The following is a 41,046-nucleotide window of genomic DNA, read 5'->3' on the forward strand; positions in this document are numbered from 1 at the left end:
ATACTTCACCCTTCATACTTCACCCTTCATACTTCATACTTCACCCTTCATACTTTCTCCCCAACTCAGGACTCAGGACTCACCGACTCAGGACTCTCACCCTCCCTCAAGAGATGGTAGTGTTAAATACACAAAATATGAGCAATCAATCTGCCGCGAAGAAGTTGTCAACTCAAACCTTTCGTTCTTCTTTGTTATCGCTTTTCGTTGCCCCAAGGCAAATACTGCGGGGCGAACAGGCATTAGCTGAGTCAGGAGAAGCGATCGCTCGCTTGGGAAAACGTCCCTTAATTGTCGGAGGCGATCGCACCCTAGCTAGCTTTACTCCTCAGTTGCAAGCAATTTTACTGCCTCAGCAACTTAAATCTGCCCCCGCCTCCTACAGTCCCGATTGCAGCGAAGTATCTTTGGCATCTCTGCGAGCCGCAGCGAACAAACATCAAGCCGATGTGATTATCGGTATCGGTGGCGGTAAGGCATTAGATACAGCAAAACTGTTGGCTCATCAGTGCCAGTTACCGATTGTCACCATCCCGACTTCCGCTGCTACCTGTGCGGCTTGGACAGCTTTGTCGAATATCTACTCTGAGCAGGGTGCCTTTGAGTACGATGTCGCCCTTGACAAATGTCCTGACTTATTGTTACTCGACTACAGCCTGATTCAAACGGCACCACAACGTACCTTAGTGGCGGGAATTGGCGATGCGTTAGCCAAGTGGTACGAAGCGTCAGTCAGTAGCGGCAGCTCTCCGGCGACGCTGATTATCGCGGCAGTTCAACAAGCCAGAGTCCTGCGAGATATCCTCTTCCAAAAGTCTGCGGCTGCCCTGCAAGAACCCGGTGGAGAGGAGTGGCGAGAAGTCGTAGATGCCACGGTCTTATTAGCAGGTGTTATCGGTGGCTTGGGGGGTGCCCAATGTCGCACAGTTGCTGCCCACGCTGTCCACAACGGCTTGACTCATATCCCTGCTGCCCATAATGCCCTGCATGGTGAAAAGGTTGCCTACGGCATTCTTGTGCAGTTGCGCTTAGAAGAAATGATTCAGGGTAATCAGCTTGCCGCTTCCGCACGACAACAGTTGCTGAAGTTTTATAGCGAGATTGGATTGCCCCAAACCCTCGACGATTTGGGGTTGGGTCACATCACTTTAGCAGAGTTGCGACAGGCGGCAGAAATCGCTTGCGGTAAAGCCTCGGATATTCATCGTCTCCCCTTTACAGTGGTGCCTGAACAACTGATGGCGGCGATGGTTTCAACAACAAGCTTAGTTGATGGAAATCGCAGCCCTATTAATCTCGCGTCAGAGAATTGACGATCTAGGGGCAGAGTTGATAGATTTGTGCATCGCAGCAGAAAGGACAATGGCAAAGCAGCAGCAGGAGTTCGCTCGTGACGTTGCGCTTGTTCTAGATGGCTGGTGTGGTTCATTTAGTTATGGAGAATGCGGTAAAAGCGATGTCTTTAAATTGGCTAACTCCAGCAGGGCGTGTGAGTGCGTTGCCGCCCTATGTTTTTGCCCGTCTTGATGAACTGAAAGCTCGTGCAAGAGAACAAGGGCTGGATTTGATTGACTTGGGCATGGGAAATCCCGATGGCCCAGCACCACAACCCGTCATCGAAGCAGCAATAGCGGCATTGCAAAATCCGGCTAATCATGGCTACCCGCCCTTTGAAGGCACTGCGAATTTCCGCCGCGCCATTACCTCTTGGTACCGTCGCCGCTACGATGTTGACCTCAACCCCGATAGCGAAGCCTTACCCCTATTGGGTTCCAAGGAAGGACTGGGACATCTCGCCCTAGCCTATATCAATCCCGGCGATTTGGTATTAGTCCCCAGCCCTGCCTATCCGGCTCACTTCCGGGGCCCGGTGATTGCGGGGGGGAAGATTCACAACCTCATTCTCAAACCGGAAAACGACTGGCTGATCGATCTAGGCGCAATTCCTGATGACGTTGCCCAGAAAGCCAAAATTCTCTATTTCAACTATCCCAACAACCCCACGGCTGCGACTGCGCCGCGTGAATTTTTTGAGGACATTGTCGCCTTTGCCCGCAAGCACGAAATCCTTTTAGTGCATGACTTGTGTTATGCCGAACTCGCCTTTGATGGCTACCAGCCCACCAGCTTGTTAGAAATTCCCGGTGCTAAGGAAATCAGCGTTGAGTTCCATACCCTGTCAAAAACCTATAACATGGCAGGCTGGCGTGTGGGCTTCGTTGTCGGGAATAGCCAGGTAATTCAGGGATTGCGGACTCTGAAAACGAATCTGGACTACGGCATTTTCGCTGTCTTGCAAACTGCCGCTGAAACTGCCTTACAGCTACCGGATCTTTATGTCAGCGAAGTGCAAGCCCGCTACCGTCGCCGTCGTGATTTTCTCATAGAAGGCTTGGGGCAACTCGGCTGGACTGTGCCTAAAACAAAAGCGACGATGTACTTGTGGGTACCTTGCCCTCCCGGTGAGGGTTCGACGGACTTTGCTCTGGATGTTTTACAAAAAACCGGGGTGGTTGTGACGCCGGGGAATGCTTTTGGTGAGGCGGGTGAGGGCTACGTGCGGGTGAGTTTGATTGCGGAATGCGATCGCCTAGGTGAAGCCTTGAGACGCTTCAAAGAAGCAGGTATCCGCTACTCTGCTGAAGCCGTTGTTTCAGGGAAAGAGTGAGGGCGAACCTCAAAGGGTTGGCATATTAACAATCTGAGGAATTTTTTATGGCGATCGCTCTTCAAGAGTTTTCCTGGACAAGCTTAGTAACTGTTCTGGCGTTAATGCTCTACTTTGCCTTCACCGCTAATGTGGGTAGAGCGAGGATGAAATACAAAGTGCTTCCTCCTCAAACTTCAGGAGATCCAGATTTTGACAGAGTATTTCGAGTCCAACAAAATACATTAGAACAGCTCGTACTGTTTATACCAAGCTTGTGGCTATTTTCCTTGTTTGTCAGCCCAATTTGGGGAGCTGTAATTGGAGCCATCTGGATAGTTGGACGCCTAGTATACGCTTGGGGCTACTATCAAGCTACTGAAAAACGATTGCCTGGTTTTGGGATTAATGCCTTGGCGATTGTCTCGTTGCTTTTAGGTTCGCTAGTAGGAATAATCTTGACGATTGTGGATTGAATTCCTCTACCTGTCCCCTATTTATAAAGGGCGATCGCTAATTTGCCCAAGCCGTTTATGAATCTCCTGGATGTAGAAATTTCAACCTCTCGCCTTTTACTAAAACCAATTTCGATGGAGTATAAGGAAGCGATTTTTTCAGAATTTACTGAAGAAATTACCTCCTATACCTATCCCCAGCCAGCCAAAACAATCGCCGAGACAGAAACCTTTATTCAGGAATCATTACAAGGACTGCAAGCAGGGACAAACTTACAACTGGTTATCTTGTTAAAACAAACTCAAGAATTCTTGGGTTGTGCTGGACTTCACAACCTAGATAAGCAGCCAGAGTTAGGAATTTGGCTGAAGAAGTTGGCACATGGCAATCGATATGGACGAGAGGCGATCGCGGGAATTAAACAGTGGGCAGTTAAAAATATAAATTGCGACTACCTAACTTATCCCGTTGACAAGCAAAATATTGCCAGTCGAAAAATTCCCGAATCCCTTGGTGGAACAATCGTTAGAGTAAATGACAAGCAAAATTTAGCGGGCAATACATTACATCTGCTTGAGTATCAAATTCCCAATCGATAGAAGCAAAAATCTGCTATCTGACAGAGGGCATTCTTAGCTAATTCAGATTATTAAATAGGATGCGCTCAAACCTAGTGCTACCGAATGCCGCAATCCTCAAACTCTCCCTACCGATTCACCTGGTTCGATTGGTTTTGCCTGTGGTATCCCCCAGGCTGGCTAATTTTATTTAACCGTCATTGGCAGCACTACCATGCCGATCCTGATGGCTGGAACTGGCTGGAATATGGCTTATTTTTGATTCCCGGTGGCTTTTATCTTGCCTTACTGATTCGCTGGTTGCGTCTAGGTTGTCGTTTACCTCGCCCGGAAGTGAGTAAGTTTGACCCCAACTACCAGCAAGCCTTCAGCCAGGAAATCCTTACCCCGATCGTAAAATACTACTTTCGCGGGGAGTTGCATCAGGCGGAGAATTTGCCCGAAACTGGGCCTTTGATTGTGGCGATGAACCATGCAGGGATGTCCTTCCCTTGGGATGTATTGGGCTTGGGGACTCTCCTTAGCCAGACGAAGGGATGGACAGTCCAACCGATTGCAGGTGTGTCTTTATTTGACCATGCTTGGATGATCTGGTGGCTACCGCCGGGATGGGCAAATGCTTTGGGGGGGGTTAGGGCAGAAGCGGATGCTTTTGAAGCTGCCGTTGCCGATAAAACCACTCTGCTTTATACCCCAGAAGGTTTACACGGCCCTCGCAAGGGTTGGGCAAAGCGCTACCAGCTGGAAACCTTTCATCCTAGCTTTATTCGATTGAGCGATCGCTATCAAATTCCGATTCTCCCCGTAGTCTGCATTGGTAGTGAGTTTTTGCATCCTTGGGGGTATCATCTCAAACGCATCGCCAAGTTACTCTCCCTTCCCTTTCTACCCCTTTCCCCGTTGATGCTGATCTTTGCTCTCTTCCCCTCGATGGGCGTTTGGGCAATGAGAACTCGCCTGCGCTACTATATCCAACCGCTTGATCAACCGTCTTTAGAAACATCACAAGCTAGCTCAAAAGCCGTCTCAACTTACCGCAATGCTCAAGGCTTACGGGAAAAACTGCAAAGTCAAATTAATCAACTTCTCCATGACAAAAATTGAGCAAGTCTGCTAACTCCAGGAATTTAGAATTACAGCCGTTTTTATTTCTTTGGACTACAAAATCGTCAGGGCTTGGCACTGTGCCTTGCCCTTACCCAATTAGCAGGTCTATTTACTGGAAAATAGCTGTAATGGGGCTTGTTTTATCAATTGTTGGAACGGAGAATCTTTGCTGATATCCGTCCAAACCGACTAAAGCGAGTTAAATTTAGCGCGGATTGATTCAACTCGCTGGCGATTGACGCCTAAATCTGACTTTCCTAGACGCGATGCCGATCGCACATGAATAACTTTAGCGCTGTCATCGATTAAAAATTCCACGTCATCTACAAACCCCATCAACGCAGTGGTGAACTCTGTATAGAGATAGTCCTCAGTTTCTGAGATGATGTTTACCCGTTCCATCGACTGTAGGGTTGTCTTGAGCTGACTCATTGCCTCAGCCGGAGTGGAATTGTAGGACAAAGCCTCAATGCTGTGCTCTTTGTCAGTGATCGGGCTTTGGCTAGAGACGCAGTTGGGGGTATTTGGACAAGGGGCGAGTTGGCGATCGCGAACGCCCAGGTTATCAGGTTTTTTTCCGGAAAATTTAAACATTTTTCGTTGCAGAAATGATTTGTCACTGGTTCATGATAGGGCGTCAACGCCTTTGCTGGTGAACTCACTAAAAGGATTAGCGATCGCTATCTATAGCTGTACAACCTAAATCACCAACGTCTGATCCGACGCCGCAGGGGATGGGAGAGATAAATCAATAGCACGCCATCCATCACGAGTTCAAACAATCCCACCTCTCGACCGTAGTATTGCTCATCCCAATAGCTGAACCAACTGCGAAACCGGATTGTCCACTCGAAGGGGAAAAACAACAACGGGCCATCATCTACATGGGTGAGGATATCGACGCTGGTGTGTAGCAGGCAAGCCACGCAGAACCAGAATAACCAACGCTCTGGGGAATTGATATTACAACGCGATCGCCACAAAAATCCTATCGCCAACAGCAACAAAACTGGCGAGTGCAGAAAATTGTGTGCCGCAATCCAAAAGGGATTGTGGAAATACAACTGAGTAAACATTAAATCAGTTGTATCAGCAACACTCCAGCCCAAAATGTAGTGGTAGTAAATCAAGCTACCAATAGACAACAACCATAGCGGCAAATCTGGAGCAACAGAGCCGAAGAGAAACGCACTTTTTACGATGGGAATGCGTGGGAAGGCTTTATCTAGAGCCGCAGTCATTAAAAAGTGCGAAGGGGTATTCATCGTTGTTGCGAAAGTTTTGATTTTACAACTTAGTTCCGGAGTCGAGGGAAACGCCTTTGGATCGTTCATTATTGAAATTGCTCACCCTCAGTCAAGGAAATAACATGGTAAGACCGATTACGCCGGACATGCTCGATCCGAAAACGCCAGAGGACGTTGAAATCCGCGCCGAAGCAAGAGAACCGATCACAGACCCGACTCTTGGTATCGCGGTTAACGTTAACCTCCAAGGTACTCCCCGCCATCGACTTGTTACTATCGGTGATTCGTTAACCCATGGATTTAAGAGTGGTGCGATCGCAGATACCAGCTTTTCCTATCCGAGAATTATTGCTAAAGAACTGGGCTGGGATGGGCTGCGTTATCCCACCTACAACGGGCCAGGAGGTGGATTGCCTCTCAACTTAGAATGGCTGGCGCGTCAGTTAGAGAAGCGATACGGTGAAAAAATCGATTGGTGGGAATTTCCGCCCGGTTTGGCGTTGATCCGTCAAGTGATGGATGAGGTGGAGGATTACTGGGAACGCGGTTCTGGTGCAATTCCCCCCGATCCTAGAGGAAAAATTAATCACAATCTTGCCGTCTACGGCTGGGATTTGCGGAACACAATCTCGCGCAACGCAGATATGTGCAAGGAGATACTGCATCAGAACCCGCCGAAGGATAATGTTGCCGGACAAGTTGTTGAGTACCACAACGAACGTTCGGCAGTGCGGGTTTTAAATACCGCACGGGATGCACAAGGTAAAGCCCTCTCCCCCGTGCAAGCCGCCGCTGCATTAGGTGCAGAAGCAGGCGAAGGGGATGGCATTGAAACGCTGATTGTCCTGATCGGTTCTAACAATGCTCTGGGTAGTATTCTCACCTTTAATGTGCAGTGGAGCGGCCCAGGCTACGACGACATATCCGTCAACGACCGCTACACTGTCTGGCGTCCCATTCACTTTCAAGCCGAACTAGACGAGCTGGTGAAGGAAATCAAGAAAATCCGCGCTCGTCATGTGATTTTGGGAACGGTTCCTCACGTCACCATTGCACCGTTTGCTCGTGGTATTGAGTCTAAAGCAGAGCCAGGTTCTCGATACTTCCCTTACTACACCTTGCCCTGGATTAAAGACAAAGATTTCAATCCCGATAAGCATCCCCACCTGACTGGGCCTGAGGTAAGGGCAATTGATAGTGCCATTGACCAGTACAACGAGTCTATTACTAATGCCGTGAAAGAGGCGCGACTAGAAGGCAGAGACTGGTATGTTTTTGAAGCGGCGGGGTTACTGGATCGCTTAGCATCGCGCCGCTATATCCATGACATCAACGCTAGACCCAGTTGGTGGGATAAAGTCGGGGGTAAATATGAACTGCCGCCAGCACTGCAAGCACTTGACCCCATACCGGATTCTCGCTTCTTTGTCTCTAACTCTCAAGGTCGCACCCAAGGCGGTCTATTCTCCTTAGATGGCATTCATCCGACAACCATTGGCTACGGCATTATGGCTCAAGAGTTAATTAAGATCATGCAGCTAGCGGGGGTGAAGTTTTCTCAGGCGGATGGCACCGAGCGTCAAGGTGAGGTGAAGGTTGATTTTGAGCGATTGATTGAGTTAGATACGCTAATTTCTAACCCGCCGCCAGTCCTCTCCAATGTTGAAGACTTGATTGGTTGGATTGACAAAAACTTTAACATCTTTAGCCGTTTGTTGAAGGCGAGTTACTAACTAAGTCGGGACAACAACCCTGGAAAGGTTCGCTGCTGATGGTGGAAGTAGGAACCTTTCTTTGCTTAGACGAGCAACCCTTGTACTTATCGCCGACTTTTACCAAATCTTGAATTAAGCGCGATCGCCTCCTTCAGAGGGTGGTGGACGTGATGTGATTCAATACGATGGGTGGGAGCATCGAAGCGATCGCCCCTCAACTGTCAATTCTGCAAAAATCAATGAATTTGGAGTCTATTAACACCAGCATTGCTGGTCTCGTAATCATAGTTAACGGTATTCTGACTAGCACTTGTCAACTGCTCGCCCTGTTTGTGATTTTCCTAGGGGTGATGCGAGCGCTGATTATCTTTCTTAGAAGCTCTTTGCTGCAACCCCAAACAGCAGAAGTCTTTCAAAGTAGCCGTGTGGCGATGGGATATTCTTTTTCATTGGGTTTGAGCTTTCTCGTCGGTGCCAGTATTCTAAAAACGATGATTTCCAGCCGATGGGATGACATTGCTCGCCTTGCCGCCATCATTGCCGTACGAACTCTCCTCAATTACCTACTCGAACGGGCGATTGCTCAGACGAACAAATCACAGAGTTTAGAAAAACAACGTCTTGAGAATTCTCAGACAAAATAGCCGACCAAGCTACCCCTCGATTTAACGTTTATTTCCAGCCATCTGCCCAACTCGGAGCGGATAAGCAGAATTTAACTGCTCCTGCACGACTTGCTGCAATACGACAGAGTATTGCTTGGCGATTAAGTCAGGGGTAAAGTGCGATCGCAAGTAGCGCCGCCCAGCCCGCCCCATTTGCTTAACTAACTGGGGATTTGCTGCTAAGGTGCGAATAAAGGCTGCTAGTCCTGCCCCATCACCGTTATTGAAGGTAGCCCCGCAGCGAGCTTCCTTGACTAGGGTTTGCAGGTAGGAGTGGGATTCGCAAATCGCGGCGATGGGGCGTCCGGCTGCTAGGGCACCATAAAGCTTGCTAGGGGCGACTAATTCTGCCATCCCCGGACTGACACTCACTAAGGATAAATCGCAGGCAGTGAGGGAGTAAGGCAAGTCCTGTCGGTTCTGGTAGGGCAAAAAGCGACAATTTCGTAAGCCCAATTGCGTCACGTACAACTGACAAGCTTGCCGTTTGGCACCGCTACCAATAAAGATAAACTGCATCGGTTCTTCGGCTAAGAGGCGAGCCGCTTCCAGAATCGTGTCCATGTCATGACAGCGACCCATATTGCCAGAATAAAGAATAGTGAAGGTGTCTACCAACTTCAAAGACTGAGCAAACCAGTTTTGTTGTTTAGCAATGGGTACGATGCGCTGCGGGTCAGCCCAATTGTGAATAACGACTACTTTATCGACAATATCTGGGCATTTTGCGATCAGTCGCTCTCGCATTGAGGGGCTGAGAACGATCACTTTCTGAGCATTTTTCCACGCACAAAGATTGAGGTAACTCCACAGGCGCACCAGCCAGTGATTTTCTGACACGACCTTTAGCTCGACAGCAACGTCGGGATATAAGTCATAAATCAAACAAATATAGGGCGAGCGGAAGAGTTTGTAGATCAGGTAGGCCAGAATCGGTAAGAAGGGAGGCGCGGTGGTAACGAGCAAAACGTCGCATCGGCTAGCACGTTTGAGCAAATGCAAGGCAGAGCGGATACAAAATAGCAAGCCGCTAATCGCTTTCCCCCGAATGCGTTGCGGCCAAATCGAAGTAGTACGCGATCGCCTCACGGAAACTGTCGCTAATTGCTCAATGGCTGGAGCCGTCTGCTTTTGAAACGCATAGGCGGGTTGCCCAGTAAACACCTGCACAGACAACCCCTGCTCGCCTAGCTGCAAAGCTAACTCTTCAATCAATTGCCCTGTTGCCGCATAGTCAGGCGGATAAAACTGGGTCACTATCGACAGTGCGAGTAGTTTGTTGTCTTGTACCTGTGTCTTTCCGTTGCTCATGTCGCCTCGTATTAGGAGTGGGGATGGATTTAGTCCGTGTTTTCTCGAGGGGTTTGTCCAGTCCAGCTAGGAAGACTAATCAACCGTTATTGCTTGTTCAAATGAGAAGATTCGTAAACGGCTACTTCGTCTTGAGTTTTAATCCGAAACACTCCAAAAGAAATACGCCAAAAGACAGATTTTCGAGAAGCTAGGGGTAGACTGTGTTGATAATTTGCATAAAAAACAGTGGTTTTGCTTCAAAAAACCGAATAATCAGAACTTTTGCCTTTTTTAGGTCAGCGAAAATTTGTGATCAGTTAGTCCAGATTTGTCCGGGTTTAATGACAACAGCCATGTAGGGTAAAGATCAATCTAAGTAAATCTAACAGGTTTCTCAGCAAAATTACTGAGAGTAACCTAAATAAGCGTCGCCTGAAACCAACTTGTCAAAATTCAAAGCACTAAAAACTCAAGGTTGTTCGCAAAGTGCCAATGACAATGTCCGCGTTATCACTGTTGTGGTTCGGTGCCGTCAGCCAGATTACCCCTGGCGTAAGCGTCAAATTATCTGCTAACTGGTACTGATAGAACGCTTCTAGGTGCAAAGAGGTACTAGGATCGCTGATGCCTAGATTGACTAAGCGATCGCCACTATTCGTTACCTTGGGTTCCATCCCCACAACAATACCTGCCAGATTGCCAGGTTTGCCCAAGTCAGGAAACGCCAACGTCACCGCCCAATTCCAAATATTGGCATCACCTTGGTCGATGACACGGGCTGCGGTATAGCCAGCCCAACCCCCCAAGACGAAGCGAGGACTGATTTGGTAGGAAGCTTCGATACCGTAGGAATTGCTACTAGTGGGTAGTCCTAGCTGAGTGAAGAGGTTAGCGTTGTTACTGCCTGTTTGTAAATCTTTGTTGTAAGCATGAACGTAGGTTAAGCCAATTAGCGATCGCTCACTGGGCTGAAAAACAACCTGTGCTAATGCTCCATAGTCGCCGCCAAACAACCCGGCTTGAGGATTACTCCCATTCCCCGCTAAATAACCCAAACTTAGTTCTAGCCGCTCGCTGAACGCATGTCTGATACCTGCACCTGTCCCCTCAAGCAGGTAATAAATCGGCGGACGAGTACCAAAGCGAGAAAGGGCACCCTTTGCTCCATCGCCATCTAGGTAGGGATTGACAGTACTGGCAAAGTAGTAAGGGGCGTCCGCTTGAGCGGCGAAGACAACAGTAGTATTGTCACTGACGGGCAAGCTATACACCAGAGCATCTAGTTCAAGATCGCTCTCGCCTTCCCCTGTAAACGCCAATTCCCCTTCACGGGTTTGGGTGCGGTTCGATAGATTATTTAACCCCTCTGCTTGTAACCGCGTCAGGAGCAAATCCCGACCTGTAAAGCTGGTGTTTAAGTTTAAGCGAGTGCGATGACCAAATACCGCCACATCGTCCAGGTCGTTCCCGTTGGCATCTTCCCCGGCGACAATCCCAGCCAATCCTAAGACGGCTTCTCCCTGAAGTTTTGTTGTCGAGGAAAACTGAGTCAGTTCCAGTTCTCCCGTCCGGGCGGTGAGGGCATCAACATCAGCCCGCCGTAAGGATAGTTCTAGAATAAACTCCTGTCTTAACTTCTCTAGGAGAGCGACATCTTCTAGAGTGACGGCATCGCTTGTTTGAATCAAAGACTGAATCTGATTGAGGGCGCGGGCTAAACCAGCGGCAAACTCATAGCGAGTAATAGCGCGGTTGCCTCGAAATGTACCATCAGGATAACCCTCGACTACCCCGTATCGTTCAACCAGCGATCGCAACGCCTCATAAGCCCAGTCATCCGGCTGCACGTCCCGCAGTTGGGAAACGTTGGTAACTTGCCCCATCGCGTCATCGCTGTATTGTTCGACTTGCTCTAAAACTCCTGTCGGGTCAGTTGCTACCTCGACTGGGATATCTTCCGTGATATCAAGTTCGATTAATTGCCGATCATTAAAAAACCTCTCCCCCTTTACAGAGAGGGGTGTTGTAGGTGGGGCGGGGTTCTGCACGTACTGAGGGGAATCAACCGGATTTGATCGGACTGTAAGACCGCTCAAGTTAGTCGAGGAGATAGTATCAGCCGAGTTTTGCACGACCTCAGCGACTGACTCCTCTGATGCCACTGCGCCACAACACAGCGCCAGAAGCGCCCCGACAATGGCGGAACTAATTGGCGGAGTATTTCTCCAGATTTGACCTATTTTCACGTTGATTTCTCACACCACAGCACGCCCCTCCATTGTCAGTCTTTGCAGGACTAAGTGCCATGAGTATTGAGAAATTTTGTATGAAGGGTGAAGGATAAAGTATGAAGTATGAAGGCTTCGGCCGTGAGCTCAGCCGAACGGGTGAAGTATGAAGTATGAAATAGGCGATTGGAGTAATGGCTAATCGTTGTCAATTTTTCTCTCCCCTGCACCCCTGCACCCCTGCTCCTCATCAGTGGGAGAGGGAGTGGGGCTTTTCTAAGCCGTGGGCTTCCATGAGCTGACGATCGCTCATTACCTCGCGGGGAGTACCATCAGCGATGATGTGTCCTTCATCTAGGAGTAAAACGCGATCGCATACTTCCACAATCAGTTCTAAGTCGTGGGAAGAAATCAGCACCGTTTCCTTGGACGCTTGCAAAACGTTGATTACGCGACGCCGCGATCGCAAATCTAAATTAGCGCTCGGCTCATCGTACAGCACCAGTTGCGGACGCATTGCCAAAACTCCCGCGATCGCCACCATACTCTTTTCCCCACCAGAAAGGTTGTGCGGCACGCGGTCAATCAGTTTCTGGACGCCTGTAATGGACAACGCCTCCTGCACGCGAGCGGCAATTTCTGCTTCTGATAGTCCCATGTTCTCTGGCCCAAACGCCACATCATCCCGCACAGAAGGCGAAAATAACTGGTCGTCGGGGTTTTGAAATACCAGACCAATCTCCGGGCGAAATTCCCCCACCGCCACAGGTTTGTCAAAAAGCAAAATTTCTCCCGTTGTCGGTTGCAAGATGCCACAGATAGAAAGAAATAGGGTCGTTTTCCCCGCACCATTTGGCCCGATCAACCCTACCCGTTCTCCGGGCTGGATGGTGAAGTTGATGCTTTTCAATACGTCTGGTCGGGCTGGGTAGGAAAAACTCAGATCCTTAATAGCGATCGCGCATGATAGGGACTTGTGCTGAGGTGAGAGTTGCGTCTGCTGTTTCATTGGATAAGACTGCTGGTTCGGATTTTTGCTACGTTGTTTCTAGTTTTAAAGAAATGTTCTATGACTCAACCTATTAAGCCCCGAATCTATGAAATTTTAGAATCATCTGATCCCAACGATCCCTGGAGCAGAATTGATGACTGGGGAGTAAGTTTATTAGTAATTTTAGATGTTAGTGCCTTTATTTTTGAAACTTCAAAAGATATATCATTTAAATTCAATATTTTTATCTTTGATATTGAAATTGTTTCTGTATTCTTTTTTACTGCCCTCTATTTTTTGCAACTTTGGTCTTGTACTGCCGATCCGCACTATCCGCATCCGCTTTGGGGAAGATTGCGTTATGCGGCGACTCCCTTAGCCATCATTGACTTACTCGCTATTTTGCCATTTTACCTATTACTGTTATTTCCTCATGTGCAGTTAATTCAATCGACAGGACTATTTCGTTTACTGCGCTTATTAAAGCTAATTCGTTATTCTAATTCGCTACAAACTATTTTACGAGTGATTGGCTCAAAAAAAGATGAGCTAATCATGACTTTATTTTCTGTATTTATTCTTTTAATCTTTGCCTCTAGTGTGATGTTTTTTGCCGAAGGGGAAGCGCAACCGGAGGCATTTCCTAGTATTCCCGCCGCGATGTGGTGGGGAGTAGTAACGTTAACGACGGTGGGGTATGGAGATGTCTATCCGACGACGCCGATTGGTAAATTATTTGGTGCGGTATTGGCATTTATTGGTATTGGTTTATTTGCTTTACCCGCAGGGATTATTGCCTCTGGTTTCTCAGCAGAAATTCAAAAACGCAAAGATCCTGAACGTAAAGCGTTATCAGAAAGTACGGCGGCAATCTGGACGCCAAAACAGCAGCAAGTTGTTAGTCATCAGGTAGAACAATCGGCAGAATTGATGAAACTTTGCCTAGAAATTGCCCAGGAGAAGTTTGGCGATCGCATTGGCGATCAGGCAGTTATTCGGGATTTCGCCACCACCCTCTACCAAGAAGCGGTTCGCAAACTTGACTTATGATCCTCCCACCCAAAATTCTGCCACTACAAAGCCAGCCGCAATCGCGAAGGTAAGAATTAACGCGATCGCATCGCGGCGGCGCATCTTAAATTCCTGACGGCGGCGACGGGGAGGCGCTTGTCCATATCCCCGCAAACACATCGCCTTATACACTTGCTCCGATTGTTCGTAACTTCGCACCAAAAGGCTACCTGCTAGGGATGCCAAAACGCTCAAATTCCGAAAGCTCAACTTACTCGCCCGAAAGCCCCGCAAACGCATTGCCCGTTGCATCGTTTTGAGGTCGTTGCCAAACTGCTCGATATAGCGATAGCTCAACAGCGCCATATCTGCCAACAGACTAGGAAGTCCCAGCGATCGCATCGCTTTAATGTGGGTTAAAAATGGTGCTGTACCAAAGAGAATCAAGCTAATCGTCAGAATACAGATAAAGCGAGTAGCAATCAGGTATAAAGCGATTAGCCCTTCTACGCGCAGTGCCAGAAACCCAAGCTGGAACAGGATAGTATCGCCAACAGTGAAGGGCAAGAGAATGGCGATCGCCGCTAAGAAAAAGCCCGGATAGCGCAACCGCGTCAGCAAAAACGACACAGGTAACTTCGAGGCAATGAAATACGCGATCGTCACCGCAATCATTACCGGAAGCAAACTCAACTGCTGCACAAAGGAAAAGGCAAAAATTAGAGCAAACAGTGCCACCAGCTTGCATCGAGGTTCCCAGCGATGAATCGGGGAATCTAGATGAGCATAGGTATCCAACGCGTGTTTCATCAACTCTCCAACAACTCTGGCTTGACTCGCTTCAAAAAGAGCGCCACAGCAGCCGTAAATGCCCCTTCAATCAGCATCAAGGGGATATGGGCAAGAACCAGCCCGTAAATCGCTTGCCGCTCCGTTTCAACATTAATATCTGCGGGAATACTAGTAATAATTAGGGCAAAAAAGATTAGCGTTGCAAATCCCAAGCCCCCAGCACCAGCCACGAACCCAAAGACAGCAGTCCACAACCGATTTTCCTTACCAAATCGATAACGCAGTTGAAACAAGTAATACGCCAAAATCGCTGGAATCCCAAACATTGTGGCATTCACTCCCAGCGTCGATAATCCCCCGTGCTGGAACATTACCGCTTGGAAAAATAAACCAATAAGAATCGCTGGAACAGCGTAATACCCCAACATCGCTCCCAAAAGTCCATTGAGAATGAGATGAACACTCGTTGGGGGGACGGGAATGTGAATCCAGGACGCCACAAAAAAAGCGGCAGTCAGTAAAGATGCCTTAGGAATATTCTCTTTGTGATTGGGATGGCGGTTAATTTGACGTAACGAGTACCAAATAACGCCACCTGCCGTTGCATAACCAGCAATACAGACAGGAGCGGGAAGGATACCATCAGGAATGTGCATTATTTTTGTTCTGAGGGCTGATGTGAAGACTCTTTGTTTTGTCCCTTCTTAGGAAGTCTCATGGGATTATCCTTGATCCTCAAGACTCGGAACTATGGAAGTCAGAGCTTTTATTACCCCGTGCAAAAAAGAGTGCTGTTCCGATAAATCCCCAAATGACCGCCGCACTTATCAACACAATTTGAAGAGGAGTGAAGGCTGGATTGCTTGTTGCAGTACTCCTGACACGGGAAACGGCACCATTATCACCTGTCTCAGCCCCCCCTGCGGCGGCGGTGTCGCCCCCCACAGGAATGTTGATGATGTCGCCGTGACCTGCCTGACGGACTTGAACCGTCCAGTTTCCTGGCTGCGAAGAGTCAGGCGTGAAAACAAAATTACCCTTTTGATCGGTGGTACCTTGCAACCAAGGTTGGCTAGGGTTTTCAGGGGAGTAAACAGTGACTGGCGCTGCCGACATCGGTTCGCCTGTATCGTATTCCGCACTCAGCTCAATTGCCTGCGTCTCCCTGGCGTTAAGCCTCGCGCCGTGAGCGATCGCTCTTGCCGACCAACCGCAGGTTGAAACAAAAACGAGTGGGATTAAAAGTTTCCACTTAGTATTCATAATTCTCTAAATTGTATAAATCCTTACTTGATCAGCGCTTGCTTAAGCAATCAGGTTGTTGAGGGGACTAAGGTATCGACTTAATCCCCGCAGAAAAAAATCCTAAGAACTCGGTTCGCTGTTATTGTTGGTAGTCGTCTGGGTGATCTCTCGACAGTGACCTTCGCCCACATGACCGATATTTGGGAGAATTTCCTGAACTTTCTGGTAGTCCTGTGCTGAGAGTTCAGACTGCAGCCGCGCCATATCTGCCTGTAGCTTGCCACTCTGCGCTAGGGCAGCCAGCGGCTCAAAACCCAGTGCCCCCGTATTCAGGGAGTCGTCAGCACTCTTTTCGGCATCACCAAAGAGGTGATCGAAGTGAAAGGTTGCTTCCAAATCAGCCGTACCGTTTGGCTGAAGAATCCCCTTTCGCTCGTCGCCCACAAACTCCCCGCAGACGTATTCAAATTCCTGATCAACGTTGAGGACAAAGTCGATGGTTTGTCCTTCCTTCTCGGCTGTCCCGTTCATCACCAAGGTTTGACCCTGAGCTGGCCCTTCGTTTGCCTTGACCATTTTCCAGGAAAGGGCGTTATATTGACCCGCAGGAGCATTGGGGGCTTCGCCAACGAGAATTGAATCAGTTCCTGCCTCACCTTTGTGGGCTAAATCCACCGTTTTTGTTTCATCGATGACAACTTTCTCGGTTGCCTGGATTTCGCTGCCTGCTTCAGTATTGAAGGGGGGATCGGCTTGGTAAGCTGTAATATCCCCTAAGTTTGTATAGACATTATCAAAAGAAATATTCCACCCATCTTTGGAGACGAAACCCTCGCGAGCAAAGTCTTCACCGTTAGCCCGAACTTGAAGAGTCCCCGTTCCTTGCTGAGTCTGGGTTTGAGTCTGAGTACCTTCCGGAGCTTGGGTTTGAGTATCTCTAGGAGAACAGCCAAGAATCACTCCTGGAGCTAGAAACGTTAAACTCGCGAAAATCAGTAGCTGTTTCCTCATTATTATTAAGCTTATTTTCCCTGAATTACTGTACAAAACTTAATCAGACAGATTTTTGTCAAAAATTTCAATCCCCCCAGAGGGTATCCGGAGGGAGTTCAACCGTAGTTACGGCGTTGATTGATAAGGGTACAAGCTTTCCACAGAAGGGTTTACAGCCCCTCAAAGCCAGTTAGCGATCGCATCTGTAGACTTTACTCGGTGCATCCCCGCCGCCACAAACTGTTGCGGGTGATGCAATGGCAAAACAGCGCCTTTCAGCAGCGGGGGAGATACTATGCTGATACGCCCAATCTGTAGCTTGGTTGGCCCTTTCTTGATAAGGTACTCGCCAAACTTCTCCTACCCGCCTGGCATCGAAGTAGGATGGAATTGGTAGTTGAGTAGTTGTTTGTGGACTCATGATCATTGCTCCTTACCTAACGTGATGCGTAAAGAAGAGTAAGTTTCAACCCTAGGATATAAGCTAAGCTGGCATCGGAATTTATGCAGGCGTTACCACTAGCCTTGAAGCAGATTGAAACACTGCTGCATCAAAGGGGACAGGGCGAAGACCTACTAGCCAGGTATTTCGAGGAGCGGGAGTTGCGGCAGTGACATTTTCAGAAAAAGGAAGGGCTGCCGATAGCATTTTTGTTGCAGGTGGCGAAATGGGGAACCTGATGCGATCGCTCGATTGGTCGCAGACTCCCTTAGGAGACGTGAACCACTGGCCCCAAAGTTTGCGAAGCGCTGTCAGCATTTTGCTGCCTTCAAAAGCTCAGATTTTCCTGCTCTGGGGAGCTGAATTGATCAAGCTCTACAACGATGCCTTTCGCCCTATCCTGGCATCGAAGCATCCTTGGGCACTGGGTCGCCCTGCCCGTGAGGTGTGGAGCGAAACTTGGGACGCGATCAAACCCTTGCTAGATGGAGTTGTCACCACGGGAGAAGCATTCTGGGCGCAAGATTATTTGTTCTTTCTCAATCGCTACGGGTACAGCGAGGAAACTTACTTTGATGTCTCCTATGACCCCGTGCGGGACGAGAGCGGGGAAGTCGGCGGCATTTTTGGCATCGTTAGCGAGACAACTGGGCGAGTTCTGGGCGATCGCCGCTTACAAACCTTAAGCTTGCTGGCGAGGGAAACGGCTCAAGCTAAGACGGTTGAAGCTGCCTGTCGAAGTGCAATTCAGGCTTTAGCCACCAATGCTCACGATATTCCGTTTGCCCTGCTCTATCGAGTGGCGGCAGATGGCAAGCGAGCTACTCTGGTTGAAACGGCCCGATTCGATGCGGAAATTTCAACGCCAGCAATCGTAGACCTGACTCAAGACAATGACGGATGGGGATTGAGACGAATTCATCAGACTGGGCAAGCGGTCGTTGTTGATGTAGCAACTCGATTCGGGGCGTTACCCAAGGGAGCCTGGGACGAGTCGCCTACTGCTGCCTGGGTTGTGCCGCTGACCCAATCGGGACAATCTCAGATTGCTGGGTTTTTGGTCTTGGGAATCAATCCTCATCGAGCCTTTGAGAAGGAGTACCAAGGATTTTTTGATTTGGTGGCAGGCAATGTCACGAATGCGATCGCCAATGCCCGCGCGTTTGAAGCAGAACGCCAGCGAGTCGAAGCACTGGCAGAACTCGATCGCGCCAAAACCGCCTTCTTCAGCAACATCAGCCACGAATTTCGCACTCCCCTGACGCTGATGCTGTCGCCGCTAGAGCAGACGCTAGCGGAACTAGAGGGAAGCATTCCGGCAAAAGCGCGATCGCAACTCGAAATGGTGCAGCGCAATGGGAATCGCTTGTTGAAGCTCGTCAATACGCTGCTCGATTTCTCGCGCATTGAAGCCGGACGCCAAAAAGCAAACTACCAGCCAACCGATTTAGCAACCTATACGGCGGAATTAGCCAGTCTATTTCGTTCTACCGTTGAGCAAGCGGGACTGCAACTCACGGTTGATTGTCCTCCCTTGCCAGAACCGATTTATGTCGATCGGGAGATGTGGGAGAAGATTGTGTTGAATCTGCTCTCGAATGCCTTTAAGTTCACGTTTGCAGGAGAGATTGCGGTTGTTCTGCGTCCGGTTGGCGATCAGGTGGAACTGAGCGTGCGCGACACGGGTACAGGCATCCCAGCTGCCGAGCTTCCCAAACTATTTGAGCGGTTTCATCGCGTTGAGGGCGCACGCGGACGCACCTTTGAGGGCACAGGCATTGGGTTGTCGCTGGTGCAGGAACTCGTGCAGTTGCAGGGAGGGGCGATCGCTGTTGACAGTACGCTGGGTCAAGGCAGTACTTTTCGTGTGCGGCTGCCAATGGGCACAGCGCATTTAGCCAACTGCCTGATGGAAAGTGGCGTTCCAACTGCGATTGCTGCTGGTGCAAAATCCTATGTTCAAGAAGCGTTAGGTTGGTTGCCCGAAGAAAATTCTGAAGGCAAGGAAACCGAGGCTCACTTCTCAGCTTCAGCGCGGATTCTGCTGGTCGATGACAATTCAGATATGCGGAACTACTTGTCCCGTATTTTGGGCCAATTCTACGAAGTGGAGCTGTTTGCAGATGGAGAAACTGCCTTGGCTGCTGCCTCTGCTCGCACCCCCGATTTGGTGCTGAGTGATGTAATGATGCCCGGTATGAATGGCTTTGAGTTGCTCAGGCAGTTGCGAAGCGATCCGCAAACACGCCAAATCCCGATTTTGCTGCTGTCTGCCCGTGCCGGAGAAGAATCGGCAGTCGAGGGACTGGAAGCTGGAGCCGATGACTATTTAGTCAAACCCTTTAGCGCCAGTGAACTGCTTGCCCGTGTCTCTGCCAACCTGGAACTGGGACGATCGCGCCAAGCTGCGGCACGTCGTTGCCTCGATGCGGTGGCATCTTCCGTCTCCGATTTTATTTACACCTTCGATTTGGCAGGACGATTCACTTACGTCAACAAACCGCTGCTCGACCTCTGGCAGAAAACGTATGCTGAAGCGATCGGCAAAAACTTTTTTGAATTGGATTATCCGCCGGAGTTAGCCACCCGACATCAGCAACAGATTCAACAGGTAATCGCCACGCGCCAACCGCTCAAAGATGAAACGCCCTACACCAGTGCCTTTGGCACAAGAGCTTACGAGTACATTTTCGTGCCGCTCTTTGATGCAGAGGGGGCAGTAGAAGCAGTCGCCGGAATCACTCGCGACATCACTGAACGCAAACAAGCCGAAGAAGCCTTGCGAGAAAGTGAGGAGCTAAAGCAAAGCATTTTGGAGAGCAGTAGTGACTGCATCAAAGTCTTAGCGTTGAACAGTGAAATTCTCTACATCAGTACAGGCGGGCTGTGTCTTTTAGAAATCGACGATCCGAAATCTGTCCTTTATAGCGTCTGGACTGATTTGTGGGAGGGCGAAGATTATGAAAAAGCCCAAGCCGCGATCGCTGCTGCCACAATCGGCAACATCGGTCAATTTCAAGGCTATCGCCCCACCACCAAGGGCACACCGAAATGGTGGGATATTATTATTACGCCAGTGCGAGATGCCAAGGGACAGGTTGTGCAACTGCTTGCTGTTTCACGGGATATTACGGAAGCCAAGCGCATTGAAGCCGAACGCCAACAAGCTGAACTAGCACTGAGAGAAGCCCATGTGCAGTTAGAATCTGCTTTGGCGGCGGGAGCTGTCTACACCTGGCGCTGGAGTATTCCCGGCGATCGCGTTAGGGTCAATGCTGCGTTTGCTCACCTGTTTGCTGTAGACCCGGTGAGTACGACATCCGAAGGGTTACCGATTGATTTCTTTCTCAACTCGATGCACGAGGAAGACCGTCCTCGCGTTTCATCTGCAATTATGCAGGCGATCGACACAGGCGAGGAATATGCTGCTGAGTACCGCGTTCGGACTGTCAGTGGTGAGGAACGTTGGCTAACGGCACGGGGTCGAGTTGAGTATGATGCGGCAGGGAAACCTGTTTCTTTTCCTGGCGCACTCGTCGATATTACCGAGCGCAAACAAGCAGAAGTAGCCTTGCGCCAATCAGAGGAACGCTATCGAACGCTGTTTGAGTCCATTGATGAAGGCTTTTGCGTCATCGAAATGCTGTTTGATGAAAATGACAAGCCGATTGATTACCGCTTTTTGGAAACCAATCCGGCCTTCGGGAAACAAACGGGACTCGAACAAGTGATAGGCAAAACAATGCTTCAACTCGCGCCTGCTCATGAAAAGCATTGGTTTGAAATCTACGGCAAAATCGCCATGACGGGCGAACCGCTTCGCTTCGAGAATTGCGCCGAAGCACTGAACCGCTGGTACGACGTTTATGCATGGCGTATCGGGCAGCCGGAGAGCCGAAAAGTTGCCGTACTGTTCAAAGATATTAGCGATCGCAAGCGCACTGAAGCCGAACGAGAACAAATCCTGCAACGAGAACAAGCCGCACGGGAAGCTGCCGAACGGGCAAATCGCATTAAAGATGAGTTTTTGGCGGTACTGTCTCACGAGTTGCGATCGCCTCTCAACCCGATCTTGGGCTGGTCTCAGCTACTTCAAAACCGCAAGATGGATCAAGAGCGAACGACTTATGCCCTACAGATCATCGAACGCAATGCCAAACTGCAAGTGCAGCTCATTGATGATTTGCTCGATGTTTCTCGAATTCTCCAAGGCAAACTCAGCCTAAATGTCGATTCGGTCAATCTGGCAACCACCATCACCGCCGCACTGGAAACAGTACAGTTAGCCGCCGCCGCCAAATCGATTCAAATTCAGACAATCCTGGAACCAGAGGTTGGGCAAGTTTTAGGCGATTCAGGTCGCTTGCAGCAAGTCATCTGGAACTTGTTATCCAACTCCGTCAAGTTTACCCCGTCAGGAGGACGAGTTGAAATTCGCTTAGAGCAGATTGAGGCTGAAGCTCAAATAACGGTCAGCGACACAGGTAAAGGGATTCTCCCCCAATTTCTGCCCCATGTCTTTGAATACTTCCAGCAAGCCGATAGTGCCACAACTCGACAATTTGGTGGATTAGGATTGGGCTTAGCGATCGTCCGTCAAATCGTTGAATTACATGGTGGCAGTGTTCGTGCAGACAGCCCTGGTGAAGGGCAGGGAGCCACCTTTACAGTAAAATTCCCGCTGATGCCGCAGCACTCAGTCATTCCTCAAGCGGTTGGCGAGTCCAAACCTCTCTCAGGCTTGCAAGGTATCAAAGTGTTAGTGGTAGATGACACGACGGATATGCGAGAGTATGTTGCCTTTCTCTTAAAACAGGAAGGGGCAGAGGTTGTGGCTGTCGGTTCAGCAGCAGAAGCTCTTGCCACGCTAGCTCAGTTTCAGCCAGCGGTGTTGGTGAGTGATATTGGGATGCCTGACATGGACGGGTATATGCTGTTGCAGCAAGTCAGAGAGCTACCCTCAGAGCAGGGCGGTGAGATTCCGGCGATCGCTCTCACGGCGTATGTCGGGGAACTCAATCAACAACAAGCGATCGCTGCCGGATTTCAGCGGCACCTTTCTAAGCCGATCGAGTCAGCCGCGTTGATTACAGCGATCATTGATCTGATCAAAGTCAATTGATACTACTTCTACCTAATCCCTAAATGCTTGCTACAGATACTTTTCTTCCTCCCCTTTTTTAAAGTGGGTTGGGGGAATCTATGTGTAGCCTCTTAAAAGGGAAAATGGTATTACTTGTACCGAAGAAATGGTTTAAAGCCCCTATTGTGTGGAGCTAATAATGGTCAGCCCCTTTTCTCCGGTTTTTTAACTCAGGAATACACCCCTAATTTTCGCTCTCAGGCTTAGGACTGATAATAAAAAGCAACTTCTTTCTCTTTAAGCAGTGCCCAACCTGCGTCGCTCAACTGCTGGTTCAATTGATCTTTGGGCAGGTGTTTGGCTCCGATGCGAACGATCCGAGAACGCATTGTATTCGTCACTCCACTGCGCTGACGCCCTGCTTCTAGTGCCATAACTTGGTTATAGAGTTCCAACTTGGCTGGGGGAATCGGCGTACCATCTAGATCGATGCCTTGAGCAATTGCGGCATCGACGGCATCTGCACCCGTGGTAGGAGTCGGTGAGTTCATAAAGGTAGAGAAACTTGGGACAATGTATTTGTATCGCTAGGTAATGATTGTATCAGCCAGAGGTGATCGCCCTATCCCAGTAAACGGCTACAGCAAAAATTTGGGTATCTACTATTTTTCTGATTAGGGAACTGAACCGTTCTGCACTTTTACCGCATCAATCGGTGGAATTTCTGCGAAGTCGAGAATTTTTGCAATCAAATCTTCCCGCTTGACTGCCATCAGATGAACGCCCTGACAAAGTTGCCTCGCTAGCTGGACTTGTTCGGCGGCAATCTTCACCCCTTCTAGTAAGGGGTCATCAGCGGCGGCTAGCCGCTCAATTGTTGAGTCGGGAATATCAACGCCGGGGACGTATTTATTGATAAATTGAGCATTTTTAGCTGATTTCAGCAGAAAAACACCTGCCAGAATTGGCTTCCCGCTACCAGAGGCAATCTGATCCATGAACTTTTCCAACCGCTCAAAATCGCTAATGAGCTGACTTTGGAAAAACTGCGCCCCCGCTTCAACCTTCCGCTCAAAACGACGCTGCAAGCCTGACCAGCTCTTGAGTTGAGGATCAACCGCTGCACCGGGGAATAAATGGGTCACGCCATCAGTGAGGGGTTTATCGTTAACGTCAATCCCGTTATTTAGCTGGCGAATCAGTTGTAGCAGGCGCACTGATTCTAGGTCAAAGACACTTTTGGCATCGGGATGATCTCCGGCTTTAACCGGATCACCTGTGAGGGCAAGAATATTGTGGATACCGAGGGCGTTGGCACCCATCAAATCTGCTTGCAGGGCAATGCGGTTGCGATCGCGACAAGCCATCTGACACACTGGCTCAATCCCGTTTTGCAACAAAATCGCCGACGCCGCAACGGAACACATCCGCAGCACTGCCCGACTGCCATCTGTAATATTGACAGCGTGTACTCTTCCTTTCAGGGTTTGTGCCATCTTCACCATATGGGCAGGGTTGCCTCCTTTGGGAGGTGTAACCTCGGCGGTAATGAGAAACTCCCCAGCCTGAACGGCAGCGCGGAAATGGTTGGTCATTGCTTGGGTTTTAGCGCCCTACTTACAACTACTATTATCGTGACGCAATAGAAGGCAATTGTATCTCTACACAGGTACGGAATAACCCAGGGCTTTTTTCACTCTAGCGAGAGTGGCGTTGGCGATGCTTTCGGCATTTTGTCGCCCATCGCGTAATACGGACTCTAGATAGCCCTGATCATCCATAACTGCCTGATACTTTTCTTGAATCGGCTTGAGAGCTGCAATCGCCGTTTCAGTCAGTAGCGGCTTAAACTGCCCCCAGCCCATATCCTGACATTCCACCGCCACGTCCGCTTTCGTTTTGCCAGAAAGAATGGTGTAGAGGGTCAGCAAGTTGTGGCATTCTGGGCGTTCTGGGTTATCAAATTCAAGACCTTTAACCGGGTCAGTTTTACAGCGCTTAATCTTTTTTTGGATCAAGTCTGGTGGATCGAGTAAGTTAATCCGGCTCATTTCCGTCGGATCAGACTTAGACATCTTCTTTGTGCCATCAGTGAGGCTCATTACCCGTGCGCCTTCTTTTCTAATCAGCGGTTCTGGCATCTTCAAAACCGGATGCTCTTCGCTGCCAAATTGGTGATTTATCCGAATCACAATGTCACGGGTGAGTTCCAAATGCTGCTTTTGGTCTTCCCCGACAGGCACCTTATCCGCATCATAGAGCAAGATATCTGAGGCCATGAGTACGGGATAGTCCAGCAATCCGACATTGACATCTTTACCTTGTCTGACGCGCTTTTCCTTGAACTGGATCATGTCCTCCAGCCAGTTGAGGGGGGTGATGCAGTTGAGCAACCACGTTAGCTCACTGTGAGCCGGGATATGAGATTGCACAAAAATATTGGAGTATTGTAAGTCAATCCCACATGCCAAATAGAGGGCAGCGATCGTGTAGGTATCTGCTGCCAATGTCGCTGGATTGTGCGGAGCGGTGATGGCGTGTAAATCGACCACGCAGAAGAAGTTTTCGTACTCGCTTTGAGCTTCTACCCAGTTGCGAATTGCTCCCAGGTAGTTGCCCAAGTGAAGATTACCCGTTGGTTGAACCCCAGAAAGAACTCGCTGCTTGCTCATTAGCTTGTAAAAAGAAGTGCTTGTGCAAAAACTGCCACAAAATTATATATAACTCTGACAGTATTTTGCGATCGCTTCACAATCAGCGCATCGCTAAAATCTGACAACAAACACCCTTTGTATCAGTTCTATCTATTATGACTCAGTCTTCATCCCAGAACCTGCTAACTGAACTCAAGACGTGCCTTTCCCTGGTGCAGGACATGGAAAACCACAAGGAAGCCAAGCAGGCGTTTGAGCAATTGCATAACACCCTAAATGCGGAAAACCCACAAGCAGCGGAATTAACAGACTTACTCTGGCAAGAAGTGATCGCGGCTCGTCGTGCTGCCGCCTTCTGGCATCAGATTAGCGATGTCGAAAAAGAAATGGCAGACAGTATGCTGGAAAAATTGATCCAACTCCGACAAAATTATCTGCGCTTGATGCAAGAGCAGTAGGAAATAAAAATAATTCAACTGTAGGGTGAGCATTCCCTTGCAGTTGAAGAGTTTACCGCTTCTTTTTTAATGCAACGTAGAAAGGCGATCGCGTTTTGATGAAAATCACACTTCACGAGCCAATCACCCTAGAAAACTTCCTTAAACTGCCAGAAAACAAGCCTGCCAACGAATATGTTGATGGTCATATTTACCAAAAACCCATGCCTCAAGGTAAACATTCCCGACTTCAACTCAAGCTTTGTGAGGCAGTGAATCGGATGGCTGAGGAACGGCAGATTGCACTAGCATTTCCAGAACTGCGCTGTACCTTTGGAGGAAGGTCGATTGTTCCTGATGTAACAGTGTTTTCTTGGGAAAGAATTCCCTTTGATGCTGAGGGAGAAGTCGAGAATGCCTTTGAGATTGCTCCTAACTGGACAATGGAAATTCTCTCACCCACTCAAAGAGCAACAAAGGTAATTAGTAACATCCTTCATTGCCTTAACTATGGTACCCAGCTAGGTTGGTTTATTGACCCTGATGAGCGCTCGGTACTAGTATTTCTTCCAGATCAGCAACCACTAGAATTGTCTGGAGAGGATAGATTGCCCGTACCAGAATTTCTGGAATTAGATTTGACAGTTGCTCAGGTATTTGGTTGGTTAAAGGCAGGAAAATGAAAAAGCGATCGCATATCCCAAACAACAGACAGTTAAGTGATGAAATTTCTCGGAATCGACCTTGGCTGGACTTCAGGAGCGAGTGGTTTATGCTGCTTGAGTTGGCAAGATGGACAACTGCAACTTTTAGAGCTAGATAGACGGCAAAGCGTAGCCGAAATTTTGGATTGGGTGGATATTTGGGCACCGCCAACCGAACCCGCAATAGTTGCCGTTGATGCCCCAACCCTCATCCCCAATACCACAAGCATGAGGGTGCCGGATAAACTCACCCATAAGCACTTCGGGAAATATCACGCGGGTTGTTACCCGGCTAATCTCGGACGCCCCTATGCTCAACACACGATTCAGTTCGGTTTAAGCTTAGAAGCGAGGGGATTTGCTCACGCCCCAACCATTAGCCCCCAAAAATGCGATCGCTATCAAATTGAAGTCTTTCCTCATCCAGCGATCGTGCATTTATTCAACTTAGAGCGCATCCTCAAATACAAAAAAGGCAAACTCGCCGAACGCCGCCTAGAACTCATCAAACTGCACCAATACATCCTCAATGTTCTTCCTACCCTAGAACCCGCTCTTTCCCTTTCTTCTTCCTCTTTGCCTCTGCCTTTCTGCGATTTGTTTCTTCCTGAAATCCCCACCACAGGCGCAGCCCTAAAAGCCGTAGAAGACCAACTAGACGCCCTAATCTGCGCCTACATCGCTGCCCACTGGTGGTACTGGGGCTTAGAACGGAATTGGGTACTAGGAGATGCAGCCTCCGGCTATATAGTCGTTCCCGCACCGAATACTAAGTTGCCTTCAGATACACCATCTTCAGAACCCTTGAAAGTATCCTTTGACAAGTTGGGTAATAGCTAATACTTCAAGCATATTGTGATGGCGCTAATGCAAGACCGACAAACAATAATTTAAATATTTTCTGATAATACTTTCAATTTATCTAACGCTAATAATCGAGCAATTTGCTCTGCAAGACAACCAGCAGAAAATCTAGGTACTTTGAAGTTAGGTAAATAAGCTTGTTCCTCAATATCTCCAAATGCTTTCGAGTGGATGGTGACTTTAGCGCCAAGCAAGACTTTTTCTTGAATACCCAAAGAAGGAAGACACATATGATGTATGGAATGTGACCAGGCATCAACTTTCCAAGAAAGCCTAATAATTTCTCTTACTATTGGATTATTGTCCAATTCTGTGTCAACCTCTAAGTCAATTGCCCATCGTTTAAAGATTTCGTATTGTTCCTGGGAGCTTAGATTTTCATAGTCTTCCTGCGACCATCCTGCACCTTCAGGGAAAGGAGATTCGTGAAATCTTCTGTCAAATTTTATTTGAGATAGGACTGCTCCGATAATTCCGTCAATTATTGTAAGTTTCAAGTCCTCTCCAATATCTTTGAAGTACCTCGATCCAACTACAAAATACGGAAATAGCGAACCGTGGGCTACTCTTAGCTTTAACTCAGTAATCTCTTTTCTCCAAAAACTAACCTTTCTCTTTGAAGAATACTGGCTACCTAAATTATATCCTTGCCCTAAACCATCAAAGTCAATGCAAATCAATGGCTCATCTGCCTCATTACAGAGAGTATAATCAACACTTGTCTTCTTCAATCGGGATTGTTCAATATCAGTAAATTGAAGCGTTGAAGTTCTAATTCCTTCCATCATTGCAGTAACTACCGCCATATCATTTGATATATCAACAACCTCATTAGTATTGAAAACCATGAGAAATGGCAAATTGTGATAAACACGATATCCTTCTTCTACTTCCCATGTTTTTTTCAATTTGTAAAAATTATCTTGCTCCGACAGGCTGGCAAAAACTTTCTTATTAACTCCCATTGCATCCGATACTCAATGATTGAACTGCTAACTCTGCGACTAATTACAAACGATTTAACACTGAAGATATTACCAAACTCTTCCAAATTCGATTTTAACCAGTAAGCCAAGTCGCATAACAACACAAAAACGATTTATTGTAGAGAGTTTTGCTGTGTATCTACCTGGAATTGGCAGAGCTAAAGCAAGGTTCTCCATGTCTGCGTTAAGTCAACTCAAGTAGAACATTTGTATTATTCTTGGTTCTCCCTAAATCCACAGGTCTAGAACACTACCCCTTAAGACCAGGTATGTCACAATTAGAGTCGGTGAATAAAGATTTAGTACCAGGTAATTAAAGTGAGTCCGACTGCCCAAGCGCCCTCTACAAACCGTCGCGCGGTTTTTCCTTTCACTGCCATTGTGGGTCAGGAAGAAATGAAACTGGCCTTGTTGCTGAATGTGATTGACCCCAAAGTTGGTGGTGTCATGATTATGGGCGATCGCGGCACCGGAAAATCCACAACCATTCGGGCATTGGCGAACTTGTTGCCAGAAATTGATGTGATTGCTGGCGACCCTTACAACAGCGATCCGACCGACCCAGACATGATGGGCAATGAGGCGGCTCAGGAACTTCCACTAGTCGTCAAAATGAAAGTCCCCATGGTTGACCTGCCTCTGGGGGCAACTGAAGACCGCGTCTGTGGCACGATTGACATTGAAAAAGCCCTCTCTGAAGGCGTCAAAGCCTTTGAACCGGGACTGCTGGCTAAAGCCAATCGCGGCATCCTCTACGTCGATGAAGTCAACTTGCTCGACGACCACCTTGTTGATGTGCTGCTCGACTCTGCCGCTAGTGGCTGGAATACTGTAGAACGAGAAGGTATTTCCATCCGCCACCCGGCTCGTTTTGTGCTGGTGGGTTCCGGCAACCCAGAAGAAGGCGAACTGCGACCGCAGTTGCTAGACCGATTTGGGATGCACGCTGAAATTCGTACCGTGAAAGAGCCAGCGTTGAGAGTGGAAATTGTGGAACAACGCTCAGACTTTGATCAAAATCCCCAGAACTTCCTAGAAAAGTATCAACCTCAGCAAAAAGAGTTGCAACAACAGCTTGTGACAGCGCAACAGCTCTTATCAGCAGTGGAGATGGACTACGACCTGCGCGTCAAAATCTCGGAAGTTTGCTCAGAACTAGATGTCGATGGTTTGCGGGGAGATATTGTCACCAATCGTGCCGCCAAAGCCTTAGCTGCCTTTGAAGGACGCCGAGAAGTGACGGTAGATGATATCCGCCGCGTCATCACCTTGTGCCTGCGCCACCGCCTGCGGAAAGACCCCTTAGAGTCTATTGACTCTGGCTACAAGGTGGAAAAGACCTTTAATCGGATCTTTGGACTAGAGGCAGCTGGAGAGGAAAGCACCACTGCTGCTGCCAACGGCGTTCGTCAGGGCGTCCGCTAGAGGATTATCGCGCTGAGTAAGGAGGCAGAGTCGTAGCAGTGTCTCGCCTGCCTCCAAGATCCCTGAGGAACTCGGGATCTGGGGAGAGAAAATTGAATAATAATTATTAGCCTTTAACTAATCCTCGTTAATTTCCTCCTGGCTGCTTTTCTCCCCTGCTCCTCTACTCCTTGATCTCTCCTATGCCTGAGCCGCTGATTGAACTTAAGGGCATTAGCAAATCCTTCGGTAACAAGACCATCCTCGATCAAGTTGACCTGACCATTCAGCAGGGCGAGGCATTGGTAGTTATTGGCCCCTCAGGCACGGGAAAGTCTACAATTTTGCGAATTATAGCCGGATTGCTATCTGCCGATGCGGGGGAGATTTACATCCAAAATCAACGGCGAGAAGGCTTGGTCGAAGATGGCAACGACCCTATTGGGATTGGGATGGTATTCCAGCAAGCGGCGTTGTTCGATTCGTTGACGGTGGATGAAAACGTCGGGTTCTTGCTGTATCAGCACTCGCGACTGCCCAGAAAGCGGATTCGGGAGTTAGTCGATCAAAGGCTAGAGATGGTGGGGTTGCCTGGGGTGGGCGACCTCCTCCCGTCAGAACTATCGGGGGGAATGCGTAAGCGCGTCAGTTTTGCGCGGGCGATTATGTCTAACCCGGATACGCCTGAGGACAACCCAGAAGTTTTACTATACGATGAACCCACAGCAGGACTTGACCCGATCGCCTCAACTGTAATTGAGGACTTAGTCCGCCAGTTACAAGCTGTTCAAGGTGGTTGTAGTACCTATGTGATGGTGAGTCACCAAGAAAGTACTATTCGCCGTACTGCCGACCGGGTAGCCTTTCTCTATCAAGGGAAAGTGCAATGGCAGGGCAGCGTTAAAGAAATTGACACAACTGACAATCCCTTAGTGCGACAATTCTTCAGTGCCAGTGTTAAGGGGCCAATCCATGTAGTCGGTTAGGATAGCGATAGCTGGCAACACGTCACACTGAAAGTATTCAGGTCTAGGAGGATCAGCATGGCAGAACGCTGATCAGTAAAAAACAAAACACTATGCGCTCAATGCTTTAGTCTAGCCAAGCTAATAGGGAGGAATAGATTATGCGATCGCGAACTGTTAGAGAAGGCTCAGTTGGATTACTCATACTAGTAGGACTGGCTTTATTTGGCGGTCTCACCTTTTGGATACGCGGTCTCACCTTAGGCAACCGCACCTACACAATCTTTGTGGAATTTATCAACACAAATGGTATGCAAATCGGGGCACCTGTCCGCTATCGTGGCGTTACTGTCGGCAGCATTAAGAACATCAAAGCCGCTGCCAATGGTGTTGAGGTCGTTGTCGAAATTAGTAGCGCTGACTTACGGATTCCTAGCAACGCGATCGTCGAAGCCAATCAATCTGGTTTTTTGAGCGAAACCTCCATCGATATCACTCCCTTACAAGCCGTACCACCCGAGGTACTAACGGCTAACCCACTGGCTGACGACTGCAACTCCCAGGTGATTGTTTGTGACAATGACCGCCTTCCAGGTCAAATTGGGGTAAGCTTTGATGCCCTGATTCGGAACAGCAACCGCTTTGCCGAACTCTACAGCGATCCAGCTTTTTTCAACAACATCAACAGTGCTGCCAGGAACGCTGGCGTTGCGGCTGCCGGAGTTGCCCAACTTTCCAGTGATTTGTCCCAGCTATCCCGTGCTGTCCGGCAAGAAGTCAACACCTTCTCCACCACGGCTAACTCCATCAACCAAGCTGCCGCTCAAACCTCTGCTCAAGTAAGTATCGCCGCCAATCGCATTTCTAATACGGCTGATCAATACAGCGCCACAGCCGCCCAACTCAATGAACTCGCTGCCAATGCCAACGACCTGATCGTCTCTAATCGCTCCACCCTGGTAAGAACCTTAGATAGCGTCACCCAAACCAGCGACCAACTCCGGGCAACTGTGGTCAGCCTTGACCCTACCATTGCTCGTATCAGCACGACTGTCAACGGACTCAATGCCTCTGCTGGTCGCCTCAACATTGACACGCTCTTGCAAAATTTGGAAACCTTATCTACGAACGCGGCTCAAGCCTCTACCACCCTGCGAGACTTCTCCGATCCGGCGAACGTATTGGTTTTACAACAAACCCTAGATTCTGCCAGAGTCACCTTCGAGAATGCCCAGAAGATTACGTCTGACTTGGATGAACTTACAGGCGACCCTACCTTCCGCAACAATCTCAAAGAATTAGTCAATGGACTAAGCACTCTGGTTTCAACAACCGAGCAACTAGAACAGCAAACTCAAGTCGCTCAACAACTTGAGTCCGTCTACACCGCCATCAATTACCCTGTTCCTACTCCGGCTAACAAGTCAGTCAAGTCCAACTCAAAAGTAAGCCGAGCCTTACCTAAACTGAATACTCAGAAGCATTTAAAGCTCATGCCTGCTGTCAGGAAGAAGCCAGAAAGAGAGTGATTGGTGAATAACAGTGAGGAAATAGGGAGACACAATCAGTAGGGGCTAGGGCGTGTTTTCTTGCCTTCCCCGTCAGATTCAGATCCTCCCAGCCAGGGTTAAAAAGGGGAATAATTCAGCCGAAGTCCCCCTTTTTAAGGGGGATTTAGGGGGATCTCCGGGGCGAGAAAACACGCCTTATAGCAGTCAACCTATAGCTTAGGACACTCCTGATTCCTCAAGGAAGCGTGCTAGTTGAACTTGAACTTAGGAGTCAGTACTCACCGACTCAGCACTTTGCTATAAGTCTTCCCCTGCCCCTACTCTCTTTTTAATATCGAATACGCGGGTCGATTAGGGCATTGATAATATCAATCGCAATACTCGCCAATACCACGATCGCGCCGAAGAATACTAGGATTCCCTGCACAGTCGGGTAATCTCGTGCCGAAATCGCGTCATACAGGCGATTGCCTAAACCCGGCCAAGAGAAGGTTACTTCCGTCAAGACTGCCCCTCCCAGCAACGCCGCCAAGGTCAGTCCCAACACGGTAATTACCGGAATCATCGCATTTTTCAGAGCGTGGGCAAAAACAATCCGCCGTTCGGGGATGCCTCTGGCTCTCGCGGCTTCAACATAATCGGCTTTGAGGGTTTGCTTTAGGTTCACCCGCACAATCCGCTCAAAAATGCCGCTGAGGAGAACCCCCAAGGTAATGCTGGGTAGAGCGAGATAGTACAACGCGGTGAAAAACTGGCTTAAGTTGCCACTTAGCAGACTGTCAACCGTGTAAAGACCTGTGAAACCAGTAGGTGTGGGTAAGGTGATGGGAAAGCGAGTTCCTAGGGGAAACCACCGCAGTTGTACGGCAAAGATCAATTGCAAAATCATCCCCACCCAAAACAGCGGCAATGAGTAGGTGATAATTCCAAACAACCGCCCCCCCACATCCAAAGCCGTACCGCTATGGGAGGCTGCCAGAGTACCCACACCAACACCAACTAGGAACGCCACGACCATTCCGCACACTGACAATTCCACCGTTGCCGGAAAATGGCGCTGAATGATGTCCCAAACATCCTGACCCTGGCTAGTGATGGAGGTGCCGAGGTTGAAGTGCAGTAAGTCTCCTAAATAGCGCAGATACTGCAACCACAAGGGGGCTGAGAGTCCCAAACGCTCCCGATAAGCTTCCTTAACGCTATCGGGAGCGCGACCGCCCAGCACGGCATCTACGGGGTCACCGGGTGTTGCTCTCAACAGCAAAAACACTAGGGTGACAATCGTCCACAACATCAAGGGAGCCAGCAGAAGGCGGGTGAGGACGTAATACTGTAGGGCTTTGGAACGAGACATAAATGGGTGTAGGGGGCAGGGGAGATAGGGAGGCGGGGGAGTAGAGAAGTAGGGGAGTAGGGGAGGTTATTTTGTTCCCTACCCCAACATCTGATCAAAAGAAATCCCTCTTCACCAGTCTCCCGATCCGCCAATTTTTAGTTTCCTTTGGAAATTTGCCACAAGGGTAGCCGCTGAATAGGGTCGAGTTTCAAGTCTTCTAATCCGTCCTTGGCGAAGGCGTATTCTTTGGGTTGCCAGAGGGGAATTAAAGGAACGTCTTGCGCTAGCAACTCTTGAATTTCGGTGAAGATTTCCGCCCGCTTTTTGGGGTCTTGTTCGGTGCGCTCTTGAGCGATCAGTTGGTTCATGCGATCGCTATAGTAAAACGACCCCTGACTCTGGGATGCGCCTTCTTCACAACCATTGGCTTCTGAGCCTTTGGTACAGCTTACCAAGGGATGAATAAAGTTATCTGGGTCAGAAAAGTCAGGATACCAATCTAGCAACACGCTCTGATAAATCCCTTTACCGATGTTGCCAAAGAGGGTAGGGGACTCGACGCCTTGCGGCTGAATTTGGACGATTCCCTCTAGTTGCTGGTTGGCGTATTCTTGCAGCGTGCTAGCGGTTTGTTGGCGAACGGCTGAGGAGGAAGGATACCACAGCTCAAGTTTTAGAGGATTTTCTTTGGTAAATCCAGCTTTTGCCAGGAGTTCTTTGGCTTTAGCAATATTACCGTCGCCGTAGGCTTCCTCAAAGGTTGGCTTAGAAACATCAAAACCTGTGGGAATCAAGCTATAGGCGGGTTCTGCCTGGTTTCTGAGGACGCGCTCGTTGATCAATTTGCGGTTAACTATTGCCGCGATCGCTTGGCGCACTTCTGGATTATCCAGCGGTTTCTGCTTGGTGTTCAACACCAGGTAGCTGATGTTGTTGCTGGGGTCTTCAACTGCCTGCCATTGACCTGATGACGCGCCCTTTTTGAGGCTGACAATCTGATCGGGATCGAAGGATTGGTAAGCAATATCGACGGCTCCCGTTTGAACGGAGTTAAACAAGTTCGCCGAACTGGTGAGAATTTGAAAGTCAATACCTTGATTGGCTGGCTTTTCTCCCCAATAGTCATCAAAAACATCCAAGCGAACAGAGTTGGCGTTAAATTCCGACAATTTATATGGGCCCGTACCGACAAATGTGGTCGGCTGGAATTTACCGTTACCAATTTCGTAAGCCTTGGGGGATACCGCCGCCATGCCATCAAAGGCTAATAAGGAAGGGAAGGGCGCAAAAGCATTTTTCAGCTTAATGGTGAGTTCGTACTCCCCTGTTGCTTCCACCGATTCCATCACATCCGACAACAGGGAGGAGGGTTTGCCGCCGTTTTCGCTAAAGCGCTTTAGGGAAAATTCCATCGCTTCGGCGTTGAAGGGTGTGCCGTCGTGGAAGACAACGCCTTCCCGGAGAGGAATTTTATAGGTTAAACCGTCCTCGCTAATTTCCGGCATGGCTGTAGCGAGTTCGGGTTTGATCTGATCTGTACCCAATTCGTAGGTATAGAGGGTATCGCCTAGGCTCTGGAGAATATTACTGCTTGCTAGTTCGTAAGCATCAGCGGGATCTAGGGTTCGAGGTTTGAGGGTTGTCCCTACAGTGAGGCGTCCGCTACCAGCACTCGCTTCCGGTGAAGCGGTGGAATTCGTCGCTGGCTGATTTGTGCAGCTAACTGCGAAAAAGAAGCAAGCACAGAACAAACAAATAAATTGGGTAAGCGATCGCCACCGTTTGAAAGAAAAGCTTCTCCGGTTCATAGCATTGGGTCAGTTGAGCAACTGAGGTGTTTTAGGGAACTATTACTGACGCCCAGCAAATTGCCTCCCGCCTTCTACAGGTTAATACCCTAGAGATGGTTAAAGACCGCCTTCAGCCTCTCTGGCGTAACTCTGTCTCAGGTTGGATGGCAAGGTGTGAGTTTGGTTGGTGCAGCTTTAAATCGAATAGTATAGCGGAAAAGACCGAGCGTCCTTTGGTTTGACGTAAACCTGCTGCTGAGGTGCCAGCTTCAACTCATTAAAGCGATCGCGAGCCAGGTGGGCGGTTACAACCTGACCGTCATCTAAGACTAACTCGGCTTGCACTTCCCAACCGAGATTAATCACGCGCTTGACTCTTGCCGGAACCGACACTCCATTCGGCGTCGTCTCCACCACAACATCATGGGGACGCAGGAAGATTTCTGGCTGGGCAGAATCAAAGCCATTCCCTTGAAACATCCGAGACGTGCTAGGTAGTACGTTCACCGGGCCAATAAAACTCATCACAAACGGTGTCGCCGGGTGGTCGTAAATTCCGGCTGGCGTACCAATTTGCTCCACTTTCCCTTGATTCATCACCACGATTTCATCAGAGACTTCCATCGCCTCTTCTTGGTCGTGGGTGACAAAAACTGTCGTCACATGCACTTCATCATGCAGGCGTCGTAACCAAGAGCGTAAGTCTTTACGGACTTTGGCATCTAACGCACCAAACGGCTCGTCTAGCAGCAACACGTCGGGTGCTACCGCCAAGGAGCGTGCGAGGGCAACCCGTTGCCGCTGACCACCGGATAACTGAGAGGGATAGCGATCGCCTAATTCTTTTAAGTGCACCAGTTCCAGAAGTTCTTCTACCCGCGCCTTCGCTTGTGCTTTGGAAGTTTTACGAATATCCAAACCAAAAGCAATATTTTTTCGCACTGTCATGTGCTTAAACAGAGCATAGTGCTGAAATACAAAACCAATATTGCGGTCTTGTACGCTTTGATGAGTCGCATCCTTTCCTGTCAACCAGATCTTGCCGCTATCGGGGCTTTCTAACCCTGCTATTAGCCGCAACAAAGTCGATTTTCCCGAACCCGATGGCCCTAATAACGCCACCAGGGAACCTGACTTAATTTCTAAGCTCACCTGGTCAACAGCTTGGAAACTGCCGAACTGCTTCGATACGTTCTCAACAACAATGCCCACTGAACTTCTTACCTCACATCGGCGAGCCACTTTATACGCTACCAGCTTTAACCCGTACCAGTTGTGGCTTATTATTCAAAGCTTAGGCTGACAACTGCTCTGGCTAATAGCACTTATTAATCCCCAGTTTATCGATGGGGTTACTGTAGTTTTATAACATACTCAGTAATATTCGTTAAATCTTTTTGCGATCTTTTCTTGACCGCAACTACCACAATTAAGCCCAGAGCAATCGCCACAATCTGCTCCACTACAATCAATTCCAGAGCAATCGCCACAATCTCCCTTGCCTCGATTGAGAGTACTGCATTGAGAACTACAAGTCCCCGTCTGCCAATTGAGAAGTATCAATCTGTTAAGCTCTATTTCATTTCTGTCATATCTGCGATGTGAGTGCTCAGTCAGAAAAAACTCCGTGATACTATGCAAGCCGTAGCTCGAGAAAGAGATGGGAGAAACGCTTTGACTCTAAGGGTAGCTGTTGTTGGGTCAGGGCCTGCGGGTTCCTCTGCCGCTGAAACGCTGGCAAAAGCAGGCATTGAAACATACTTATTTGAGCGAAAGCTTGACAATGCTAAGCCCTGTGGCGGAGCAATTCCACTCTGTATGGTGAGTGAATTTGACCTGCCGCCGGAGATTATCGATCGGCGGGTGAGAAAAATGAAAATGATCTCGCCGTCCAATGTTGAAGTCAACATTGGTAGCACGCTTAAAGAAGATGAATATATTGGCATGTGCCGCCGTGAAGTCCTAGATGGCTTCCTGCGCGATCGCGCCGCCAAATGTGGTGCCCAGTTAATCAACGGCACTGTTCACAAACTTGATATTCCGACTAATAACACCGCTCCTTACACCCTCCATTACGCCGACCATTCCAATGGCAGCCTGGAAGGAATACCCAAAACACTGAAAGTAGACCTCGTCATTGGAGCAGATGGGGCAAACTCCCGCGTCGCCAAGGCAATTGATGCCGGTGATTATAATTATGCGATCGCCTTCCAAGAGCGCATTCGTCTGCCCGAAGCGCAGATGAAGTACTACGAAGATCTAGCAGAAATGTACGTCGGCAATGATGTCTCTCCTGACTTCTACGCCTGGGTCTTCCCCAAATACGACCACGTCGCCGTCGGTACGGGCACGATGAAGGTCAACAAACTGCAAATTAAGAAGTTGCAAGCAGGTATCCGCGCTCGTGCTGCCAAGCGACTAGAAGGTGGCGAAATCATCAAGGTGGAAGCTCACCCCATTCCTGAGCATCCCAGACCTCGCCGCGTTGTTGGTCGCGTCGCCCTAGTTGGAGATGCTGCTGGTACCGTTACCAAGTCCTCTGGCGAAGGCATCTATTTTGCTGCCAAATCTGCCCGGATGTGCGCGGAAACCATTGTGGAAACCTCCAACAATGGCGCTCGCATTCCTACAGAAGCCGACCTAAAGCTTTATCTAAAGCGTTGGGATAAGCAGTACGGCATCACCTACAAGGTGCTGGACATCCTGCAAACTGTCTTCTACCGCTCCGACGCCACCCGCGAAGCGTTTGTGGAAATGTGTGCCGACCGTGACGTTCAGAAGCTCACCTTTGACAGCTATCTGTACAAAACCGTCGTCCCAGCAAATCCCATCGTTCAGATGAAGATTACTGCCAAGACTATTGGTAGCCTGCTCCGGGGTAATGCTCTGGCCCCCTAGGGCTGGTAATTTTTGGCTTCTCTTCGTTTTATGTACCAACTCCTTTGATTCTTCTGTTGTCAGAGGAATAACAAGTTAACCTCAGTCAGTATTAGACCTTCCTAGGGAGCTAATACTGGCTTTTTTGTTGCACGTAGACGGCAGCAAAGTATAGTAAAAATTTCCTCATTTACCCTGCTGATTCGTGTTGATAAAGCTGCATCACCTTAGTCAAAGAGAGGCGAGACTGAACACCTAAGGTGAGGGGGGAAGTGTGTCCCCGATTGAGATGGTCAGCGGCAGCACAACCAATCATGGCGGCGTTATCGGTGCAGTACTTTAGGGGAGGGAAGATTACCCGCAGATGGCGTTCTTTCGCGGCGGCTTGCAAATGGCTTCGCAATCCACTGTTAGCAGCAACGCCACCGCCAACGGCTATAGTGTTAACTCCGTAGTTGAGGGCGCAGGCGATCGCTCTTTTCGTCAAGGCTTTTGCTACAGTCTCCTGAAAGCTAGCCGCCAGATCGTTCACCGGAAGTTGTGAGTGTTCTTGCTGGAGTTTTTGTACCAGCCGCAGCACCGCCGTTTTTAAGCCACTGAAACTAGAGTCGTAGGGATGATAGCCACCCCCAGCCAGAGACACCTTCCCTTCCGGTAGGGGGAAAGCCAAGGGATTTCCTTCTTTGGCAAGTTTGTCAATAATCGGGCCACCGGGATACCCAAGCTGCAATAGCCGTGCCACCTTATCAAAGGCTTCCCCAGCCGCATCGTCACGAGTTTCTCCGAGGGTTTCGTAGTAACCGCAGTCTTTGACGTAAATTAAGCTGGTGTGACCGCCGGAGACGAGCAGGCAGATGAAAGGCGGTTCCAAATCGAGTTCACTTAGATAGCTGGCGTAGATGTGACCTTCGAGGTGATGAACGCCTAAAAAGGGTTTGTTGCGAACGAGGGCTAAGGACTTCGCGGCGGTGAACCCCACAAGTAGCGCTCCGACTAAACCGGGGGCACAGGTTGCTGCAACGCCGTCAATTGCCTCCCAGTCAATATTCGCTTCGGCAAGAGCTTGTGCGATCGCATCATTAAGGGTTTCGACATGGCAACGGGACGCCACTTCCGGTACGATTCCCCCATACTTTTGATGAATCGGAATTTGCGACGCGACAACACTACTGCAACAGACGCGATCGTTGACAACTGCTACCGCTGTTTCATCACAACTAGTTTCGATTGCTAATACGATTGCCATTCTTCGAGCGCCTTAATAAAAATACTACTTTTAGTTACTTAAACTTTACTCAATTAACCAGGAAGAGTAAGATTGCTTCGGTGTACAAATAGCTTCATCTTTTTTGTACAGAAAATTTATTGTTTCGTAACAAAAGGAAACAATTCAATGCGAAAATTGTTGGCTTTTATTTTAGCGATTGGTCTCTGGCTCAACTTTGCTCCTGCGGCTTCGGCTGATGAGGTCTCAGGACTCGTTCCTTGCCGCGAGTCTCCCGCCTTCCAGCAACGTGCTAAACAAGCGCGTCCGACAGTTGGCGACCCCAGTTCTGCTCCCAACCGGATGGATCGTTATGCAAACAAGCTTTGCGGCCCTGATGGTCTACCTCGCTTGATTGTAGATGGACGTCTCAGCCACGCGGATGAAATTATCGTTCCGGGCTTGCTCTTCCTATATATTGCTGGTTGGATTGGTTGGGTTGGTCGGACTTATCTGATCTCTGTCAGAAAAGAAAAAGACTCAGAACAAAGAGAAATCTTCATCGATGTGCCTCGTGCCCTGCCGATCATGTTGAGTGGTTTCACTTGGCCTCTAGCCGCAGTTAAAGAACTGCTCTCTGGCGAATTGGTGGCTAAAGAAACCGAAATTCCTGTTTCACCTCGTTAATCACACTCTAACGCTTGCTTATTGCTTTTGGGAGAATAATTCATGCAAAATTTCCTTACTTGGCTTTCTCTGGCACCCATTCAGCTCTTTTTACTGCTTTCAGGTACAGCAGTATTGTTGATTGCAATTAACGCTCTTTACCCCGATCTACTCTCTTTGGGATGAGATGCTAAATAACAACCATCAGGAAAAACATTTCCTCAAGGTTGTCGAGTTAATTATTGTTTGAAACTTGCGATGATTGTGGTATTGAAAACGAAATTCTTGCCACACCCATCGCGAGTTTCTATCTGCTTGAACGGGTCAATTCAAAATCAATTAACTTTTATAAAGTTCAACCCAAAGAAAGGAGATTTTAAGCCGCTTATTCCCATAAAATAGTGCCAATAATGCCATCTGAGCAAAAAAAAATGGTACAAGCAATCAGCGAATCAAAAAATCGACCAGGGGACCCCAGGAATCGGGAAGTTGTTCACCCTGTCTATGACGATCCTCAAATTGGTAATTTCTCAACACCCGTTAATAGTTCGCCTATTGTCAAGGCTTTCATTAGTAACTTGCCCGCCTATCGCCAAGGGCTTTCCCCCTTGCGTAGAGGTTTAGAAGTTGGCATGGCTCACGGCTATTGGTTGATTGGCCCCTTTGCCAAGCTCGGTCCTCTACGGGACACCGATGTTGCTAATTTGTCAGGATTGTTATCAACGGTAGGATTAGTTGTGATTTCCTCCGTTGCCCTATCCCTCTATGCCAGTCGGCAACCCAGTCCTCCCATCAATATCGTTACAACACCGAAACCGCCAGAAGGTTTGAGTACGAGGGAAGGTTGGAGCGATTATACAACGGGTTTCCTGATCGGCGGTATTGGCGGGGCAGCCTTCGCTTACCTGCTACTTTCTAATATTTCGGTGCTTCAAAATCTCTTCTAAGAATTCTGTTCAATCAATAGACTAGTTCTATTGAACGCTATTCTCCCATCCTGGTTATGAAGTCAGGATGGGTTTTTTATTGAAGGATGAAGGGTGAAGTATGAAGTATGAAGGGTGAATTCGGTTATTGGTTCTCTTCCTCTCCCCTGCTCCCCTGCTCCCCTGCTCCCCTGCTCCCCTGCTCCCCTGCTCCCCTGCTCCCCATCTC

Annotated in this window: 37 protein-coding genes and 1 pseudogene; 19 read left to right on the forward strand and 19 right to left on the reverse strand. The window is 48.8% G+C overall.

Annotated elements, in window-relative coordinates:
• The first annotated feature begins 137 nt into the window (after window positions 1–137).
• The 5 genes from AC5JR3_RS14430 to AC5JR3_RS14450 all read left to right on the forward strand — a co-directional run bounded on the left by AC5JR3_RS14430 (window position 138) and on the right by AC5JR3_RS14450 (window position 4,785).
• Window positions 138–1,313, forward strand: coding sequence for an iron-containing alcohol dehydrogenase family protein (locus AC5JR3_RS14430; protein ID WP_495847147.1), 1,176 nt, complete (start codon window positions 138–140; stop codon window positions 1,311–1,313).
• A gap of 143 nt (window positions 1,314–1,456) precedes the next feature.
• Window positions 1,457–2,668: an aspartate aminotransferase gene (locus AC5JR3_RS14435; protein WP_495847213.1), complete on the forward strand. Its 1,212-nt coding sequence runs from the start codon at window positions 1,457–1,459 to the stop codon at window positions 2,666–2,668.
• 47 nt (window positions 2,669–2,715) lie between these two features.
• Window positions 2,716–3,123 (forward strand): MAPEG family protein, encoded by a 408-nt coding sequence (locus AC5JR3_RS14440; protein ID WP_495847149.1) that lies wholly within the window; start codon window positions 2,716–2,718, stop codon window positions 3,121–3,123.
• A 42-nt stretch (window positions 3,124–3,165) separates the two neighbouring features.
• A complete protein-coding gene (locus tag AC5JR3_RS14445) occupies window positions 3,166–3,702 on the forward strand; it encodes a GNAT family N-acetyltransferase (protein ID WP_495847151.1) in 537 nt (178 codons plus the stop codon).
• 84 nt (window positions 3,703–3,786) lie between these two features.
• Window positions 3,787–4,785, forward strand: a complete 999-nt coding sequence (locus tag AC5JR3_RS14450) for a 1-acyl-sn-glycerol-3-phosphate acyltransferase (protein WP_495847153.1) — start codon at window positions 3,787–3,789, stop codon at window positions 4,783–4,785.
• 192 nt (window positions 4,786–4,977) lie between these two features.
• Here AC5JR3_RS14450 and AC5JR3_RS14455 read toward each other — a convergent pair whose 3' ends face one another.
• Window positions 4,978–5,382 (reverse strand): DUF1499 domain-containing protein, encoded by a 405-nt coding sequence (locus tag AC5JR3_RS14455; RefSeq protein WP_495847155.1) that lies wholly within the window; start codon window positions 5,380–5,382, stop codon window positions 4,978–4,980.
• 110 nt (window positions 5,383–5,492) lie between these two features.
• The gene (locus tag AC5JR3_RS14460) at window positions 5,493–6,053 is read right to left on the reverse strand and encodes a metal-dependent hydrolase (protein WP_495847157.1); all 561 of its coding nucleotides are present in this window, start codon (window positions 6,051–6,053) and stop codon (window positions 5,493–5,495) included.
• A 104-nt stretch (window positions 6,054–6,157) separates the two neighbouring features.
• On the opposite strand from AC5JR3_RS14460, the gene AC5JR3_RS14465 reads away from it, so the two are divergent.
• Together AC5JR3_RS14465 and AC5JR3_RS14470 are read left to right on the forward strand one after the other, a co-directional pair.
• Complete coding sequence (locus AC5JR3_RS14465; RefSeq protein ID WP_495847215.1) at window positions 6,158–7,768, forward strand: hypothetical protein; 1,611 nt, start codon at window positions 6,158–6,160, stop codon at window positions 7,766–7,768.
• 221 nt (window positions 7,769–7,989) lie between these two features.
• Window positions 7,990–8,394, forward strand: coding sequence for a DUF1622 domain-containing protein (locus AC5JR3_RS14470; protein WP_495847217.1), 405 nt, complete (start codon window positions 7,990–7,992; stop codon window positions 8,392–8,394).
• Window positions 8,395–8,415: 21 nt separating this feature from the next.
• On the opposite strand, the gene AC5JR3_RS14475 is transcribed toward AC5JR3_RS14470, so the two are convergent.
• From AC5JR3_RS14475 to AC5JR3_RS14485, 3 genes are all read right to left on the reverse strand, one after another.
• Window positions 8,416–9,726, reverse strand: a complete 1,311-nt coding sequence (locus AC5JR3_RS14475) for a glycosyltransferase family 4 protein (protein WP_495847159.1) — start codon at window positions 9,724–9,726, stop codon at window positions 8,416–8,418.
• Window positions 9,727–10,169: 443 nt separating this feature from the next.
• Entirely contained in the window at window positions 10,170–11,954 is a 1,785-nt protein-coding gene (locus tag AC5JR3_RS14480) for an iron uptake porin (protein WP_495847161.1), read from the reverse strand.
• A gap of 232 nt (window positions 11,955–12,186) precedes the next feature.
• Entirely contained in the window at window positions 12,187–12,945 is a 759-nt protein-coding gene (locus AC5JR3_RS14485; protein ID WP_495847163.1) for an energy-coupling factor ABC transporter ATP-binding protein, read from the reverse strand.
• 60 nt (window positions 12,946–13,005) lie between these two features.
• On the opposite strand from AC5JR3_RS14485, the gene AC5JR3_RS14490 reads away from it, so the two are divergent.
• Window positions 13,006–13,977 carry an ion transporter gene (locus AC5JR3_RS14490; protein WP_495847165.1) on the forward strand — a complete coding sequence of 324 codons (972 nt, stop codon included), beginning with the start codon at window positions 13,006–13,008 and terminating at the stop codon, window positions 13,975–13,977.
• On the opposite strand, the gene cbiQ is transcribed toward AC5JR3_RS14490, so the two are convergent.
• From cbiQ to AC5JR3_RS14515, 5 genes and pseudogenes are all read right to left on the reverse strand, one after another.
• On the reverse strand, window positions 13,972–14,748 hold the full coding sequence (gene cbiQ / locus AC5JR3_RS14495) for a cobalt ECF transporter T component CbiQ (RefSeq protein ID WP_495847167.1): 777 nt from the start codon (window positions 14,746–14,748) through the stop codon (window positions 13,972–13,974). The two genes, AC5JR3_RS14490 and cbiQ, sit on opposite strands and share 6 nt — an antisense overlap.
• A complete protein-coding gene (cbiM, locus tag AC5JR3_RS14500; protein ID WP_495847169.1) occupies window positions 14,748–15,386 on the reverse strand; it encodes a cobalt transporter CbiM in 639 nt (212 codons plus the stop codon). The genes cbiQ and cbiM overlap by 1 nt, the downstream gene beginning before the upstream one ends.
• Before the next feature lie 79 nt (window positions 15,387–15,465).
• On the reverse strand, window positions 15,466–15,993 hold the full coding sequence (locus AC5JR3_RS14505; RefSeq protein WP_495847171.1) for a carboxypeptidase regulatory-like domain-containing protein: 528 nt from the start codon (window positions 15,991–15,993) through the stop codon (window positions 15,466–15,468).
• Between the two features lie 102 nt (window positions 15,994–16,095).
• Window positions 16,096–16,986, reverse strand: a complete 891-nt coding sequence (locus AC5JR3_RS14510; RefSeq protein ID WP_495847173.1) for a DUF4382 domain-containing protein — start codon at window positions 16,984–16,986, stop codon at window positions 16,096–16,098.
• Between the two features lie 256 nt (window positions 16,987–17,242).
• Window positions 17,243–17,389: pseudogene (locus AC5JR3_RS14515) on the reverse strand (isochorismatase); the annotation flags it as partial.
• 190 nt (window positions 17,390–17,579) lie between these two features.
• On the opposite strand from AC5JR3_RS14515, the gene AC5JR3_RS14520 reads away from it, so the two are divergent.
• Complete coding sequence (locus AC5JR3_RS14520) at window positions 17,580–22,532, forward strand: ATP-binding protein (protein WP_495847175.1); 4,953 nt, start codon at window positions 17,580–17,582, stop codon at window positions 22,530–22,532.
• Window positions 22,533–22,756: 224 nt separating this feature from the next.
• Here AC5JR3_RS14520 and AC5JR3_RS14525 read toward each other — a convergent pair whose 3' ends face one another.
• The 3 genes from AC5JR3_RS14525 to trpS all read right to left on the reverse strand — a co-directional run bounded on the left by AC5JR3_RS14525 (window position 22,757) and on the right by trpS (window position 25,165).
• On the reverse strand, window positions 22,757–23,044 hold the full coding sequence (locus tag AC5JR3_RS14525) for a small RNA NsiR4-regulated ssr1528 family protein (RefSeq protein ID WP_495847177.1): 288 nt from the start codon (window positions 23,042–23,044) through the stop codon (window positions 22,757–22,759).
• Window positions 23,045–23,167: 123 nt separating this feature from the next.
• Window positions 23,168–24,088, reverse strand: coding sequence for a methylenetetrahydrofolate reductase (locus AC5JR3_RS14530; RefSeq protein WP_495847179.1), 921 nt, complete (start codon window positions 24,086–24,088; stop codon window positions 23,168–23,170).
• A gap of 66 nt (window positions 24,089–24,154) precedes the next feature.
• Window positions 24,155–25,165 (reverse strand): tryptophan--tRNA ligase, encoded by a 1,011-nt coding sequence (gene trpS, locus AC5JR3_RS14535; RefSeq protein ID WP_495847181.1) that lies wholly within the window; start codon window positions 25,163–25,165, stop codon window positions 24,155–24,157.
• 137 nt (window positions 25,166–25,302) lie between these two features.
• Between trpS and AC5JR3_RS14540 the strand changes: the two genes are divergently transcribed.
• From AC5JR3_RS14540 to AC5JR3_RS14550, 3 genes are all read left to right on the forward strand, one after another.
• The gene (locus AC5JR3_RS14540; RefSeq protein ID WP_495847183.1) at window positions 25,303–25,605 is read left to right on the forward strand and encodes a hypothetical protein; all 303 of its coding nucleotides are present in this window, start codon (window positions 25,303–25,305) and stop codon (window positions 25,603–25,605) included.
• 98 nt (window positions 25,606–25,703) lie between these two features.
• Complete coding sequence (locus AC5JR3_RS14545) at window positions 25,704–26,267, forward strand: Uma2 family endonuclease (protein WP_495847185.1); 564 nt, start codon at window positions 25,704–25,706, stop codon at window positions 26,265–26,267.
• 39 nt (window positions 26,268–26,306) lie between these two features.
• Window positions 26,307–27,128, forward strand: a complete 822-nt coding sequence (locus AC5JR3_RS14550) for a DUF429 domain-containing protein (protein ID WP_495847187.1) — start codon at window positions 26,307–26,309, stop codon at window positions 27,126–27,128.
• 50 nt (window positions 27,129–27,178) lie between these two features.
• On the opposite strand, the gene AC5JR3_RS14555 is transcribed toward AC5JR3_RS14550, so the two are convergent.
• A complete protein-coding gene (locus AC5JR3_RS14555; RefSeq protein ID WP_495847189.1) occupies window positions 27,179–28,117 on the reverse strand; it encodes a hypothetical protein in 939 nt (312 codons plus the stop codon).
• 339 nt (window positions 28,118–28,456) lie between these two features.
• Between AC5JR3_RS14555 and bchI the strand changes: the two genes are divergently transcribed.
• The 3 genes from bchI (at window position 28,457) to AC5JR3_RS14570 (ending at window position 32,036) form a co-directional block, all read left to right on the forward strand.
• On the forward strand, window positions 28,457–29,563 hold the full coding sequence (gene bchI, locus AC5JR3_RS14560; protein ID WP_495847191.1) for a magnesium chelatase ATPase subunit I: 1,107 nt from the start codon (window positions 28,457–28,459) through the stop codon (window positions 29,561–29,563).
• A 182-nt stretch (window positions 29,564–29,745) separates the two neighbouring features.
• Window positions 29,746–30,528 (forward strand): ABC transporter ATP-binding protein, encoded by a 783-nt coding sequence (locus AC5JR3_RS14565; RefSeq protein WP_495847193.1) that lies wholly within the window; start codon window positions 29,746–29,748, stop codon window positions 30,526–30,528.
• 140 nt (window positions 30,529–30,668) lie between these two features.
• A complete protein-coding gene (locus AC5JR3_RS14570; RefSeq protein ID WP_495847195.1) occupies window positions 30,669–32,036 on the forward strand; it encodes an MlaD family protein in 1,368 nt (455 codons plus the stop codon).
• Between the two features lie 310 nt (window positions 32,037–32,346).
• Here the strand turns inward: AC5JR3_RS14570 and AC5JR3_RS14575 are convergent, their stop codons facing one another.
• The 4 genes from AC5JR3_RS14575 to AC5JR3_RS14590 form a co-directional block, all read right to left on the reverse strand.
• Complete coding sequence (locus AC5JR3_RS14575) at window positions 32,347–33,372, reverse strand: ABC transporter permease (protein WP_495847197.1); 1,026 nt, start codon at window positions 33,370–33,372, stop codon at window positions 32,347–32,349.
• A gap of 137 nt (window positions 33,373–33,509) precedes the next feature.
• Window positions 33,510–35,162: an ABC transporter substrate-binding protein gene (locus AC5JR3_RS14580; protein ID WP_495847199.1), complete on the reverse strand. Its 1,653-nt coding sequence runs from the start codon at window positions 35,160–35,162 to the stop codon at window positions 33,510–33,512.
• Between the two features lie 177 nt (window positions 35,163–35,339).
• A complete protein-coding gene (locus AC5JR3_RS14585) occupies window positions 35,340–36,356 on the reverse strand; it encodes a sulfate/molybdate ABC transporter ATP-binding protein (protein WP_495847201.1) in 1,017 nt (338 codons plus the stop codon).
• Between the two features lie 140 nt (window positions 36,357–36,496).
• The gene (locus AC5JR3_RS14590; RefSeq protein WP_495847203.1) at window positions 36,497–36,634 is read right to left on the reverse strand and encodes a hypothetical protein; all 138 of its coding nucleotides are present in this window, start codon (window positions 36,632–36,634) and stop codon (window positions 36,497–36,499) included.
• 184 nt (window positions 36,635–36,818) lie between these two features.
• Between AC5JR3_RS14590 and chlP the strand changes: the two genes are divergently transcribed.
• Window positions 36,819–38,042, forward strand: a complete 1,224-nt coding sequence (chlP, locus tag AC5JR3_RS14595) for a geranylgeranyl reductase (protein ID WP_495847219.1) — start codon at window positions 36,819–36,821, stop codon at window positions 38,040–38,042.
• 169 nt (window positions 38,043–38,211) lie between these two features.
• On the opposite strand, the gene tsaD is transcribed toward chlP, so the two are convergent.
• Complete coding sequence (tsaD, locus tag AC5JR3_RS14600; protein WP_495847205.1) at window positions 38,212–39,267, reverse strand: tRNA (adenosine(37)-N6)-threonylcarbamoyltransferase complex transferase subunit TsaD; 1,056 nt, start codon at window positions 39,265–39,267, stop codon at window positions 38,212–38,214.
• 147 nt (window positions 39,268–39,414) lie between these two features.
• Here tsaD and AC5JR3_RS14605 point away from each other — a divergent pair, with 147 nt between their 5' ends.
• The 3 genes from AC5JR3_RS14605 (at window position 39,415) to AC5JR3_RS14615 (ending at window position 40,838) form a co-directional block, all read left to right on the forward strand.
• Window positions 39,415–39,912, forward strand: coding sequence for a Photosystem I reaction center subunit III (locus AC5JR3_RS14605; protein ID WP_495847207.1), 498 nt, complete (start codon window positions 39,415–39,417; stop codon window positions 39,910–39,912).
• Between the two features lie 42 nt (window positions 39,913–39,954).
• Window positions 39,955–40,077: a Photosystem I reaction center subunit IX gene (locus AC5JR3_RS14610; protein ID WP_495847209.1), complete on the forward strand. Its 123-nt coding sequence runs from the start codon at window positions 39,955–39,957 to the stop codon at window positions 40,075–40,077.
• A gap of 245 nt (window positions 40,078–40,322) precedes the next feature.
• Entirely contained in the window at window positions 40,323–40,838 is a 516-nt protein-coding gene (locus tag AC5JR3_RS14615; protein WP_495847211.1) for a photosystem I reaction center subunit XI, read from the forward strand.
• The last annotated feature ends 208 nt before the right edge of the window (window positions 40,839–41,046 follow it).

Source organism: Kastovskya adunca (assembly GCF_059505785.1).

Bases quoted from the DNA above. Each gene is read 5' to 3' on its own strand.
- AC5JR3_RS14430 (WP_495847147.1), top strand. From the start codon at position 138: ATGAGCAATCAATCTGCCGCGAAGAAGTTGTCAACTCAAACCTTTCGT.
- AC5JR3_RS14435 (WP_495847213.1), top strand. From the start codon at position 1,457: ATGTCTTTAAATTGGCTAACTCCAGCAGGGCGTGTGAGTGCGTTGCCG.
- AC5JR3_RS14440 (WP_495847149.1), top strand. From the start codon at position 2,716: ATGGCGATCGCTCTTCAAGAGTTTTCCTGGACAAGCTTAGTAACTGTT.
- AC5JR3_RS14450 (WP_495847153.1), top strand. From the start codon at position 3,787: ATGCCGCAATCCTCAAACTCTCCCTACCGATTCACCTGGTTCGATTGG.
- AC5JR3_RS14455 (WP_495847155.1), bottom strand. From the start codon at position 5,382: ATGTTTAAATTTTCCGGAAAAAAACCTGATAACCTGGGCGTTCGCGAT.
- AC5JR3_RS14460 (WP_495847157.1), bottom strand. From the start codon at position 6,053: ATGAATACCCCTTCGCACTTTTTAATGACTGCGGCTCTAGATAAAGCC.
- AC5JR3_RS14465 (WP_495847215.1), top strand. From the start codon at position 6,158: ATGGTAAGACCGATTACGCCGGACATGCTCGATCCGAAAACGCCAGAG.
- AC5JR3_RS14470 (WP_495847217.1), top strand. From the start codon at position 7,990: ATGAATTTGGAGTCTATTAACACCAGCATTGCTGGTCTCGTAATCATA.
- AC5JR3_RS14475 (WP_495847159.1), bottom strand. From the start codon at position 9,726: ATGAGCAACGGAAAGACACAGGTACAAGACAACAAACTACTCGCACTG.
- AC5JR3_RS14485 (WP_495847163.1), bottom strand. From the start codon at position 12,945: ATGAAACAGCAGACGCAACTCTCACCTCAGCACAAGTCCCTATCATGC.
- AC5JR3_RS14490 (WP_495847165.1), top strand. From the start codon at position 13,006: ATGACTCAACCTATTAAGCCCCGAATCTATGAAATTTTAGAATCATCT.
- cbiQ (WP_495847167.1), bottom strand. From the start codon at position 14,748: ATGAAACACGCGTTGGATACCTATGCTCATCTAGATTCCCCGATTCAT.
- cbiM (WP_495847169.1), bottom strand. From the start codon at position 15,386: ATGCACATTCCTGATGGTATCCTTCCCGCTCCTGTCTGTATTGCTGGT.
- AC5JR3_RS14505 (WP_495847171.1), bottom strand. From the start codon at position 15,993: ATGAATACTAAGTGGAAACTTTTAATCCCACTCGTTTTTGTTTCAACC.
- AC5JR3_RS14510 (WP_495847173.1), bottom strand. From the start codon at position 16,986: ATGAGGAAACAGCTACTGATTTTCGCGAGTTTAACGTTTCTAGCTCCA.
- AC5JR3_RS14525 (WP_495847177.1), bottom strand. From the start codon at position 23,044: ATGAACTCACCGACTCCTACCACGGGTGCAGATGCCGTCGATGCCGCA.
- AC5JR3_RS14530 (WP_495847179.1), bottom strand. From the start codon at position 24,088: ATGACCAACCATTTCCGCGCTGCCGTTCAGGCTGGGGAGTTTCTCATT.
- trpS (WP_495847181.1), bottom strand. From the start codon at position 25,165: ATGAGCAAGCAGCGAGTTCTTTCTGGGGTTCAACCAACGGGTAATCTT.
- AC5JR3_RS14540 (WP_495847183.1), top strand. From the start codon at position 25,303: ATGACTCAGTCTTCATCCCAGAACCTGCTAACTGAACTCAAGACGTGC.
- AC5JR3_RS14545 (WP_495847185.1), top strand. From the start codon at position 25,704: ATGAAAATCACACTTCACGAGCCAATCACCCTAGAAAACTTCCTTAAA.
- AC5JR3_RS14550 (WP_495847187.1), top strand. From the start codon at position 26,307: ATGAAATTTCTCGGAATCGACCTTGGCTGGACTTCAGGAGCGAGTGGT.
- AC5JR3_RS14555 (WP_495847189.1), bottom strand. From the start codon at position 28,117: ATGGGAGTTAATAAGAAAGTTTTTGCCAGCCTGTCGGAGCAAGATAAT.
- AC5JR3_RS14565 (WP_495847193.1), top strand. From the start codon at position 29,746: ATGCCTGAGCCGCTGATTGAACTTAAGGGCATTAGCAAATCCTTCGGT.
- AC5JR3_RS14570 (WP_495847195.1), top strand. From the start codon at position 30,669: ATGCGATCGCGAACTGTTAGAGAAGGCTCAGTTGGATTACTCATACTA.
- AC5JR3_RS14575 (WP_495847197.1), bottom strand. From the start codon at position 33,372: ATGTCTCGTTCCAAAGCCCTACAGTATTACGTCCTCACCCGCCTTCTG.
- AC5JR3_RS14580 (WP_495847199.1), bottom strand. From the start codon at position 35,162: ATGAACCGGAGAAGCTTTTCTTTCAAACGGTGGCGATCGCTTACCCAA.
- tsaD (WP_495847205.1), bottom strand. From the start codon at position 39,267: ATGGCAATCGTATTAGCAATCGAAACTAGTTGTGATGAAACAGCGGTA.
- AC5JR3_RS14605 (WP_495847207.1), top strand. From the start codon at position 39,415: ATGCGAAAATTGTTGGCTTTTATTTTAGCGATTGGTCTCTGGCTCAAC.
- AC5JR3_RS14610 (WP_495847209.1), top strand. From the start codon at position 39,955: ATGCAAAATTTCCTTACTTGGCTTTCTCTGGCACCCATTCAGCTCTTT.
- AC5JR3_RS14615 (WP_495847211.1), top strand. From the start codon at position 40,323: ATGGTACAAGCAATCAGCGAATCAAAAAATCGACCAGGGGACCCCAGG.